Source organism: Rouxiella silvae (assembly GCF_002093625.1).
Lineage (GTDB): Bacteria > Pseudomonadota > Gammaproteobacteria > Enterobacterales > Enterobacteriaceae > Rouxiella > Rouxiella silvae.
The window spans coordinates 1-57,671 of the sequence record NZ_MRWD01000011.1; the positions used below are offsets into that span (position 1 = coordinate 1).

Here is a 57,671-nt window from a genome sequence, read left to right on the forward strand (position 1 = left end):
CTCTTTTGGCTTGTTGTTACTATACTTCGCATGAAAGTAGTGTTCTATTTGTTCCAGACTGCGGCCGCGCGTTTCCGGGATGCAGCGGATGACGAATATCGCGCCACCAATACCAATAATACCAAAGATAAAGAAAGCACCCGACAGACCGAAGTAAGTCAGTAAAAGTGGAAATGCCATAGATATTATGAAGTTAGCTATCCACAACGCAAAGACCGCGCCACCCATGCAGATCCCACGCATCCGTGTTGGGAAAATTTCCGACAGCAGTAACCACGTTACCGGCGACAGAGCTCCCTGTTGGAAGCTTAGGAAAACCAACATGCCGCCTAAAACCATATAACAACGGAGAAGATTGACATCCCCATTCGCGTGAAACTCGGGCATCAGATAACAAATCAGGCCAATCAAGAATAAACAAACCGTACACCCCATTTGGCCTATCAATACAAGTGGACGCCGCCCGACACGTCCCACCATCCAGATACCCACAAAGGTCATTAATACCGATATAACGCCGTTTGCAATAGTAGCAAATAAGGCAGCATCAGTGCTAAGACCCACGGTTTTGAGTACGGTGGGAGCATAATACATAATGGTATTAACGCCAGTAAGCTGCTGAATAGCCGCAATACCGATACCCAAAATGAACAGTTTCTTTAACCAAGGTTCAGCTAAATCACGCAATTTTGCTTTGCCCTGTGCACGGTTCACTTCGATGGTTTCCTCAATCTCCGTCATCTCCCATTCAACATCTTCCTTGGCACGGGTGCGCTCAAGCACTCGGCGAGCCTCGGCGAAGCGGCCTTTCATCGCATACCAACGCGGTGTATCCGGCATAAACATCATCCCGACCCACAGCAATACAGCTGGGATAGTCGCGATGGCAAGCATCCATCGCCAAGTGTTATCTCCGCCCCATATTTCGTGGAAAGTCGCATTAGTGATATAGGCTAGCATTTGGCCTGAAACTATCATCAGCTCTTGCATTGTCACTAATTGACCACGCCTGTTGGCTGGCGCAATTTCAGCAATATATACCGGTACAGTGGCGGCCGCGCCGCCCACGGCTAAACCTAGAACCAGGCGAAAGAATATCATCCAATTGACATCGGGAGCCAAGGCGGTGCCAATCGCACCGACGGCGAAAATAATCGCCAAGAGAATAATGATTTTTTTACGACCCGCGCTGTCGGCTAAGTGCCCTGCGGCCAGGGCGCCAAACGCTGCGCCAAACAACAAAGAACTGGTGACTAAGCCGGTAGTAAAGGGAGTAAGATGTAATTCCTTTCCCATAAAAAGGAGTGCGCCAGATATCACGCCGGTGTCGTAGCCAAAAAGCAGGCCACCCAGTGTTGAGATAATGGCTATGACCTTAACGAAGGGTTCCGTCTTGGTTTTGCTGTTGGGTCCGGATGCCGAATTTTTTGTTATAAATTGTTCATGTTCCATGTTAACTCCAATGCTCGTTTAGACCCTGTCAAAGGGGCATTTTGTAGGTAAGAGAAAATTGGTGACCACAAATCAAAAACGCTACATCGATTGGGAATTTATTTATCATTTATCTAAGGTTAAAATTTCCCGTGTTTATTTATGAAGCAAGTCAATAATCTCTATCAGCGAATACATTGCATTTAGCTTTTGCAGAAGCTATTTGAAATAGATGGATGAACTGAATAAAATACTTTCTACTGCGTCAGTGCTTAAAACCCTACAGGGCAAATTATTTACCCTGCAGAAGTCGTAAAAATTAACTCATCTACAGTACGTGGCGTTAAATACCGGCGACTTCACGAATGTAGCGACGTGCTTTAACGGCATATTCAAAGGGATCTGCTTTTGCGGGATCCTGTTCTGCTTCCACGACAATCCAGCCTTCATAGCCAAAATCTTCCAGCAGTTTGAAGACCGGTTTGAAGTCAATAACGCCGTCGCCCGGCACGGTAAACGTCCCTTTTTTTACGCCATCAAGAAAACTAAGCTTGTGTGCGTGCACCTCTTTAACGACAGTATCGCGAACATCTTTAAGATGAACGTGGTTAATGCGTGGCAGGTGTTTTTTCAATATTTGCAGCATTGCATCCTGCGAGCCCTCGGAATAGTAGGCATGTCCGGTGTCGTAGAGTAAATAAACATCGTCATCTACAATATCCATGAAATAATCAATCTCTTTAGCGGTCTGAATACCGGTGCCCATGTGGTGATGCAGGCCGACAGTCATCCCTTTTTCAGCAGCGAGATCGGCTAATTCGTTATAACCTTCTGCGACCAATCGCCATTCACTGTCGGTAAAAATGGGGCGCCCCTCTAATACAGGCCGTGGCGTGCCTTGGGTGCTACGCGACTGCTCGGAACAACCAATAACTTTCGCGCCCATAGCATGAAGAAAGTCGCGATGAACAATAAACGCGTCAATGGTGTTGCTTTTCTCACCATCAGCAAAAAAAGTACTGAACCATGCATTACATATTTGAATACCTCGTATATCCAACTGTGGTTTCAGGATACGAGGATCGCGTGGATATTTACTGCCGACTTCACTCCCTGTGAAGCCAGCCAACGCCATTTCACTGACAGTTTGCTGGAATGTATTTTCTTTACCTAAATCAGGCATGTCGTCATTCGTCCAGCCGATGGGGGCAATGCCAAGTCTGACCTTATTTTTGTCCATAATAAATGTACCTTGAACACAGAAATTATCGGGTAGTAGGGCGTTAGCCATTTTCAAACAATTTTATTCGGCTGCTTAGCGTTCATAAAACGCAGGACGCGGTGGCAAAGAAATATTCACCACGCCCGGATTGTTTTGCGCAGCGACGCAAGCATCTGCCGCTACAGAGGCGGCATATCCGTCCCAGGCAGAAGGCCCCGTCAATTCTCCATTAATGACACCATTGATAAAGTCTTGAAGTTCGGCGTCATAAGCATCAATAAAGCGGTCTTTCCAGTCAGTAAGGATGGCATTCGAACGTTTAGCCTGGCTGCGTAACAACACACTGGCAGGTTCTGGCAAACTGGCGATTCCTTTCTCGCCAACAACTTCGGTTTGAATGTCATAGCCGTACTGGCAATTGACGAAAATCTCCACATCAATACGGACGCCTTTTACTGTTTCCAGTAGAACGATTTGTGGATCGCGTAATTTGGCGTGAGTATTAATGGTGGCGCGCGGATAGATAACCTGCGCGGAAGCATAATCATCATCTATCAGCCACCGCAATACACTCAGTTCGTGGATTAAGGTATTCGTAATGGCCATGTCAGTGGTGTAACTGTCATCAACGTTCGGGTTGCGGTGCGCACAATGGAGCATGAGTGGTTGGCCAATCTCACCGCTGTCGATCACCTTTTTTAATGCCTTGTATCCCTGATCATAAGGTCGCATAAAACCTGTCTGAACCAGACGACGGCCAAAGTTCATTTCTGCATCGACGATGCGTTTACAACCGGCGGCGGTCACGGCCAACGGTTTCTCGCAAAATACCGGTTTACCTGCTGCGATGGCTGCTAAAACAAATTCTTCATGGGTGGGGTCCCAGGAAGTAACCAGCAGTGCGTCGACATTGGCTGCATTAATCACTTCTTTTCCATCCGACAGCACTTCAGCATCCAAACCTAATCGTTTTACCGCATCGGCAGCACCTTTGAGGTTGATATCGGAAACGGCGACCACCTTTGCCCCTTGCAATACATGGCTACAGCGGCGGATATGCTCCTGACCAATGGCACCTGTACCAATTACTCCTAATTTCAGCGTCATACTCTCTCCTGTAACTCATGATTTCTTAAGTTTTGGATTCTCAAACAGACCTTAACCCGCAGGCCGTGTTGCACAGATACCTCACACCGGACAGTGATTTTTCCTAAAAGCCACTCCGTATGAAATCTACGCTCCACAAAATACTAGCTCAAAACTTAAATTCCATTCTGAGGTGAAGATCATATCTTGAGAATTATTTTTAAGAATTGTTCTCGTTAAGGTGCTTTCTGCAATAAAAATGGGTGTTGAGAGCGAATGAATCGATTTGCCAAGCTTGATACGGCTTGGCGCTCCCGTAAGAACGTGACGGTACTGGCAGGTTTTGGGGGAAGGGCGGTACGCTCCAATGCTGAGAAATCATCAAAATAAATTTTCATGAACCAGATCTAAAAATAAACATTTCGCAATTCACTTTTATTGAAATAAATGTTTCCATTCATCATGATCGAGCGCCGTGGGACAGAATCTCGTCTACTTAACTTGATTATTGAGTTAACAGTCAATTTCCTTGCAGCAATTGGCGGACATAGATAACCCACTGGATGAAAAAGTGGCATGCAATTGTCTGAGCACGGGAGTTGTATCATCCGTTCTGAAAATGGGTCAGAGGTCTCAGTATGTACATTGATCACAATAGGTTTTGTATTAATCGTAAAATTGCACCCAATCTATCTATCGAACAATTTTTTAAGTTAGTTAATCGTTGCGGTATAAATAAAGTCGAATTACGTAACGATATGCCGAGCGGCAAGGTAACGGACGATCTGAGTGCTTTGCAGGTTAACTCGCTTGCCGATAAATACGGCCAAGAGATCATGACTATCAATGCCATATATCCATTTAATCAGATAACGGCGCCTCTACTGGAAAAAACGGAGGAATTACTGAAGGAGGCAAGGTCCTTAGGTGCCAAGTCATTGGTGCTATGTCCTCTGAATGACAATACGAGGATTCCGTTTGAAGAAACAGTGATTGCCCTGCAAACTTTAGCGCCATTATTTGAAAAATACGGTGTTGAAGGTTTAGTGGAACCGTTGGGTTTTCCGGGGAGTTCACTTCGTTCAGCGGTACAGTCTCAAGCTCTGATCCGTGATGCACAGGTACCGTTCAAAATTGTTCTGGATACTTTCCATCATTATTTATTCGTTGAAGATGAAGCCGATTTTGAGACCACAATCGATATTGAGCTTATAGGTTTGGTGCATTTGTCCGGTGTAGAAGACGGGAGAATCAAAGCAACCTTGAGTGATGAGGAACGCGTAATGCTTACTACTCTCGACCGAATGAAAAACGTCGAGCAGGTTAAGCGTCTAGAGAAATTAGGCTATCAAGGCATCTATTCCTTTGAGCCGTTTTCTTCGGTGCTTGCCGGATGGGGGGAGGAAGATATTGAGAGAGAAATCCACGCAAGTATTGCGCTATTGAATGATTAACCCATCGTAAATGAAATATTTGATTAACGGCCATCGCTAAGAGAAGAACCACGGTGGTCGTTAACAACATGGCTGATTTGTGGTGATGGGGAGGACCGCAATGAACGAATAAATCAATACAGAAGTTCGAGGGCCAACCACGCAAAAAACCACGTTTCTTGCCCACATTATTATTATTGACGCCTGCGTTGGCGAAAAATCAGAAAACAAAGGTATGGATAAAAACTCAAAGCGCTCAGGGATACTGGTAGATTTAAGTACCGATTGGCGGGACTGCTGAATGATTCTTTTGCCAGAGATGCCGTAGACGCTTTTATTGAAGGCGGCGTATGATACTGGAGTGCTGGTAATGGTTGGCGGATATGTTGTCATCAAAGCAAATTGACGAGGAAAACGGTAATGCTCAAAAGACTACGATTACTGGCCATGTGAGATTGAACGCTGGAAAGCAAAACCGTCAAACATGAGGGTGAGGAGAGGAAGAAAGAACAAGGGGTCTGATAGATAGACAGCCTGGTGCGCAGCCAATGATGTCATTTAACATAATATACATTATGCGCACCTAAGTGACGATACGTTGATTCTGAGGTTTTGGCTTTCCTGTTTGGTTGCTATTCAATGCCAGCACTGTGGTCTAGGCCTCTGACTTATTTCGTCCATCTCGATTATCATCACAAAGCTACCTGACAGACTCTTTCTATCCGGTAGCTTCGAAAAGACTAAACGCTATTCAGTGGGCGCTGTTGTTGCGGCCGGCGTTGTTGTTGCGGCCGGCGTTGTTGTTGTTTCAGGCGTGGACGTTGTCGGTGTTGAAGAAGTTGGCGTTGTGCTAGATTCCGATGTCGTTGAAGTCGCCGCTGGCGTAGTCGTTGACGTGGCGTTTGTCGCCGGAGTTGTTGTCGTTGCTGGTGTTGTTGTCGTTGCAGGCGTTACTGGTGTCGCTGTTGATGCAGGACTTGTCGTCGTTGATGCGCCTGACGTTGTTGTCCCTGTTGTCGCCGGAGTCGCTATCGACGTTGGTACGGAAGGAACCGTGGTTGTTGCAGGCGCAGTCGGGGTTGCCGGTGCTGCTGCGGCGGCTGGCGCGGCCGGGGTATTAAACATTACCTTGGTCGACGGGCGCACTGAGAACTTAGGTGTCGTATCCGTAACAGAATAATTTACGTGCTGTTCAATCGTGGGTGCTGTTGTGATTTCCACTCCAGGGATTGTTACACGCCCTACCATAGAACGCGCATAACCGCCGATTTGATGTTTGCCGGCGCTGACGTGCAGCTCAACAGTTTGGCCAATAGCCAGAATGCCGGCATCGGTACCGTCTACGGTTACATACACCGGCGCACCGTCATCTGCCAATGCTGGAACATGGGTAACTGTTACCACCGTTGGCCCGGAAGAGAAATCTGCAACGTTCGCTTTGGCCGGAGTTAAGGCAGCGCTTGCGGCCGTTTTGGCCGCTGACGTTGCAGCAGTAATCTTTGCACAACCGGTCAGCGTCAGTGCTGCGGTGATGGCAATCAGTGTGAAACGGTTAATCATGTTGCGACGTCTTCCTATCGTATGTTTTTGTGACCCGGCTAACATCATAACTGATAAAGATATTGAGATGAATGTCATGCTGTAAATCTTGACCAAAACCAGACAGTTCACCGCTCTAAATAACAAAAAGCCCGCTATTTAGACCGCAGGCTTAAACAATGTGCTCATCAAAAAACGGTTAAGCGGCTTTAACTGCGCGGATTTTTTGGTCGTTACCGACTTCATCTGCGTCCGATTTTTCAGACGCTTCAACCTCGGAAGCGATCTCACCGCCCTTCACTTCCGGCAATTTGCTGGTTCGAAGGATATGCTGGACGGTTTCCTTTTGCTCGGCGAGCAGCAGTGCCATGCTCTCGGCCTGTGACTCTTCGAGAGCCAGGCCGCTCTGCATTAGCCAATCGGTGAAGGTTTCTGCCATATCAAGCATTTTGTCGTAGGCATCCGCTTCTTTCTTGCTGGCAAATGTCATTTTCTCTTCACCTTTTCTGACCACAACGAATTTTGTTTCAACAGCCATGATTGACTCCTTATACTGTAATTATATACAGTATATCAGCGTTTAGACATTATTGCCACCGGCGAGGCCTATAGATTTTGATCGCGCTACGTGAATTCTGTGCCATCCGTTGAGCCATTGCCTTCCAGATTTTTCATTTCACACATCCTTTTTAGTTCATTTATTGCACTAAGCTTAAAATTCTGTGCAACAATAAAGCAGCAAAGAGGCACAGAGGTGTCAAATAAGTGACATTGTCACTTAGCGTGGGTTCCCTGCCCGCTCTAAATATCCGAGACATAGCGACTCAAGTTGCTCGCCAAAAGCGCGAATAGTTTCTGGCTGCGGCTGGCTTTCTAGCAATAAACGTATTGGCCCCACCAGTGCGCCTGAAAACATGAAGGCAGTTGTCTTAAGATCGTCGAAGTGGACATCAGTAGCCGTTTCTAACATGGCTTCCAGCCTGGCGCGATTACGAGTCTCTATCTCTCTAACATAGTCGCGGGAGTCGAGTTCTCCGGCTACGGAATACAGCGCCGAGGCCTGAAGCACGTTTTCCGTTTTAGCGGCCATAAAAGCGCTAACAACAATATTTACCATCGTCGACAACGGCAGGTTATGCGCTGATTGGGTCGCGAGTTCCATCGTCTCCGACATCATTTCCAGATGGCGCTGCAATACAGCAAACAGCAGCGCCTGCTTTTGAGGGAAATATTGATAAAGGGTGCCAACGGAAACGCCTGCCCGTTCTGCGACGCGAATCGTCGTTAAACGTTGTAAACCGTCAGACAGTAAAACCTGAATAGTGGCTTCAAAAATCGCGTCAACGGTCATCTGCGATCGCACCTGCTGCGGCTGTTTACGCGGGTTCAGCCCCTTTCCATTATCGATAACCATATGCGAATTCACAATCTGAACAATTATTCATATTCTAGTTAAGCACGTTAACGCTACGCAAACAATGTTCCATAAGGGGTTTATTAATGACTAATGCAACGCACGCGGGTACTTTTAAACTGGGTGACACCACGGTGACGCGTATGGGCTATGGAGCAATGCAACTGGCTGGCCCTCATGTTTTTGGCCCCCCAAAAGACCGCGATGCGGCAGTGGCGGTGCTTCGTGCCGCCGTTGAGAACGGTATAACACATATCGATACCAGTGATTTTTATGGCCCGCACGTAACTAATCAAATTATTCGCGAGGCGCTTTATCCCTATTCTGATGAGCTGACCATTGTCACTAAGGTCGGTGCACGCCGCGGTAGCGACGGCTCCTGGAACGTCGCATCATCACCTGCCGAGCTTGAGTCAGCCGTGCATGACAACCTTCGAAATCTTAATCTCGACGTACTGGATGTGGTGAATTTACGCATTATGTTTAATGTAGGTGCACCTTCTGAAGGCGATATTGAAGAGCCTTTATCTGCGCTGGCGAACTTACAGGCCAAAGGATTGATTCGTCATATTGGGCTGAGCAATGTCACCGCGCGTCAGGTTGAGCAAGGCCGCAGCATTACCCGCATTGCATGTGTGCAGAACATGTATAATCTTGCGCATCGCAAAGACGATGCGCTGCTTGATTCACTCGCCGCTGACGGTATAGCCTATGTGCCGTTTTTCCCACTCGGCGGTTTTACTCCGTTGCAGACGGACGCACTGAGCCACGCCGCAGCAGTCTGTGAGGCTACGCCAATGCAGGTTGCCCTTGCCTGGTTATTGAAGCGATCCCCCAACATTTTACTCATCCCGGGAACCTCGTCCGTAGAGCATCTTAAGCAAAATATTGAAAGTGTTAAGCTTGAATTACCGACCGAGGTGTTGGAGTCTTTGAATAAAATTTGAAGTGAAAAACGAGTTTGATGTCCAATAGAACCCCAGCAGGGATGCTATCATCGACGGGTGCGAAAATTAGTGGGACCGTTAGTGATTAAAAGTGTCTATTTGCAGCATATTCAGGAGATTAATTTGCAGGACGAACTGACGTTAGATTTTCATGACGAACTGATCAAAGCCATGGTTTATTGGATTGAAGCCAATTTGAGCGACCGTTTGACCATGGAAAAGGCCTCAAAAAAAACCGGCTACTCTCGCTGGTATCTTCAGCGTTTGTTTAAAAGTAAAACAGGTTATGTGCTTGGCAAATACATCCGTGATCGGCGTTTGACGATGGCGGCTATTGCACTGCGCCTTACTGACATGACAATACTCGAGATTTCAGATTACTTTTCTTTTGATTCCCAGCAAACATTTACTCGAACCTTTAAAAAGAATTTTGACGAAACGCCCGGTAATTATCGCCGTAACGCCTCGTGGACGATGAACGGGATTATGCCACCACTGGCGCTGAAGGCGTTTCCTCAACCGGAATATGAGTTTGTAGAGTTGCCTGCGATGGCTTTTGTCGGTACAACAGAGACCTATGTTTACCCTTTTGATGCATTGTATAACAGCCAATATCACGTACATCATGAGGCACTATCACGCTATCTAACGACGTCTGAAGCACTGTCTGAGACCGTCTGGGGCTTGTCAGATATCTATCCTGATAGTGACGACACAATGCCAAATGCCTTGCAGTTTAAGTACATTGTTGGCCAACAGGTCAGTTTAAAACATCGTCATAACATTAAGGTGCCGGCAAGCAAGTATATGAAGATAAAGTATACGCACGAACTGAGCCGTATTAATGATTTTATACTCTACGTATATTCTGCGTTGCTTCCAACGTTAGACTTGAAGTTCATCATGCAGCCCGATCTGGAAAAATTCTCTCCCGAACTTCGCCTTAATGGCATTACCTGTGAATACTATATTCCTTTGGAAAACGTAAACACCGGCCGCACAGACTAGAAAGCACGGCCGGTCTGGTTAACGTAATTTACGGATGAAAGGCTTACAGCGCCAAATCAACCACAATGCGGCCTTCAATTTTACCGGCATGCATCCGAGCAAAAATATCGTTAATGTTACTCAGTGGCTCAACGGCGATGGTTGCCGCTACTTTATGTTTTCCGGCGAAATCGAGTGCTTCCTGTAGGTCTTTTCGCGTACCGACAATCGAGCCACGAACGGTAATGCCATCCAGCACCATATTGAAGATTGAAAGGTCAAAGGTGCCTGGCGGTAGGCCATTCAATACCATGGTGCCGCCTCGACGCATCGTGCCAATTGCCTGCTCAAACGCCTTTGGCGATACTGCGGTGACCAGTACACCGTGTGCGCCGCCAAACGCTTCATGAAACACTTTGGCCGGATCGACATTTTTGGCATTAGCCACCACAGTGGCACCCAAACTTTTAGCAAAGGCCAGTTTATCGTCGTCAATATCGACTGCCGCCACGTTGAGCCCCATCGCCACGGCGTACTGTACGGCCATGTGGCCCAGTCCGCCAATACCCGAAATGACCACCCAGTCACCCGGCTTAGTTTCGGTCATTTTCAGACCTTTGTAGACGGTAACGCCTGCACAAAGAATCGGGGCAATCTCGTTGAAACCAATGTTATCGGGTAAGATCCCAACATAGTTTGCATCTGCCAGGCAGTATTCGGCAAAACTTCCGTTAACAGAATAGCCAGCGTTTTGCTGCGAATGGCACAGGGTTTCCCAACTGTCCAGACAGTGTTCGCAGTGGCCACAGGCGGAGTACAGCCAGGGAACGCCCACCCGATCGCCCTCCTTTATGTGCTTTACCCCTTCCCCAACGGCTACCACGTAACCCACTCCCTCATGGCCAGGAATAAACGGCGGCTGAGGTTTCACCGGCCAGTCACCCTCGGCCGCATGAAGATCCGTATGGCATACGCCGGTGGCAACAATTTTCACTAACAGCTGGCCTGGTCCCACTTCAGGGATCGGAACTTGTTCAATCACTAAAGGTTCACCAAACGCTTTTACTACTGCGGCTTTCATCGTTTTCATCTTTCACTCCTTAAAAGGAAACGGTTTAGAACAGTCCTAACGGTGACGTGTCGTAACTCACGAGCAGGTTTTTGGTTTGCTGATACTGATTCAACGCCATTTTATGTGTTTCACGGCCTACGCCAGACTGCTTGTAGCCGCCAAATGCCGCATGCGCCGGATAGATGTGATAACAGTTGGTCCAAACTCGGCCCGCTTTGATGCTGCGCCCCATGCGATAGGCCAGATTACTGTCGCGCGTCCACACGCCTGCACCCAATCCAAACTGTGTCTGATTAGCAATCGACAGCGCTTCTGCCTCATCTTTAAAGGTGGTTACACCAATAACCGGCCCAAAAATTTCTTCCTGGAAGCAGCGCATCAGGTTGTCGCCCTTGATGAGCGTTGGCTGAATGTAATAGCCGTTGTCCAGCTCGGCCGAGATATTCGCGCGATTTCCTCCGGTAAGTATCTGCCCCCCTTCCTGTTTTGCGATATCAATATAGGAAAGGATTTTGTCGAACTGCTGGCGTGAAGCCTGAGCACCAATCATGGTGTCGGTATCGAGCGGATCGCCACGGCGGATGGTGGCGACTTTTGCCATAACCCTTTCCATAAACGGTGCGTAAATTGACTCATGAATAAGTGCACGTGACGGACAGGTGCAAACCTCGCCCTGATTAAAGAAGCCGAGCACCAGTCCTTCAACCGCTTTCTCGACAAATTCAGGTTCTGCATCCATCACGTCGGCAAAATAGATGTTCGGTGATTTACCGCCCAGCTCAACGGTGCAGGGAATGATATTTTCCGCGGCGCAGGCCATGATGTGACGACCCACCGGAGTAGATCCCGTGAAGGCGATTTTAGCGATACGTTTACTGGTTGCCAGCGCTTCACCGGCTTCTTTACCAAAGCCCTGAACCACGTTTAACACGCCCGCAGGGAAAAGATCGCCGACCAGTTCAAGCAACAGGGTAATACCAAACGGTGTCTGTTCAGCCGGTTTTAAAACCACACAGTTACCCGCTGCCAGCGCAGGTGCGAGCTTCCACGCGGCCATCAACAGCGGGAAGTTCCAGGGAATAATTTGCCCCACCACGCCTAAAGGCTCATGGAAGTGATAGGCCACGGTTTTTTCGTCAATCTCCGCTGCACTGCCTTCTTGAGCGCGGAGGCAACCGGCAAAATAACGGAAGTGATCGACGGCCAGCGGCAGGTCGGCATTCAGCGTTTCGCGAATCGGTTTACCGTTGTCCCAACTTTCGGCTACGGCGAGATATTCAAGATTGGCTTCAATGCGGTCGGCCAGTTGCAGCAGCAGATTTGAGCGATATTGAACACTGGTTTTCCCCCATGCCTCTGCGGCTTGGTGGGCGGCATCCAGAGCGGCATTGATATCCCGCGCGTCGGAGCGCGGAAACTGTCCAATATCACTGCCATCGACCGGCGACGTATTCATAAAGTACTGACCGCTTAGCGGTTCGACGAATTTGCCACCGATATAGTTGCCATAGGTTGATTTCAATGAAACCAGTGCATTCGGTGTACCGGGATGTGCATAACGCATAGCAAACTCCTTATTTTTTGTAGGGTATCTCTTATAGAGATGGGCAACCGCACAGCTTTCTGTTCACGCACCGTTTTGTGGTTGCATTATTGTTAATGCAGTCACCGTGCCAGCTTTGATTGCTGTCGAAAGCCTAAATAAAAACTCATTACTATCAATAAATTAAAGTATATTGCCATTCTGATATTGAGGTTGATTTTGAAATAATTCTCTATCTGTGTTGCAAATCGCAACACCTTGAAAACTGAGAAGCTACAATATTGCAACACTCTATGCAGCCTTGAGGTTACCCATGCAGGGAAATTCGTCAGCCGCCGATAACGCCACCAACGTGACCAGTCCGATACTCAGTGACTCCTGGTTTCGTAGTGAACTTTATGGCCTCGACCGTATGGCCGATGACTTTCCACGCATCCGCCAAGGTGAACTTGCCGACCTGCTTGCTAATAACGCAGCATTACAGCAGTTCGCCCAACCAGCAGTAAAAACACTGGCCGAAAAAATCGCCGACAAACAGTCGGTGGTTATTCTTTCGGACGCCAGCGGACTGGTGCTCAACACCTTTGGCGACATGCAGGCCCTGCAAAAAGCCCAACGTTTTGCTCTTGCTCCAGGAAATTTATGGAGTGAATGCGGCCGCGGTACCAATGCCATTGGCACCGCGCTCGCTATCGACGACAGCTGTGAAATCTATGGCAATCAGCACTACTTAACCAGCAATCAAGGCCTTTACTGTGCCGCTATTCCCCTGCAAACCCCCAACGGCCAAATTGCCGGCGTGCTTGATATTTCAGGCCCGGCGCAGTTTCCGCATCCCAATACGCTGGCGTGGGTGAAAGAAGCGGCTAAAAATATCGAATATTTGTGGATGAAGCAGAGCCTGCACCGCGATCAGTGGCTGATGAGCCTGCATCAACAGGTGCAAGGGCTTGATAAAGCAGAAGAGTTATTGCTGATATTTTCTGATAACATTCTCATGGCGGCTAATCGCAGCGCCATGCGTGAGTTAGGACTAGGCGCCGAAAAATTTGGATTAATGACTTTCCAGCATCTCTTCCCACAGAATGAGCAAGTTGAAAATAACGTCCCGCAAACGCTGGTCACCTCTCGTTATCAGACTTATTATTTTCGCCTGCGGGCACCTGCCCGACACCACTTTCCCTCTTCTGCCGTCAACACGCCGGACCTTAGCTACGCCCTGCGCAACGACACAAAAAAAATGGTGCGACTGCTCGATGCCGGAATATCGCTGTGCATTTTGGGCGAGACCGGATGTGGTAAAGAGTACGTCAGTCGAGCGCTGCATCAGCAGAGCCGTTGGCGTCAGGGCAAGTTTATTGCCATTAACTGTGCGGCCATTCCTGAATCGCTGATTGAGTCGGAGCTGTTCGGTTATCAGGCTGGCGCGTTTACCGGCGCCAGTAAAAATGGCTACATTGGCAAAATTCGCGAAGCGGACGGTGGCGTGCTGTTTCTGGATGAAATTGGCGATATGCCTCTATCGATGCAAACGCGTCTATTGCGTGTTTTGCAGGAGAAAGAGGTTGCGCCGCTGGGTTCAAGCCGGAGCTGGCCGGTCAATTTTGCGGTAGTTTGCGCCACCCATAGGGATCTTGCCCAACGCGTGGCCGACGGCGAGTTTAGAGAAGATTTGCTTTATCGCCTGCGGGAGTTTGCATTGACTATTCCGCCACTGCGCGAATGGCCAGCACTTCCTGTTTTCATTTTACAGCTTTGGCAGGAGCTCGGGGGTAACGCGCGGGGTATTCGCCTTGCTCCGGCTTTAATTGAAGGACTAGCAAAGCATCCGTGGCCGGGAAATGTGCGTCAACTGCGCAGCTTGCTTAAGGTTTTACTGGCTTTGGCCGACGATAATGAGTGTCTCAACTGCAACGCCCTTCCCGCTGATTATCAGCCGAAAGACGTTCAGCCGATTGCCGAACTTCACCAGCACGATGAGAGATTGATTGCGAAAACGCTTCAAAAATTTAACGGAAATATCAGCAAAACGGCGCAGGCGTTGGGTATTGCGCGCAGCACCCTTTATCGTCGTGCGGCGCGTGGCACACGGTAGAAAAATCTTTAAACAGTCGGCCTTAATTAGGTCAGAGTAATGTGGGGACATTTCGCCCCACATTATGATGACCGGGTTTAATTAAAACTCGACGTCTTCGAGGCTGAAATATTCTGTCTGGTCATTATAGGAGAATATTTCTGCGTAACGCCCCCAGTTAACCACCGTATCCAACGTCTCTTGTGCCGCACTGTCCGATAAGAAGTCTTCAAGCTCCTGTTCAAAACGCACACGCGGTGCACGGTGGCCCGGTCGTTCGTCAAGCACGGATTTAATCAACGCCGCGAGCGGCACATAGCGCAGCAAATGTTCGGCAAACATCACTTTTCGCTGTTGAGTATCAGACTCGGCAAAAATGCGCGCCTGCGCCGTGAGGAAAATGTCCCCTTCACGCACGTCGGCAAAACCCAGAAACTGCAAAACTTCAGCAATCGGGAAAAGATCGTCCACCTCAAGATGCAGCGTGCGGGCAATATCCGGCATGTCTGCCCTGCCATGATAAGGTTCGCCCGCCAGCGTTTCGGTGAGACCGGCAATCAGGTTAGTTGAAACGTGCGGCAGACGTGTCCCCAGCTTTAAGTCTTTTTTAAGCGTATCACTGGCAGGGCGTGCGGTCATTTTTGCATACACATCATCAACCAGGCGTCGGAACACCGGGTCGAGGCGATTGCGCGGATGCGGGAATGGCACTTTTATTTCCGCCACCACGCGGCCAGGATTTGAAGAAAGCACCAATATTCTGTCGCACATGAATACTGCTTCTTCAATATTGTGTGTCACGATCAGCACCGATTTAATCGGCATCTGTCCGTCATTCCACAGGTCAAGCAAGTCGGTGCGCAGCGTTTCAGCGGTTAATACATCCAGCGCGGAAAACGGTTCGTCCATCAATAACAGCGTGGGGTCAACTACCAGAGCGCGGGCAAAACCGACGCGCTGGCGCATTCCACCGGACAGTTCTCGCGGATAGGCGTTTTCAAAACCATCGAGACCGATAAGGTCAATGGCTGCCAATGCGCGCGTTCTCCTCTGAGCTGCGGCTACGCCCAAGGCTTCAAGCCCTGCCTCTACGTTTTGCAATACGGTTAACCACGGGAAAAGCGCAAAGGTCTGAAACACCATTGCCACGCCTTTTGCCGGCCCTTTTAACGGTTCACCGAGATACTCCACGTCGCCAGAACCTGGCGTAATCAACCCTGAAATAATGCGCAGCAGAGTGGATTTTCCCGAGCCGGAACGCCCCAGCAGGCCAACAATCTCGCCTTCGTGTAGCGTCAGGTTCACGTCATCAAGGATAAGCACTTCACTGTGTGCCTTGTCAAAACCGTGGTTAACGTTTTTAACGGCTAAAATCTCTTTGCGCCCTTCTGATTTTTTGCACGATGCCTCAGAGTTAAACGTTTTTTGATGTTCTTGCATAAGACAGGGTCCTTAATCGGCACGGAATCTTGATTCGGCATAAGCATAAAGGGGTCGCCACAGCAGGCGGTTAAATAGCGTGACAAACAGGGCCATAACGGCAATACCGAGAATGATTTTCGGGAAATCACCGGCTGCCGTCGTTTGTGCGATATAGGCACCCAGGCCGTGCGCCGTGACCTTGGTGTCGCCCCATTGCACAAACTCTGAAACGATACTGGCGTTCCATGCACCGCCAGAAGCAGTAATAGCGCCCGTGATGTAGTACGGAAAAATGCCAGGCAGCATCACCTGTCGCCACCACTGCCAGCCGCGAATATGGAAATTTGCCGCTGCTTCACGATAGTCGTTAGGAAACGCCGTGGTACCCGCCACTACGTTAAATAATATGTACCACTGCGTGCCTAACACGATGAGCGGTGAGAGCCAAATATCCGGATTAAGGTGAAAGTGAACGATGGTAATCACGAACGCCGGGAACAATAAGTTGGCCGGAAATGCCGCCAAGAATTGCGCAATAGGCTGCACTTTTCCCGCCAGCCCCGGCCGCATACCAATCATCACCCCCAGAGGTACCCAAATCAGTGAAGAGATGAGGATTAGCACGCTAACCCGCAGCAGGGTGATCAGCCCAAGTATCAGCACGTGTCCGACATCACCAAACGTTACGCCGGTTTGCACAAAAGCTATCACTCGGTAGGCAATATAAACCGTCAGCAGAATGATGAATGCCGACCATAGCGTGTCCCCCAGCCGAGACATTTTTTTGGCCTCCGCTGCGGGCCGCGATGATTTTAGGGTCGGCAGGCGCAGCGGAATTCTGGCAAGCATCGACAGCAGTACACCAAAAGGCGTCAAAAGTTGATGAATCAAACGAGTATGGCGCATCAGATTCAACAGCCATGAAGTAGGCGCATTGGCCGAACTGGTGTTCTCCATGCGGAACTTATCGGCCCAGGCAACCAAAGGCCTGAAAAGCAGCTGATCGTAGGCCAGGATCACGACGGTCATGGTTAACAGAACCCACCCTACAGCGTGAATATTCTTGCTCAAAATAGCCTGAGCCAGATAACCGCCGATGCCCGGAAGCGTAAAGGTGTTATTGCCTACAGTAATCGCTTCGGAAGCGACGATAAAGAACCACCCTCCTGACATCGACATCATCATGTTCCAAATGAGCCCGGGTACGGCAAAGGGAACATCTAGCTTCCAGAATCGCTGCCAGGCGGTGAGATGGAAACCGCGCGAGACCTCAATCAAATCGCGCGGGACGGTGCGCATCGACTGATAGAAACTGAAGGTCATATTCCAGGCTTGACTGGTGAAAAGTGCGAAAATCGCCGCCATTTCAACGCCCAGCACTCGGCCAGGAAACAGCGCAATGAAAAAGGTTACGGTGAAGGAGATATAACCTAACACCGGCACCGACTGCAGGATATCCAGGATTGGAACCAGCACTTTTTCAGCACGTCGGCTTTTCGCCGCCAGCGTGCCGTAGACCAGCGTAAATAACAGCGCCGCCACCATCGCAACCAGCATGCGCAGCGTGGTTCGCAGGGCATATTCGGGAAGATTAGACGGGTCCAGCGAAATAGCCTGAGTTTTTAAACTCGCGATTGGCATCAGCGTTTGATGAAAGCCTACCGCAGCCATTGCAATCAGGCCAATGATGAGAGGAAAAGCCACGCCATCCCAAAGATTTGGCATCAGACGCCAGTTTGCGGCATTAACATTAAAGCGAAAGTTCATAAACCCTCTCATGAAATCATCGGGGTGATAAATATAGGCGCCATTATTCAACAGTTTTATTAAACGTATGCTCACTACAACGCGCTGATCACCTTAATTTGATAAAAGAGTTTTAATTTATCGTCTCACAAATATGTGACTATTCTGATTATAGCTATCCTTTGCTTTAACATCGGGATAAAAGCCTTCACATGGCGCATTAAATCCCTGAAATAGAACCTTTTGAGGTATGAACAATGTCCGGTGACAACGTAACGCAAGAACAGGCCCCCGCCAGCAATAAACTGTTGGCTTTGGGTGCGTTGGGCGTAGTATTTGGCGATATAGGGACCAGCCCGCTGTATACCCTGAAAACTGTTCTTTTTTTATCGGGTGACAGTCCTACGCCAGCGGTGATCCTTGGACTGCTGTCGCTTATTTTTTGGACGCTGGTCATCGTAACATCAATAAAGTATGCGCTGTTTGCCATGAAAATGGACAACAGCGGCGAAGGCGGAATACTGGCCCTGATGTCGCTGCTTGTGGATAAGAAAAAATGCCGTCCGTGGGTTATTTTTGCCGGACTGTTTGGCGCTGCGCTGATTTACGGTGATGGGGCGATCACCCCGGCTATCTCCGTGCTTTCCGCGTTGGAAGGCATGAACATGATCCTGCCCGAATCCAAGCCCTACATCGTTCCGGCCACCGTGGTGATTTTAGTCTTACTTTTTGGTTTTCAATCCGTCGGCACTGGACGCATTGGCAAGCTATTTGGCCCGATTATGGCGCTGTGGTTTATCGTTATTGGCGCGCTGGGGATTTGGGGCATTGTCCAGCATCCTGCGGTGTTGTTAGCGCTCAACCCGGTCTATGGCATTCATTTTTTATTCTCACACGGATTCAGTAGTTTTCTGGTGTTAGGGGGCGTCTTTCTCTGCGTAACCGGTGCGGAAGCACTGTATGCCGATATGGGCCACTTCGGCCGCCGCCCAATCTGGATTGCCTGGTTCGGGTTAGCCTTTCCTAGCCTGTTGCTCAACTATGCCGGTCAGGCCGCGCTAATACTCTCAGGCGCCGACGTGACGCAGAATATTTTCTATCGACTCTGTCCGACGCCCCTGCTCATTCCGTTGGTCATTTTAGCCACCGTGGCCACCATTATCGCCAGTCAGGCCATTATCAGCGGCGCGTTTTCAATGACACGACAGGCGATTCAGCTGGGATGGTTGCCGCGACTGCGAATCAAGCAAACGTCGGCAGAGAGTTATGGGCAAATTTATATCGGTGTTATTAACTGGCTGCTGATGATTGCGACACTGTTTCTTACCGTGACTTTTGAGTCTTCCGACCGATTAGCCGCCGCCTACGGCATTGCGGTTTCATTCACCATGGTGATGACAACTGGGTTGCTATTTGTTTCGATGCGGGAAATATGGCGCTGGGGACTCCCCGCCAGTCTGCTGGCCGCCGGAATATTTATGGTGGTCGATATGAGTTTCCTGATAGCCAATATGGTCAAAATACTTGAGGGCGGTTATATCCCTATCCTCTTGGCGCTGGTGATTTATGCAGTAATGACCGTTTGGCACCGCGGTGTGGAAACCGCATCGCGAATTATTCATGAGAAAACTGTGCCAATAAACGACTACATGGCCGAGATTGAGCGTAACAAAATCCCTCGTGTACCCGGTACCGCAGTGTTCCTCACCCGTTCAACCGGCACGCCAACGGTGATGAGGTGGCACGTTACGCGAAATGGCTCTCTGCACGAGCAGGTCGTGACGCTCAATATTCATATCAATAATATTCCCCGCGTTGCCTCGGGAGACCGGCTTGAAATCCGCGAGATAGCGCCCAATTTCTGGCACATCATCGCGCACTACGGCTTTATCGAACAGCCAGACATCTCAAACCTGTTTGCTTATCAGGGGATCCAAAAGCTGGGACTGGATAATGAAAATATGACCTTTTATGTCGGACACGAAACAATCGTCAAACGCGAAGGTAAAGGACGTTTACCTGTTTGGCAGCGACTTATCTTTTCGATGATGGTGCGTAACAGCGTACATGTTACCGATCATTATCATTTACCCAGCGATCGTGTGGTTGAGATAAGCCGACAGGTAGCCGTTTAATGAAAAACCCAGGAACAGGCAGCTGCATGCGGCCTAACTCCTGGGTTATCTACTTTTACTGAAGCGTTATTGTTGCCATTGCGGAACAGTTTAAGGCGTGTAGTCCGGTGGCATGCCAGATTCATGTGATGGCGTGTAATCAGGGGGGACGCTCGTACCGCCCTGTTCATTGTAGTCTGGCGGCACCTCTTCAAAGGTCGTAGGCGCTACATATCCCGCAGGCATCGGCACTTTGTTACCTTTGGCATACATGCACTGAACATAGACGCTGTTATAACGCCGCTGTATGTCATCATTACTTTGCATTGATGAACCGTTACCCATCGCACTTCCAATCAACAGACCCGAACCCGCACCTATTAATGCTCCCGGCCCCGCATGACCCGACGCAGCACCTAAAAGTGCGCCACCGGCGGCACCGATAAGCGTGCCACCTACGGCAGTATTCACCGCGCTATCGTTGGCCCGCTGAGAAGCGCGCCCCAAATTGTTTCTGGCATAAATTTGACAGCTTGCATCGTCGTTGGCGAACTGCTCATAGCTTTTACCGGTTCCCGGAAGTGCCGTAACGTCAGGACCGGTTGGCGGACTCACGCATCCCGCCAGAAGTAAGGCACTCAGTGCAACGGCCGCAGGTGCACACGCATAAAATTTCATCTTATATGACCTCGATTGCAGCAAATTTCACACGGTTTATTAGTGCGGTGCCACTTTCAACCAACCTGACGGGCAGCGCGGAACCTGAGGATAATACCCCTCTGGCCTGCGGCAGTAGTATGAGACGACTGGCGCCGGTTTTTCGACATAAACCCTAGGTGCCGGAGGGGTAACATAAACTACCGGCGGTGGGCCGACGTAGCGCGGCGGTCCCCAATAGTAAGGATCCGGTCCCCAGTAAGGACCAACACCGACCACCACCCTCGGGCCGCCCCAACCTCGGTGGTAATAGCCCCAGGCAAAGGCCGATTGACTTGCGCCCAGGCCCAATAACAAACTGGCACAAACGCCAAATAACATGAGTTTTTTCATCACAGACCTTCGAATGCAGAGACAAGATTGACTGAATCTACTATACGCCGGAGGCCGCTGACTGTTAGGGAGGGAGTGGTAAAACATTCGTAAAATTGAAGCACCAATAATGGAGAGATTGTTTGAATAAATGTCATTGGTGGGAAGTCGGTAATGAAAAATGCCTGCCGCTAATGTCAGTCGGCAGGCATGAGGATATCGCGAAGGCCGTATTTCTAGTTTTTCGCGGCGGTTACCCGCCAAACGGTATTGCCGGCGTCGTCAGCAATGAGCAGGCCGCCCTGCTTGTCCATCGCCAGCCCGACCGGCAGACCGCGAACCTGTTTCTGGTCGTCGGTGAGGAATCCGGTCACCACTGGTTTTGGCTGACCGACCGGCTTGCCGTCCTTAAAGGCTACATACACCACCTGATAGCCGTTCAACGGTTTACGGTTCCAACTGCCGTGCTCACTGATAAACGCCCCGCCGCGATATTCGACCGGTAAATTATCGCCGGTGTAAAACCACAGTCCGAGCGGCGCAACGTGTGAACTCAGCGCATAGTCAGGTTTGATGGCCTTTGCGACCCAGTCTGGGCGCTGAGGACGTACGCGCTGGTCAACGTGCTGGCCGTAATAACTGTACGGCCAGCCGTAAAACGCATGCTCCTGCACTGAGGTCATATAGTCTGGCACCAAGTCAGCGCCGATTTCGTCACGTTCGTTTACCACCGCCCAAAGCTTGCCAGACTGAGGCTCCCACTGAAGGCCGGTCGGGTTGCGCAGTCCGCTGGCATAAATACGGCTTGCGCCCGTCGCGACGTCAACCTCAAGCACGTCGGCACGTCGATATTCCGCCCCAATACCATTTTCAGTAATATTACTGTTTGAACCTACCCCCACGTAAAGCTTGCTGCCGTCGGGGCTGGCGAGCAGTGATTTGGTCCAATGATGATTAATCGGTCCGCCCGGCAGGTCGGTCAACTGGGTGCCAGAGTCGGTGATTTTTGTTTCACCGCTTTGATAATGATATTTCATCAGGCTGTCGGCGTTGGCGACGTAAAGCTCGTTACCAATCAGTTGCACGCCAAACGGCGAGTGCAGATTTTCGAGGAAAATGTGTTTTTCCCAGGTTTTGCCATCACCGTTGGCGTTTCTCAACAGCGTGATGCGGTTGCCGCCGGGGCCGCCCTTGCCCGAGGCTTTTTGCACCATACCCATGATTAACTCTTTAGGTTTACTGATAACGCCTGGAGGGCTGTTGGCCTCGACCACCAAAACATCGCCATTAGGCAGCACGGTTATTTGCCGTGGATGCATCAATCCATCGGCGACTTTTTCAATTTTCAATCCGTCGGCGACCTTCGGCATTTCACCGCTTTTCCAGGCTGTGCCGCTGGGAACCTGCATCGGTGGCAGCAGGAAGTTTTTAGCAGCGGGCAATACTGGGTCGCTGCCAATTTGCTGTTCGGGGGATATTTTTGCCGAGTCGTCACAGCCGACAAGCAGCAGCGGCAATGTGACCGCCAGTGCGGAAAGTGCATAATGTTTTTTCATAACGCTTCTCCTTAAGCCGTGCGGTCGCGCAGCGCGAGTTGCAGATTGGCCAACAGCAGCAGGACGACCACCAGTGTAGACAGTGTGACCCCTGCGGGCACGACAGCGTAGGCATCACGGCTGTGAATGAAGGCGTTGAAAATCGACAGTACGATTGCCAGCGCGTTGGCCCAAAAGTGCAGCTTAATCGGCGAATTTTGCGGGTAATCGCTGCCAATCCAGACTTGTACAAGATTTATCAGTCGCGGAATAATGGCTAAAAACAGGCCAAAAACGATCAGCCAGCTCGCGGCCTGGGTCCAGGCGATTTCTGTGCTGAAAACATAAATAATATCGAATATCCACGCGGCGGTGAAAAAGCCAATAGGCAGCGGGTCAAGTAAGGCAAAAATGCCGACGGCCAGTGCAGAATATCTTGAGGATCGCAGAGAGGTCATTCACAAGCTCCTTATGAAAACTGAGTATCAGCGATGCCGTTTGTTGGCGGTCACCGCTGGCTATACTTGTGAAAGATTAGTAAATTTTATGAATTTATGTGTGTGGATATAAAAAAAAGCGAATTGGGCTGGGCCAAAAAAAACCGACTAAGGGTGATATTTTAACTGACCCCTCCATTCAGGGAGCCTCGTTTCTCGACATATTCCAGCGCAGCTCGCAGCGATTTTTCACTCGGGGAGTTAGGCAGTAAATGAATAGACTCTGTGGATTTCAACGTGCGGGCGATCAGTCGGTCAATCTGCTGCGCATCGTGAATATCAACCTCGAGTTCAGCCAGGCTAACCGGCAAATCTAGACGTTGATACAGCGCAATCAGCTGGTCGACAACTTCAAACTGCTCTAGCAGCGCGCTTTGCACCAGAATGCCGTAGGCGACTTTGGTGCCGTGTAGGTAAGCATCGGTTTGCGGTAACGCAGTCAAGCCGTTGTGCACTGAGTGAGCCGCTGCGATTCGGGTGTAACGTTCTCCCAGACCGCCCACCAGCCCGCCGCCGGCAATAATAGCGTCGATCACATTAATTAACGGCTTGGTCAGCTTTTTCTCAGCCTGCGCCTGTAGCGCAATCTCACTTTCATTAAGTAACACGTCGCGGATGGTTAAGGCCGTATTGAGACCCAACTGTGCGGTTAATGGAACGGCTTCTGGCTGCGGACAGAGAACCACCGCTTCGTACCATTTTGCCAACGTATCACCAATACCGGCCAGCAGATAGGCCTTCGGCGCGTGAAGAATTATTGTCGGCTCCACCAGCACCAGATGATTAGCATCGTTAAAGATTTCATAATGCAGTGCGGTGCCCTCATCGCTGTACCACACTGAAAGCGGTGTCCAGGCCGCACAGGTGGCGGCAATGGTCGGAATAGCCACCACGTTTAGGCCTAAACGACGCGCAACGACCTTAGCCGTGTCCAGCACCGCGCCGCCGCCAATGCCAATGACCACCCGCCGATCGTCAGCGGCGATATCCACAATGCGTTGAACTTCGGTTTCGCTACAGTGCGCCTTAAACAACGCATGTTTAGCCTGAGCATGACCAAACTCGGACGGAAGAAAATCGCGAGCAGCCGCAAGTGCACGTTCGCCATAAATCCACAGTGCATTTTGCAACTGCTCAGCAGTGTAAAAGTCTTTGATACGTTCGATTGCACCTGGGAATGAAAAATAGTTTGCGGGGCCAGTCACCACGCGAATAGCAATATCGCTCATTGAAAAACCTTTAATTTATACGTTATTTATCGACTATCAATATCCTACATCTAGCCATCCAGATGGATAATAACTTTTTGATATAACCTTATTCGCCGATCGGTGCCGATCCGCTAGAATAGTCCGTGCCTATCCGCTGAATGACAGAGAATTTAATGAAAAATATCACTTTTTATCGTCGCTTTGAGTCAGACATAGTTGCCGGGCGTAAAACAATAACGCTGCGGGATAAAAGCGATGCAGATTATACGACCGGAGACATCGTTAGCGTGGCGCGCTATGAGGACAATCAGTTCTTCTGCCATATCAAAGTTAATGCCGTGACGCCGGTGAGTTTTCATCAGCTAAATCAGGATCACGCGCGGCAGGAGAACATGACGTTGGAACAGCTGAAATCAACGATCGCCGAAATTTATCCCGGGATCGTTGAGCTTTATATGATTGAATTTATGCTCTGCAAAGCGTGAAGTATTCCACGCCTTAGGTTGGTAACTTATGAAGCCCAGCGAGAGCCGCGAATAATCGAGCAGAAGTTACCTTTGTCGAATCCCGGCTGTTTATCGGCAATAACGTCAGCCTTCACATTCCCAAAGGAGGTATGAGGTTTGCCTTTCACGCCGTCATAAAAGGCACTAATGATATCTTCTTTAAACTGCGGCGTACGCGGATGCGCGGCTACCACGGCTTCGCGCTGCTCATCGTCGTAACCTTGATAGTTAATGCCCAGCACGTCCATCTCCACCCCCGCCGTAACCAGCGCAATAACCGGGTCCATAAACTCCGGGATCCCCGGTGTGGTATGCAGCGCAATGGCGGTCCACACTTTATCGATATCCGCCTGACTGACAGTATGCTGGCGTAAAAACTCGCGCGCCGCGTTCGCTCCGTCAACTTCAAAACGTTTATCACAGCTGCAGTGGTCGTGCGTCAGCCCCATGTCGTGAAACATACAACCGATATACAGCAGCTCGCTGTCGACCGCCAACCCACGCTGTTTTCCGGCCAGCGCGCCCCAGTAATATACGCGGCTTGAGTGATTAAACAGCAGCTCTGATTCAGTATCACGCACCAGTTCGGTGGCCTCACGCGCCATTTTACTGTCGGGAATACGAATGCCGTTAATGTTGAGAGTCATAGTCTGTTCTGCCTGTGTCAGTGTGTGGACAGCCAGAATAAAACGCGGACAGTGAGTCCTCAATAGTATTAATATGACGATATCAGACATAATGACCCCCTCAGACACCGGAGCATAAAAATGATCAAGCGCGTGCAGATTTTAGCCATTCCCGGGGTGCAGTTGCTCGATGTTTCAGGGCCATTGGACGTTTTTGCCGAAGTGAATCAGCAATTAGGTCGCAAGGTGTATCAGCTTGAAGTGCTGGCGCTGGAGGCGTTAAAGATTGTCACCTCATCCGGTATTTGTTTACTGGCTGAACGCCTGCTCGACGATAACCGTGATGAATCAGTCGATACCTTTCTTGTGGCGGGTGCGCCGGACATTGCGCAGTTTTCCCCTTCCCAATCGCTGCTTGAGGTCATTCGCCAGCGTGCGTTAAACAGTCATCGCTATGGTTCGGTGTGCACCGGCGCCCTGCTTCTGGCTGCTACCGGCCTGCTCGATGGTCATCGCGTCACCACTCACTGGTCAGTAGCCGAGGATTTTGCTCGCCGTTATCCACAAATACAGGTCGACGCCGACGCGATTTATATTGCCGAAGGTCCCCTTAGAACCGCCGCAGGCGTGACCTCGGGATTGGATTTGGCGTTGATGATGGTGGAGGAAGATTTCGGGCGCGACGTGGCGATGTTGGTCGCCGCACGGCTGGTGATGTTCTTTAAACGTCCGGGCGGACAAATGCAGTTCAGCCGTTCAGGACGTACGTCGTTAAGTGGCCGTTCCGCGTTGCAAGATTTACAACGCTGGGTTATCGCCAATTTAACCCAGCCGCTGTCAGTGCAGTCGATGGCAGAACACATGGGGGTCAGTCCTCGCCACCTTTCACGTCTTTTTACGCAGGAGATGGGTCTGACGCCGGGTGAATGGCTGGAGCAGGAGCGAATTAATCAGGCGCGTTTTCTGCTGGAGTCATCCGAACTTTCACCCAAGCAAATCGCCGACAGATGCGGCTATTCGAGTATTGATATCCTGCGCCGTGCTTTTCATCGACAGCTCAAAACCAGTCCTGCGCAGTACCGCAAATATTATCATCACCAGGCCGGAGGCTGAGACAGCGGACTGGCAGCGTACTCTGCGGCCACTGCCTCGAGCCAGCGACAGAATATATCGGCTTTGCGATTCTGTTTTTGCCGCCGCAGGGCTACGTAACTCAGGCCACTTTCGATAAACCCACAGGGCGCCTGCAAGCGCCCCGCCTTCACATCTTCTGCTACCAGAGGCCAAGGTGCAATGGCCACGCCCAGACCCGCAATGGCGGCCTCGAGCATAAAATAGAAATGTTCAAACTCGCCCGCGTCACTGCCCCGCTGATTAACGTTTGCCCGCCGCCGCCAGTCGGCCCATGCACTGCGCCGCGATACGGTATGCAGCAGTGCGGAACCGTCACTCAGTGAGATCGACGGCGCGTGAACGGGCCCAAACCTCTCGTTGAACAACTCAATAACCACAACGCCTGGCGGCCAAGGGGCATTCCCTACGCGTACGGCTACGTCAACATTGTTGCCGATCGGGTCAGACGAGGTGCCTGAGGAGTTGAGCCGCACCTCAATACCGGGATGCGCGGCCTGAAAATGATGCAGGCGCGGAATAAGCCAGCGCATAGTAAAGGTACCGGGACAAGACACGTCCAGCGTGCCTTCATCGCTGTCGGCAATCTGGCCGATGGCGGCTTCCATTTGGTCAAAGGCGGCGGTTAAGGCAGGCAGCAGCGTTCGGCCCGTTTCAGAGAGCTTGGGTGCATGCTTAGACCCCTCGAACAGCGCCACGCCCAACCACTCCTCAAGCTGTTGCACCTGTCGGCTGACGGCACCGTGAGTCACATTCAACTCCTCTGCACCTTGCTTGATCAGGCCAAGACGGCCGGCTGCTTCAAACGCCCGTAGTGAATTTAAGGAAGGTAACTTTCTTGCCATGTGATTTTTTCTCACTTAATGCAGCCGAATAACTCGATTAACGCTGATTAAATCATCGAGTAAATTGTGATGTAAAGAATAAGTCAGTATAAAAATTCACTTAGCGGGAGAAGAAACAACATGATTTACTTAGCCATTGTTTTTCTAGGTACGTTTGCGGGCTTCGTTAGCGGAATTATCGGCACGGGCGGTTCGATCATTCTGCTGCCCATTCTGTCTTGGAAATTTGGGCCGCAGGTCGCGGTGCCCATCATGGCGGTAGCGTCCATTATGAGTAACCTGTCGCGAGTGATTATCTGGCGAAAAGAGATTAACTGGCGTGCCTGTTTTACCTACTCCGCGTTGGCCATTCCCGGTGCCGTGTTGGGGGCCAATACGCTGTGGCGCATACCGGAAAAAATCTCGGACCTGTGTATCGGCCTTTTCTTCCTGCTGCTGGTGCCACTGATGTACTGGTCGCGTAAGCATAATTTACGGCTCAATACCTGGCAGCTTGCGAGTTGTGGACTGGTGGTTGGATTTCTTACCGGCATGGTGTTCTCAACCGGGCCAATGACGGTACCTATCTTTTCCGGCTACGGACTGGTGAAACAGGGGCTGATCGCCACAGAATCAGCGGCATCACTTATCGTTTTCATTACCAAGACCTCAACCTTTGGGGCCATCGGTGCCCTGCCGCTGTCAGTTATCCTGTGTGGGCTATTCGTGGGGGCATCGCAAATCAGCGGCATCTATCTGAGCAAAGGGCTGGTTGCCCGCATGCCGACCCAGCTATTTCACCTGTTGGTTGCAGTTATGATGGTAGCTGCGGGCCTCTCGATGGTGTGGGACAGTATTACTCTGTAGCGGGTGCGTCAGGGGCAAGAATATGACGACGGAAGCAGTCTGGGTGGTGGCTGTTGATCATGCCGGTTGCCTCCATCCAGGCATAAACAATCACCGGCCCGACAAAGCTAAAGCCGCGTTTCTTCAACTGTTTGGATATTTCCTCCGACAGTTCGCTGCGGGTAGGGACCGGCCCCAAATGCTGAACGGGTTTTCCTCCTACCCAAGCCCAAATCCACTGCGAGAAGTCTTCGCCCGCTGCCTGCATGCGTAAATAGGCGCGAGCATTGTTGACCACCGCCTTAATCTTCTGGCGTGAGCGAATGATATCCGGATTAGCCACTAATCGTTCGATATCTTCCTCATTGAATGTGGCAACTTTCTGCGGATCAAAACCGCAAAACGCTTTTCTGAATCCGTCGCGTCTGTTGAGAATGGTGCGCCAAGACAGTCCGGCCTGAAAACCATCGAGCATCAGCTTTTCCCACAGTGCGCGGCTGTCGTAAACCGGCACGCCCCATTCTAGGTCGTGGTAATTTTGCATCAACGTGTCGTTTTTGGTCCACGGGCAGCGTACTGGCTCTGTCATCAATTTATTCCTGTATAAAGCGCCGCGGGCGATAGACATCGAGTTCTGCCACCGGATGCCCCTGAATTTCCTGCGTAACAAGACGTGCCAACAACGGTGACAGCGTCACGCCACTGTGAGTGACTACAGTGTAATACCCTGTTATGCCCGGCGTCGGGCCAACAATGGGATAGCCGTCAGCCGGAAGTGCGCGAATACCCATACGCGCTTGATAATGCGCCGGTTTCAACTCTGCAAGTTTCGGCCAGACGGCCGCGGCTTTACTGATAATATCGGCGGCCAATTCATTAACGCGTGACTGAGGCGTAGATTCATCGATGTCATACACGCCCTCATTCGGACAAAGCAGCGTAACGCCTTCTCCGTCGGGACGGCAGTGAAACAGCGGCGTAGCCAAAACGTGGCTGACTGGCACAGTGTCAGCCGGCACGCGGATCAGAATACCGGTGGTTGGCGCAAGCGGGGTAGCCAGTGGATTAGCATAGGGCGATTTGTCTGACCAGCGACCGCTGGCATTAATCGTCCAGTCCGCCTGGTGCAGCGTACCGTCAACCGTTTTAACACCTGTGACAGTGTCACCTTGGCGTGTAATTTCAACTACTTTGCTGCCGGTAACGATTTTGGCCCCTTCTTCTGCGCTGGCCTGCAGCAGCTGTTGAATATACTGCTGGGTATCAACCCAGCCTTCTGACGCAAACCAGCCCATTGCCCCTTCATTACCGTCGAGATGCAGTGCTGGCTCACGCTGCTGCATCTGCTCGGCGCTTATCCATTCGGCGGGATACTGATATTTTTGCAACGCTTCCACATTGTCTCGCATGGCCTGTTGCTCATTAGCCGCCCGCCATTCAAGACCCCCGGTTAAATTCAGCCACGGCGCATGGCCAAAGCGTTTTGCCAGGTCGCGGTGCGCCTCTATGCCCGCCGCATTGAGACGGTGATAGCCTTCCGGCGGCTTGCCGTGGGCATTTATCCAGGCGAATGAGTTGGCACTGGTGCCTTTACCGGCTTCGCCCGCCTCCAGCAGCGTGACGGTAAACCCTGCCTGAGTCAGTTCCCAAGTCAATGATGCACCGACCATTCCTGCACCAATTACGATAATTTTCATCAGTTCTCCAGAATATTGCGGCTCTGCACCAGACTCAGTGCGGGATAAAAGCACAAAGAAAGTCTTGAATAGTTAGCTTAATCAATAAAGTAGCCAAGCGGGCGTTGAGGTGCAACATTTTTATCTTCACAGGGGCAGACCGAATAAATGTCATCTGGGTGTCATAAATCATCTTTAGGGTGACTGCACATCAATAAGTCCCAAAGAGGATAGTTCCCATGAATCAGCCTGCCTGTCTGCCGGTAGCGCTTGCCTGTGCCTGCCACTGCGGAAAGTATTCCGTTCTGGAGCACAAATGAGCCATGCCAAAGTCGACCCTGCCGCTATCCGCGTGCAGCACGTATTCCATCATTTTGCTGCCACGCCTGTTCTTAATGACGTCTGCCTTGAGGTGCCTAAAGGGACCATCATGGCGCTGCTCGGTCCTTCCGGCTGCGGTAAAAGCACCCTGCTCAAACTGCTTGCCGGGCTGCTGCATCCCGATGCCGGACAGCTATTTTTTGGCGAACAAAAGGTGGTTGATGGCCGCTTTAGCCTGCCACCCGAGAAACGCGATTTAGGCATGGTGTTTCAGGACTATGCCCTGTGGCCGCACATGACCGTGGCGCAAAACGTGGCCTTTCCGCTGCACATGCGCGGCGTGAGAGTCAGTGAACGTCAACGACGCACGCTTGAAGCGTTGGACCGCGTTGGACTGGCCGACTTTGGGCCGCGACGCCCAAGCGAGCTGTCGGGCGGGCAGCAGCAGCGCGTAGCATTGGCCCGTGCCATCGTCGCCGAGCCGCAGATTTTGTTATTCGATGAGCCTCTCTCCAACCTTGACCGCAACCTGCGCGAAAGCCTGTGTGAAGAAATGGCAGTTCTTCTGCGCCAGTTAGGCACCACGGCGGTGTATGTCACCCACGACCCGCACGAAGCCGAGGCGTTAGCCCACGGCATTGCTCGCATGGAAGGCGGTGCGATTAAACGCATCGACTGGCTCGATATTTCTCGTGTTTCTCCCTTTGTTGCATAACTTCTGGTGGATTAAAAAAATGAGCGTATTGAAAAACAAATCTCGACACTCCATTTCACTCAAAACAGGTTTACTGACGGCGATGACTCTCTCTTTTGCTCTGGCAACCGGCAGCGCACAGGCGCTGACTGTCTATACAGCAGGCCCCGGTTCTCTGGCTAAAAAGCTGGCGGCGGGTTATGAAAAACAAACTGGCGTTAAGGTCGATATTTTCCAGGCAACCACCGGTAAAGTGATGGCCAGGCTGGACGCCGAACAGGCCAACCCGCAGGCTGATGTGCTGATTTCGGCCTCGTGGGACACGGCGACCAGCCTCGAAAAACGTGATTGGCTGCTGGCTTATCAAAGTCCGAATGCAACGCACGTTCCCTCGCAGTTCAAATCAGCCTATTACGTTGCACAGGGCATATCGGCACTGGGGATAGTCTGGAATACCAAAAGCGGCACGCCGGAGCCGAAAGACTGGCAAGACTTGGCGCAACCGGCATTCAAAGACAAAGTGACCACGCCGGATCCTTCACTTTCTGGCGCGTCGCTGGACCTGCTTGAAGGGCTGCAAAACGCGCACGGTGAGCAGGCGTGGAAGCTATTTGGTGACTTGAAAGCCAACGGTGCGATTGTTGCCGGACCCAATGCGCAGGCGCTGACGCCAGTGCTACAGGGGGCCAAAGCGGCGGTATTTGGCGCAGTTGACTATGTCGCTTATAACAGCGTCGAGGCCGGTGAAGCCATCAAGGTTATCTTCCCCTCCAGCGGCACGGTGATTGCGCCACGCCCGATGATGATCCTTAAAAGCACTAAAGAGCCCGCACAGGCGAAAGCCTTTATTGACTATGTGCTCTCGCCCGAGGGGCAAAAACTGGTGGCCGACGCCTGGTTGATGCCAGCACGTGATGATGTTGATGCCAAGCGCCCTCTTTTCAAATCACTAAAAGTTTTGCCCGCCGATGCCGTGGGATCCTCAGACCGTAAGCAGGTACTGGATAAATTCGCCACCCTCTTTGCGGCCAACTAGGCCTGATCTGATTGATTTAACCGGTGGAGAAATCTGCCGGTGTCTGGAGCCTCTATGAACAAAAATACGCTGCTGCCGGTGTTTACCGGCGGCGCGCTGCTGCTATTGGTTGCCGTTCCCGTAACTTTTGTGCTGCTGCAAGCCCTATTTCCGCATCTCGATGCGGGCAGTTTTAGCTCCCCGTTTAGCGCCTTTGTTAGATTGTTTACCGATGCGCAGTTTCCCACGCTGCTCGGCGGAACCGTTAAGCTGGGGCTCGGGGTGGCGCTGTGTAGCGCGCTAATAGGTATCCCATTGGGCACGCTGCGAGGCCTGTTCGTTTTACCCTATGCCCGTGTGTGGGATGCGCTATTTCTGATCCCTTTTTTGTTTCCGCCTTATCTCGCCGCACTGTCGTGGATGTTGGCGCTTCAGTCGCGCGGCTATGTGCAGCAACTCTTGGGGATTGACCTCAACAACTTCCTGTTTTCGCTGTCGGGCATGGTGTTTGTGATGGCGCTTAACGTCTTTCCAGTGGTCTATTTTGCCGTTTCTCGCAGCATGGCGGCCAGTGGTAGCCGGCTTGCCGACGTGGCAAGGGTCCACGGTGCTAAGCCTTGGCGGGCATTTATTCGCGTTACGCTCCCACTTGCCCTGCCGTCAATGGCCTCCAGCCTATTGCTGGCTTTTACGTTGGCGATTGAGGAGTACGGCGTACCGGCTGCACTGGGCACGCGCAGCGGCATTGACGTGCTGACAACCGGAATTGAACAACGGCTGGCAGATTGGCCGATTGACATGCCCGCCGCCGCAGGGCTTTCCGTGATATTAGTGGCGATTGCCTGCTGCGCCTACTGCGTACAGCGGGCAATCATCGGTGGAAAAAACGTAGAGACAACGTCGGGCAAACCGACGGACGCCGTGCCTAAATCTCTGGGCCGCTGGCGTTATATTGTGATAGCGCTGTTTGTTATGGTGGCTACAGTGGCGGCTGTTCTGCCTCTTGCATCAATGTTGGCCACTGCTTTTACCCGCACGCTTTCCGGTGGGCTCTCGATGGGCAATTTTACTCTGCGTCATTTCGAGGCGCTGTTCGATGTTCAGGGCGACGCCTTAGGGGCTTTGGGTACCAGCCTCAGTTTGGCGCTGTTTACCGCACTGATCGTTGGTGTTGTCGGTTTGCTAGCCGCCTGGCTGGTTGTGGCCCAGAGAGTCCGCTTTGCCAGCTGCATTGATGCACTGTCACTGTTTCCGGCCGCGTTGCCGGGCATAGTGGTTGGCGTAGGGCTGATTTTGGCCTGGAACCGCAGCTTCTGGCCAATGACGCCCTACAACACCTGGGCGATTTTACTGCTGGCCTACTGCTGCTTACTGTTGCCGTATCCGGTGCGTTACGTCAGTGCGGCAATAAGGCAGATTGGCGAGAATCTTGAAGCTGCTGCAAGAGTTCACGGTGCCAGCGCGGCGCAGGGGCTGAGGCTGATTATGCTGCCGCTGGTGTGGCCCAGCCTGTTGGCAGCAATGTTGATGGTGTTTGCTGTTGCCTCACGCGAGCTGGTGACCTCGCTGCTGTTGGCCCCCGCCGGTGTACAAACCGTGTCGGTGTTTGTCTGGCGGCAGTTTGAGCAGGGATCGGTCGGCGACGGCATGGCAATGGCCAGTCTGGCGGTGCTTTTAACGCTAAGCGTCATGCTGTTTGCCGTGAGGTTGCAGAATAGGCAGTAACGTAAGATGCCGTGAAATAGCCGCTATTTAGGCGCAGAAGAGGCATTTTTGGCCGCACGATCGTCACGTCGCCACTCCTTTCTGCGCAGCTTTATACGATTGAAAGCGTGTCTTGCGAGGCGGAACCACGAAACCTGACGCGGGTCGACCAGCATGCTCAGTGCTCGGGCATAATCTAGCGTCAGGCCTGGCGTCCAAGCCATAGTCAGTGCACGCATTCTTATTTGCGATGCCACCCACAGTTCGGGCGTCAACAGAAGACGCAGCATCACCAGCGGTCCGTTGCCCATCGAACGCGCCACTGCGCCCTCTATAGCCGCATCCAGCGCGCGTGAAACGGTGCTTGAGCAGTTACGATAGGTTAAGTTATAGGTTGAGTCCTGCTGATATCGCTGCCAAAACTGATTCAGTTTTTCGGCATTATAATTTTTTATCATCACTTGCACCGTTGATGAACACCACTCTTTCGCCTCGGTTTGGTAGTCCGATAAAAATCGGCCCGCTACGTTATTTTCTGGCGTGGCGCGCAGCAGGCTGGCAAATGAACTGCTGGAACGGTCAATCTCATCTTTGGGATAGAGACTGATATAAATACCTTCTGGGGATTCAAGCGCGGAGTGGCCGGTAGAAATGACCCCGTTGATATCCACGGCGGCGATATAACGCCCCAAGATCATCTGCCCCCGAGCTGGCGCCTTCGAACTGCCGGTCGGTGTCCAGACGTGCACCGTCAACGCCTTGACCGAGGTTGATGCGTTATCACGGGTGAAAGCGTTGTCGCTGTAATTTTTAGGCGGCAGTTTTGGACCAATCAGCGGGTTTCCAGCAGTAACAAATGCTGGATTAACCGTCATTTTTCGCACGCTCAGGGCAATGCGCAAGAAGTTCAGACCGGCAAAAAACAGGAATAATCCAAGAAAATACGGCAGTGTGCCGTTGTAGTTAGTGGGATAAGGTTGGAAAAAAAACACAGCGAGAAGAATTTCAACCATGCCGCCCATCGCAGCCGCTCGCCAACGGCGATAGCGTACAACCCAGGCAGAGGTGAGTTGCAGCAGGCCGTCGGCCAGAAACAAGAATCCAAACAGCATCGACAGAATAAAGTGACCGTGGTGATGACCGGCGAGAATGAGCCCTGCGCACAGCACCACGATCACCCCTTTAACATAGCGTAGCGTCTTTTGCCCACCGACACCGGCCCAGGCAACGGTAAGGGTAAAAAAACCGTCAACCATTAACAGCCAGGCAAAAAAATCGATCGGGAAATTAATCGCGTTATCGAGTCCATCGACAAAAATGGCCATACCGCTGAGCAACCACAAAATACCCACTGCCATTAGACTACGCCAGCGGCCCCGTAAATAATCAACGCCAAGCAGCAATAGAACCAGTCGCGCCATGCTTTTCGCCTAACTATCAAAAGGTCTGTCACTAATTAAACAGGTGTTTATCTTTTAATCAACCGAAATAGGCAGAGAAGTGTTGTTCGATTGACGACGTTTATTCTGTCATGTTGTTGTCCTCTCTGTGGGTTTCGTTAAATTAACGATAAACCCATAAGAGAGGACTTAATATGATGTTAACCCGACATTAGATATTTATAAGTCCATCGCTGGCTTTTCCATTGGTGGAATAGGCGGCAATAAATTCCCCGGCGATCGCCACAGCAATCTCGGCAGGGAGTTTGCCTTTTACGTCTGGAAGCCCTATTGGACAACGCATCTTTGCCAATGCCTCTTCGCTAATTCCCTTTCCCAATAGTCGATAATCAAACCGTTTTCGCTTGGTTTCAGAACCGATCAGGCCAAAATAGTTAAAATCGTTGCGCTTGAGGATCTTCTCACTTAACGCCAGATCCAGCTGGTGGTCGTGGGTCAACACCATAAAATAGCTGTTGGCTGCCATCTGCTGCACGGTTTCTGCCGGACTTTCGTCAACAATGCAGGTAATTTGGGGATCAACGCGTTCAGGAAATTCGCAGGCCCGCGAGTCAATCCAGGTAATACGGCACGGCAGCATCGACAGAATACTTATCAGGGCGCGGCCTACGTGACCAGCGCCGTAGACCACGACCTGCGGCTGCTGCTGGCACAGCGGTTCAAACAGCACGGTGGCGACACCGCCGCAGCATTGTCCGAGACGCGCACCCAGATTAAATCGCTCCACGCGGCTCTCCTGAGCGCCGTTGTTTAACATTTCTCGGGCGATGGCCGAGGCCTGAAACTCGAGGTTTCCTCCGCCGAGGGTGAAATACTGCTCTTGGGCGGTGACCAGCATTTTGCACCCGCTGTTACGCGGCGTAGAACCCTGATGCTCAATCAGGGTCATCATCACGCAGGACTCTTTACGCTGTTGCAGTTGGCTAAGCTGGGTTATCCAATCGTCGGTGCGCATAGCGCCTCCTGCAATAGCGTGACGCCGCGCAGCACGCGTTCTGGCGTAGCCGGCGCGTCGAGCTGAGGATGAATTCGATAATCAGCCACGCTGGCGATGGCGTCCTTGATGGCAGACCACACCGAAATGCCTAACATAAACGGCGGCTCACCCACTGCCTTGGAATGAAAAACGGTGTCCTCGGGATTTTTGCGATTTTCGACCAACTTGACTCTGAGGTCCTGCGGCACGTCGGCAATCGCCGGGATTTTATAGCTCGCAGGCCCGCTGGTTTCTAATCGCCCTTTTCCGTTCCACACCAGCTCTTCCGTGGTTAACCAGCCCATACCCTGCACAAAACCCCCTTCAACCTGACCGATGTCGATAGCCGGATTCAGCGAGTCCCCGACGTCGTGCAGAATATCGGCACGCAGCAGCCGATATTCGCCGGTTAGCGTATCTATTAACACCTCGGAGCAGGCCGCGCCGTAGGAGAAATAGTAAAAAGGATGCCCAGCGGCCTTGCTGCGATCATAAAAAATCTTTGGCGTTTTATAAAAACCGGTGCTTGATAGCGGCACTTGATTAAGCCACGCCTGCTGCACCACCTGCTGGAAGCTGAAATACTGCTCTTTTACTCGTACCTGACCATTGCTAAAACTGACCTCTGCCGCGCTGGCATCGTGGAGGCGCATCAGCATCTCAATCAGTCGACCTTTGATAATTTCAGCGGCATTTTGCGCCGCTTTTCCGTTCAAGTCAGCCCCCGACGAGGCGGCCGTTGGCGAAGTATTGGGCACTTTCCCCGTGTCTGTGGCAGTTATCTGAATAGTTGACAGCGGCACCTGAAACACTTCGGCCACCACCTGAGCGACTTTAGTGTTCAGCCCTTGCCCCATTTCTGTGCCGCCGTGATTGAGCTGAATACTGCCGTCGGTGTATACCAGCACCAGCGCACCGGCCTGATTAAGGAAGCTGGCGGTAAACGAAATCCCAAATTTGACCGGCGTCAGTGCCAACCCCTTCTTGAGATACGGACTGTGCCGATTAAACGCTTTAACCGCCTCGCGACGGGCCGCATAGTCAGCACTTTCCTCAAGACTGGCGGTCATCTCGTGCAGCAAATTTTGCTCAACCGTCTGATAATAATGCGTTATATTGCGGTCTTCGGTGCCGTAGTAGTTGATTTTGCGCACCCATAACGGGTCGAGGCCGAGCTCACGGGCAATATGGTCAATAATGTGCTCGATGGCCACCATGCCCTGCGGTCCGCCAAATCCGCGGTAGGCGGTGTTTGAAGCAGTGTGTGTTTTGCAGCGATAGCCGGTAATGGTCGCATCACCCAAATAATAAGCATTGTCGGCGTGGAACATGGCGCGGTCGATAATCGAACCTGATAAATCAAGTGAATAGCCGCAGTTTCCGGCAAGATTTATTTCGATGCCGCAGATTTGGCCCTGTGCATTGTAACCGACATCATAAGTGACATAAAACGGATGACGCTTGCCCGTGATCGTCATGTCATCCTGGCGAGACAGACGCATTTTAACCGGCCTGCCGGTGAGATGTGCTGCCAGCGCCGCCAGACAGGCCGTGCCCGCTGCCTGCGTCTCTTTGCCGCCAAAACCCCCACCCATCCGGCGCATATCCACCACCACTTTGTGCATCGGCAGGTCTAACACCGACGCCACCAGTTTCTGCACTTCGGTAGGATGCTGGGTCGAGCTGTAGACCAGCATTGCTCCATCTTCGCCTGGCATTACTGAAGCTATCTGCGTTTCGAGGTAAAAGTGTTCCTGACCGCCAATTTCCAGCTCTCCCTGAAGCCGGTTTTCCGCGGCCGCCAATGCGGCGCAGGCGTCACCACGCTTGTGCTGATGCGGCTCTTCAACGAAGAATTGCTCGGCAAGCGCCTGTTTCACGCTGAGTACAGCGTCGAGTTCACGATACTCAATCACCGCCGCCGCTGCCGCCTGCCGTGCTGCTTCCTGGGTCGTTGCCGCAACGACCAGAATCACCTGGCCGTAATATTCGATGCGGTCTTTAGCCAGCAGCGGATCGCCGTGCGTCAGCGGTGCAATGTCCAACTCACCCGGTACATCGGCCGCGGTGATCACTCTCACCACGCCGGGAATGGTATAGCAAGGCTCAACGTCGATACGTAAAATCTCGGCGTGCGCCACGTCGCTGATGCGTGGAGCCAGGTGCAACTGGTTGGGGAACTCGAGCCTGTCGTCGATATATATGGCTTCGCCGCTGACGTGTTTATCGGCGCTTTCGTGTTTCATGCTTTTGCCTGCACCGCTGGACAAACCGGCGCGAAACAGTGCGGCCATCTCTTCCTGTGAAGCAACTGAGGGTAATTTAGACATATTGTGTCACCCGCATCAGCGTATCGGTTGAAGTGGTTTCAATCAGGCAGCGGCGCAGCAGATTTTTTGCCACCTGCATGCGGTACTCCTGACTGGCGCGGAAGTCACTAATCGGCTGATAGTCATGAGTCAGCGCCTGACAGGCACGCTCCACGGTGGCGGCCTGCCACGGTTGACCGATCAGCAGTTTTTCACAGTGCTCTGCCCTTTTGGCCACCGCAGCCATGCCGCCGTAGGCGATAAATGCGTGAGTCACTACACCGTGATTAACCTCAATATGAAACGCGCCGCACACTGCCGAAATGTCGTCATCCAGGCGTTTCGACACCTTATACACTTTCAGCGTGCGCGTTGAATCTGGCTCGACGCGGGGAATAACGATCTGCTCAATGAATTCGCCGGCCTGCAGTGCAGTCTGCTTATAACCCAGATAAAACTGTGCCAGCGGCAGAGTGCGCTGCTGCGAACCGCGACGCAGGCGCAAAGAGGCACCCAGCGCCAGAAGCACGGGTCCGCCATCACCAATAGGAGAAGCATTGGCAATATTACCGCCAAAGGTGCCCTGATTACGGATCTGCTGCGAGGCAAAGCGCTCTAGCAGTGCACCAAAATCAGGAAATTCTCGCTCCAGCAGCGGCATGCAATCACTTAACGTTGCTGCGCCACCGAGAATAACCTGCTCACCGTCGATGAAGGCGGTTTTCATGTCAGGAATATGGCTGAGCGCAATGAGCTGCGTCAGACGCCGGTGCCGCTGGGTGACCTCGAGCGCCAGATCGGTACCGCCGGCCACCAGTTTTGCCTCAGGATTTGCCAGATAGGCTGACGCCAGATCTTCAATGGTGGAAGGTATCAGGCTGAGGTCTTCATGATGGCGAATCGTTTGACCTGAGTCGGGGGCAATGGCCCGCAGGCGCTGCAAAGTAACGTTTTCAGCTCGGTCGAACTGATCGACAGGACGCTCCTCGCAGGCTTGGAATGCAGCATCGACAATCGGTCGATAACCGGTGCAGCGGCAAAGGTTTCCTGAAAGTGCCTGCAGAATAGGTTCACGTTTTGCCTCACGCCTGGTGGTCGAGAGATTTTTTTGCAGTGCAAATACCGACATCACAAATCCCGGCGTACAAAAGCCACACTGGGAGGCGTGATTATCCACCATTGCCTGCTGCACGCTGTGCAACTGCCCCTGATGCTTAAGGTCTTCAACGGTAATTAACTGTTTACCCTGCAGGGCTGAAATGAACGTCAGGCAGGCATTGACGGGGGTATAGCGCAGCGCATTGCCCTGCGGCTCGGCAATAACCACCGTACACGCGCCACAGTCACCCGAGGCACAGCCTTCTTTGGTTCCGCATCGGCCCACGTCGCGACGCAGATATTGCAAAACTGTGGTATCCGGCGGCAGTGCGGCTTCCTGTTGCAAACGGTCATTTAACAAAAATTGGATCATAGTCATACCCTGCTCACGTTGTTGCTGCCAAAAATTGCCTTCAAACAAACCAATCGATTTGTACAATTGGTCAAATTAATGTTTTAAATGAAGCAATATTGATGCCAACAATGTTTGAATGGTAATTCATATAAATCGTAGTTATTAACGCCGATTAGAGTGCGCAGCCGCGCAGTATCAGCGTCGTGACTTCACTAATAATGTGCTCGCGGTTCTCTTCGCTGCTGCTGATATCGCGATACATATGGTTAACCTGAACCGCAAAGTCGGCATAGTACTGGGTCACTGCCCAGATGTTCATAATAAACAATCGCGCGTCGAGTGGTCGGATCTTCTCTTGCTCAATCCACTGATTAATCAGGTTTTCTTTATTGATGATATGGGCAATCGCGCTGGGCCAATACTTGTGCAAATAGTGCCCGCCGCCGAGTACCTCACTGGTAAAAATGCGCGAAAGCTCGGGCTGACGAAACGAGAAATCCATCTTGTTGCGGATATAGCGGCTAAGTACCGCCTCAGGCTCCACCAGACTGTCATCAAACTGAATGATCTCGGCCCAGACGCTCAACACCTTCTGCAGCAGCTCCTCATAAAGCTCCTCTTTACCGGTAATATAGTAGTGAAGCTGGGTTTTTTTCATTCCAGCCCGCTGCGCAATCGCTTGCGTAGTGGCGCCTAAAAAGCCTTTCTCGCTGAATTCAGCGATTGCCGCGGCGTGAATGCTTTCCATCGTGCGTTCACGGGCAACTCTGACTCGACTGGTACTGATTTCACTGTTCATATTTGGTGCACTCTGCCTCTTTATGGCGCGAATTTTTGGCTCATCGGCACGGGTTGACTATCAGGAGTGCCAACTTCGGCAACCCCTGATATTTATACAGTATTTTATTTTGCTCGCTGATAGACCACTTTGCCGTCAACCAGCGTTCGATAGATATTGCGATCATCACCCAGCGTCATGAGCACGAACAGCCTTTCGGCCAGCGTTTTACTGTTGCCGCTGCGCAACTGCTGTAACGCCGTCGCGCTGGGGTCAAGCACTACCATGTCAGCCTCTTTACCGACATCAAAGTTGCCAATTTTATCATCAAGATGCAGTGCCCGTGCGCCGCCCAGCGTGGCGTGGTAAAACGCTTCAAACGCTGACAGTCGATACTTCTGCAACTGGCCAACTTTGTATGCCTCGCTCAGGGTTTGCAGCATATTAAACGTGGTACCGGCCCCTACATCGGTACCGATGCCAAGACGCACTCTCTTTTGCCACGACGTCTGAAGGTTAAACAGGCCGCTACCGAGGAACAGGTTTGAGGTTGGACAAAAAGCAATGCTCGAGTCGGTATCGCTGAGGCAATCCCACTCCTCTTCATGTAAATGCAGGCAGTGGGCAAAAATACAGCGCGAACCGGTAAGGTTATAGTGATGATAAACATCGAGATAACGCTGATGTTCCGGGTAGAGAGATTTGACCCAAGAAATTTCGTCGGCATTTTCACTGAGATGCGTTTGCAGATAGATATCGGGATAATCTGCCTTGATAGCGCGCACTTTTTCGAGCAACTGTGGCGAAGAGGTCGGCACAAAGCGCGGCGTTAGCGCGTAGCTCAGCCGTTTATGATTGTGCCAGCGCTCAATCAGCGTACGGGTGTCGCGCTCGCTCTGCGCCGGGGTTTCTAGCACGGATTCTGGCGCATTTTTGTCCATCATCACTTTACCGGCAATCAAGCGCATATTCAGCGCTGCCGCCGCGGTGAACAGCGCGTCGACCGACTGCGGATGCACCGTACCAAACACCAGTGCGGTGGTCGTGCCGTTGTTAAGCAACTGTTCGATGAAGAAAGCCGACATTCGTCTCGCGTAGTCTATATCGTGATACTGTGCTTCAGTCGGGAAGGTGTAATTGCTCAACCATTCCAGCAGTTGCTCACCGTAGGCACCGATCATTTCGGTTTGTGGATAATGAATATGGGTATCAACAAAACCGGGTATTATCAACTTGTCTCGATAGTCGTCCAAAGGGACGGCGGAGAGGTTTTGTGCCAGGCGTCGTTCGCCCTCTTCACGACTGCCAAGCCAGACGATTTTGCCACTATTAAGAAACATCATCCCGTCTTCAATATAACGGGCTTGGCTCTCTAGCTCTGAGGGTACCCCGACTATTTGGCTGAAATCAAAGAAGTTTCCACGAATGGCGCGGGTAATAGTCTGGCTCATAGGTTTACCTGTCTAATTGCAATACTCTTGATCTGGCATGCAGTTTCAAAGAAATTGGTTTTGTTATAGTCCTCTCTTTTTAAGCAAAGGCTATGCCATTAGTTTGACCAATTGGTCAGCCCATAAGATGCTTGTTATAACTTATTGAATATAAAAATTTTATTACACTTAAATTTCACTGCACGAGAGCAGACAACTGCTAAAATAATGCTTACAGCGTTACACATTTCTTAAATTGAATATGTAGAGTGCAGAATTGCACCAGCAACGGGCAATGTTGCTTTAATTAAGTCAGGGACGTCTTAACCTCGAGAAAGTTATGACAGTACATAAAAAACAGTCTTTGGCTATCGTCACGCTTACGGCGATTGGCGTAGTTTATGGTGACATTGGCACCAGCCCGCTCTATACCCTACGCGAGTGTTTATCCGGTGAGTGGGGAATTGGCATCAGTCAGGCGTCAGTTTTCGGCTTTCTTTCCCTTATTTTCTGGCTGCTGACCAGCGTGGTATCCATCAAGTATTTGCTGTTCGTTCTCAGGGCCGACGACGCCGGTGAAGGCGGTATTTTAACCTTGATGTCACTGGCCGGGCGAAATATAGACACGCGCTATATGCCGATGGTGGTAATTATGGGGCTGATTGGTGGCAGCTTCTTTTACGGTGACGGTGTGATTACGCCCGCTATTTCGGTTATGTCGGCGATTGAGGGGATGGAAATTATTGCACCCAACCTCTCAACCTATGTTGTGCCACTGTCAGTAGTGATTTTAACCGGGCTGTTTGTGATTCAAAAACACGGTACCGGAAGCATTGGTAAACTTTTTGCCCCCGTGATGCTGCTGTGGTTTCTTACTCTGGCGGTGATGGGCGTACGCGGCATTGCGCAGTATCCCGAAATACTCAAAGCGCTCAATCCCTATTGGGCGTTCAACTTTTTTGTACAGTATAAGCTGATTTCATTTTTTGCCCTCGGCGCTGCGGTACTTTCCGTGACCGGTGCCGAAGCGCTCTATGCTGATATGGGGCACTTTACGCGCCCTTCAATTCGTATCGCCTGGTTTAGCATTGTGCTGCCCTCGCTGGTGCTCAACTATTTTGGTCAGGGTGCCCTGCTGTTGCAGCATCCCGAAGCCATCAAGAATCCTTTTTTCCTGCTCGCCCCCGATTGGGCATTAATTCCGCTGCTAATTCTTTCGGCCTTTGCCACCGTTATTGCCTCGCAGGCGGTGATTTCAGGCGTTTTCTCTCTTACGCGACATGCAGTGCGGCTGGGTTACTTACCGCCGATGCGCATCATTTACACCTCCGATAAAGAGTCCGGTCAGATTTATATTCCCGCCATCAACTGGATGCTGTATCTGGCAGTGCTGATCGTCATCGCCAGTTTCAAAAGTTCGAGCAACCTCGCTGCCGCCTACGGCATCGTGGTGACCGGCACCATGGCGCTAACCTCTGTGCTGTTTTGCTTCGTCGCGGTTTATAACTGGCATTGGAATCGTTGGGCGGTAGGGTTACTGTTGGCACTGTTGCTTGCAGTTGATATTCCGTTATTTTCAGCCAATTTGATCAAGGTATTTGCCGGCGGTTGGCTGCCAATTTGTATCGGTATCGCCTTCCTGGTGGTGATGACTACCTGGCGCACCGAGCGTTTTAACGTGTTGCGCAAGATGGCGGAACACGGCAATTCGCTGAGCGCGATGATAACCTCGCTTGAGAAAAATCCTCCGATTCGCGTGCCGGGCACTGCCGTTTACCTGTCTCGCGTGGTCAACGTCATTCCCACCGCGCTGTTGCATAATATGAAGCATAACAAGATATTGCATGAACGAGTGGTGCTGCTCACCATTCGCACCGAAGAAGTCCCTTACGTGGCCAACGTGCGGCGAGTCGAAATTGAACAGCTTTCTCCGACCTTCTGGCGGGTAGTCGCAAGCTATGGCTGGCGAGAGAAACCGAATATGGAAGGGATACTTCAGCGCTGCGCCGTTGATGGACTTAACTGTTTGATGATGCAAACTTCGTTCTTTATGTCGCATGAGGCGTTGATTTTAGGCAAAAGGCCCTGGCACCATCGGGTGCGCGGTATGCTTTTTCTGACACTGGCGCGAAATGCGCTGCGTTCACCCGATCTGTTTGAGGTGCCACCCAATCGGGTGATTGAACTGGGAACGCAGATGGACATTTAAGGGGGGCGAGGGACAAGGGTTATTTCGAGGATTAAAAGAGTCAAAAGGATCTCAGTCAGATCCTTTTGACGAGTAAATACACCTTTATTTCATCGACAGTAACTTTTCATAATCGGGGTAGATATGGGGAATTTCTGCGCGACTGCCATCCGGATAGGGGGAGTAAACGAAAGCGATCTTCTCGATGTAAACCACGGCGTGGGTGGTATTTACTCTCAAACAGTCAACTTAGCCCCTATTTCAACAACACTTCATACTGCGGATTAAACTCGTCAAAAATGGGCAACGCGGCTGCACCTAGCGCCGGGGTATCAATCCCTGTCATGCCCATGCGCAGACGCATTCCATAGGGATAGCGGCTACGCACCGAGCTGTAAAGCGGCGTCAGTTTTTTCATCAAACGCTCAACCAGCTCTTGCGGCATCATACCGCCGATAATCACACACTCAGCGTCAAACACACATTCCATAATGTTAATTGCCTGGCAGGTCGGCTCAATTACCGTGTCTAGCCATTGATCAAACAGCCCTGGGTCTACCGCCAGCAAATCTTCCGGCATGGCAGAAATGGGGTCGAGGCCGCAGCCTTCATATGCCGCCTGCAGTGACAGGTAACGTTCCAGACAGCCGTTATTGCCGCAGTAGCAGGCGCGCCCGCCCGGTTGCACCACCATATGTCCAATCTCGCCCGCATTGTGTGCATGGCCGGTATAAATTCTGCCGTCGGTAAAAATCCCTGCCCCGAGTCCGGTGCCGATATACAGGTAGACAAACGAGTTGAGCTGTTTGGCCACGCCGTGAAAACGTTCGCCAATGGCCGCTACCGTCGCGTCATTTTCAAGCGTTACCGGCCAACCGGTCGCCGCACTCAGTCTGCTCTCAACGTCAATATTATCCCAGCCGTGCAACGTGGTGGGCCCGAGAGAGGAAAGCCCTTCCACTCCAAACGGACCGGGCATCACAATGCCGATGCCCAGCATCTTCCGCCAGTCAATTTTATTATTCTCGCCGCCTAATTCTTGGCGCATTTCTTGCAGTATTTGCTCGATGCATTGCAACGTTGGTTCCGGCTGCGGTTTTTGCACCAGAACAAGGCGGCGAAAGCGCACTTTACCCTTTAGGTCGACCAACACCACGACCAGCGATTGATGGTCGAGGTGAATACCAATCGAGTAGGCGCTGTCGGGATTGAGGGTCAGTGGCGTTGCAGGTTGCCCTCGGCCACCGCCGCGACGGGGCAAATGAGAAGACAGAATACCTGCCTGCTCAAGCTCGTTAGCGATGTTGGATACGGTTTGCGGCGTTAAAGAAGTGAGACGTGCGATTTCTGCCCGCGTGAGTTCACCATTAAGCCGTATGGCTTCAATGACGACGCGACGATTGTGCGCACGAGCATGTTCAAGATTAGTTCCAGAAGTTGTCATAACTGCCTATGCACCAAGGGAAAGCTTGCAAACAGTATGCTGCCAGCGATTAAAGCAATCAAATTGATTTTATTAATGCAGCAGGCATCACAGCGCCGAGTGTTAAAAGTATGTTACTTATTAGTGAAAGGTAGTACAGCACGAGATTTATGGCGCACGGATGCTCAAGGTGATAGTGGGTCCATTTTTTTGCCCCCTATTAAAGCAATCAAATTGATTTAATGAATTAACACCTACCCAGCACTAACCGGAGAGAGATGATGATCAAGAGATTACGCCCTGCCACGACACTGTGCGTGCTTTCTGCCCTCGCCTTTGGCTACTCGGCAAACGCACTGGCAGAAACCACCCTCAGCGCCCTTTTCATGACCCAGGCTGCCTACAGTGAAAGCGATATTCGCGCGATGACCGCCGACTTCACCAAGGCGCATCCTGATATCAAAGTAAACCTCGAGTTTGTGCCCTACGAGGCGCTGCACGACAAAATTGTCGCCGCACGCGGTGCCGGTGATAAAGGTTATGACGTCGTGCTTTTCGATGCCATCTGGCCTGCGGAGTTCACCAAGTTTGGTTTGCTTCAAGACGTCTCTTCCCGCATCAGCAAAGACGAAGCAGGCAAAATCTTTGACGGCGCTATCTCAACCGTGACCTATAAAGACAAACGCTGGGGCATGCCGTGGATCCTCGACACCAAATACCTCTATTACAACAAAGCCATGCTGGCCAAAGCCGGTATCACTGCCCCACCTAAAACCTGGCAGGAAGTTGAGCAGCAGTCGGAAATTCTCAAGCAAAAGAATATCGTGAAGTATCCGCTGGTTTGGAGTTGGTCACAGTCTGAAGCACTGATTTGCGATTACACCACGCTGGTTTCGGCGTTCAAAGGCGATTTCTATCAGGGCGGCAAGCTTAACTTCACTAATTCTGGCGCGATGAAAGCCGTGGATTATATGAAAGAGACGCTGGATAAAGGCCTGACCAACCCTAACTCACGCGAATATCTTGAAGAGGACGTGCGCAAGTCGTTCTCTAACGGCGACGCGGCGTTTGCCCTGAACTGGACCTATATGTACAACATGGCTAACGATCCTAAACAGAGCAAAGTTGCCGGTGACGTGGGCGTGGTGCCTGCGCCGGGCGCAACCGCTGGCGGTGCATCAGGCGTTAACGGCTCGATGGGCCTCGGCATTGCCAAAGCCAGCGCCCACGCTAATGAAGCCTGGGAATACATCACATATATGACGTCCCAACAGGTGCAGGATAAATACGCCAAGCTGAGCCTGCCAATCTGGAAGTCCTCGTATGATGACCCGGCGGTGCAGAAAGATCAGGAGCCTCTGATTGCGGCGGCCAAAACCTCATTAAACGTGATGCTGTCACGTCCGGTCACCCCTTCCTACTCTCAGCTTTCGACCATCCTGCAACAAAACCTGCAAAGCGTTTTGCAGGGCAAAGCGTCGGCTACCGATGCGATGGCCGCTGCGACCCAAAGTGCAGACCGTTTACGTTAAGGAATGACAATGCTCAGTTTGCCACAACGTGAGCGTCGTCAGGCATGGGTGCTGTTAGCACCCATGCTGGTGATGATGTTTTTGCTAACTGCTTGGCCGCTGGTCCGCACCCTTTGGCTCAGCTTCACCGATGCAGGACTGATCGGTGACGGAACGTCACCCGCCTGGGTAGGGTCAGACAATTTTATTTATGCCCTGACGGATCCTGATTTTCGGGCGGCCCTTTGGCGCACGCTCTATTTCACCTTCGTGTCGGTGATTTTTGAAGGAATTATCGGGGTTCTGGTTGCGCTACTGCTGAATCAGAAATTTTGGGGACGCAGTGCGCTGCGCGTGCTGGTTATTTTGCCGTGGGCGCTGCCGACCATCGTCAATGCCACCATGTGGCGGCTTAATTTCAACCCTGACTATGGCAGCATTAATGCCTTGCTGACTCAATTGGGCATTATTGACCATTATCGCAGCTGGCTCGGCTCACCTGACTCGGCGATCAATGCTGTCATGCTTGCAGATATCTGGAAAAACTATCCGCTGGTCACGCTGTTAACGCTGGCGGCATTACAGACCATTCCGGAGGATTTGTTTGAAGCAGCTCGCCTCGACGGCGCCTCTGCTTGGCGTCGTTTTCGAGCGATCACCCTGCCTGCTATTGCGGCACCGCTGGCGGTGGCACTGATTCTGCGCACCATCGACGCGTTTAAAGTCTTCGACATTATTTATGTCATGACCCGCGGCGGCCCGTTGGACAGTACCAAAACGGTCAGCTTTTTCGTCTATCAGGAGTCTTTCAGCTATTTGCGAGCAGGCAGCGGTGCAGCCTACGCAGTGCTAATGACCCTTATCTGCGCACTGTTGATTGCCGTTTATATGCTGATGCTGCTTCGCCAGCGCAAACAGGGAGCCAGTGAATGAAAAAACAAATCCGGACGGTGTTGCTCTATCTGGCCGCCCTGTTCCTTGCTGTCACCATTTTGGCGCCGATGCTGTGGCTGTTTTTGATGAGTGTCAGTTCAAGCACTGACTTGGCGCGTATACCTCTCAGGTGGATCCCGCCGCATCTCGACTTTAGTCGTTATGCCAGTTTGCTCACGCTGCAGGCCGGTCAGCCCGGTGCGCTTTTCCTGCACGCGTTGGCCAACAGTCTGCTGGTTGCCTGTGGTGCTACGGTGATTTCGTTACTGCTGGCGATACCGGCGGCGTTTAGCTTTTCCCGTTATCCCGGCCGTGACGGCTGGCTTTACGGCAGTCTGGCCATTTATATGGTGCCGCCGGTGGCCTTTGTGCTGCCGCTGTACTTTATTCTCGAACAAATCAGCCTGCTCAACACTCACCTAGGGCTGATTTTGGTCTATTGCTCAATGATCCTGCCGTTTCTGACTTGGATGCTTAAAAACCAGTTCGATTCACTGCCGCTGGATATTGAACAGGCTGCGCGTTTAGACGGGCTGCGCTTTTGGCAGGTTTTATTGCGTATTACCCTGCCGCTGGCAAAACCCGCGCTCGGGGCTTCGGCGATGTTTGGCTGGCTGCTGGCGTGGGATGAATTCTTCTATGCGCTGCTATTTACCAACAACATTGATGCCCAGACGCTGCCAGTTACCATCGCTGGCTTTACCGCCGGACGCGCAACGGACGACGGCCTGATTGCCGCAGTCGGTATTCTGGCCGCCGTTCCTCCGCTATTTATTGCCCTGTGGCTGCAAAAAACCTTGGTCAGCGGTTTAACCAGCGGCGGCAGTAAAGGCTAAGTTTACCCGCACAGATAACAGAGAGTCGTATGAAAAAACCTGAAACCCAGGCCCAGCTGTATGTGGTGGGTAACCTGAATGTTGATTTAATCATGAGCACGCTCGACCAATGGCCGCAAAAAGGCACAGAAGCCATGCTTGAAAGCAGTTCTCTGCGCCCTGGTGGCTCGGCGGGAAACTGTGCGTTGGCGCTGGCGGCGCTGGATACGCCCCACCGTTTGGTTGCTAATCAGGGCAATGACCAGTTTACGCCCTGGCTGGCGGAGATGTTTTCAACCAGTGCGGCGCAGTGGCCGCAGTACGCCTGTGAAACCTCACTGACCTTTGGCGTGACACACCCCGATCATGAGCGGACCTTCTTTAGTAATCAAGGGCATATAGTTCGCCTGAGTATGGAAGATGTGCTGCAACAGCTGCCGCAGGTAGCCCGCCCTGGCGATTGGGTACTGCTGTGTGGCACTTTTTTGTGTACCGCACTGTTTACACAGTATCCGGCACTGCTGGCTGAGCTTAAAAATCGCGGTTATCAGGTCGCGGTCGATACTGGCTGGCCGCCACAGGACTGGAGTGACGCCCTCCGCGAGCAGATTTCCCCGTGGCTACCCTACTGCGACGCCTTGCTGCTCAATGAAGTAGAAAGCTTGGGGCTCAGCGGCTGTGACAGCCTGCCTGCCGCCGCTGAAAAATTGCTGTCGGAGATGGCAGCCAATGCGAACTGTATCATTAAATGCGGCCCCGACGGCGCACACTGCTGGTCGGATGAGACGCACCTTTATGTCACGGCTGAAGCCATTGAGGTGGTGGATACCATTGGTGCGGGCGACAGCTTTAACGCCGGTTACCTTTCGGCGCTGGTTTACGGATTAGACACCGCAACGGCGCTGCACTGGGGTATTCGCGTTGCCAGTGCAGCTATTAGCAGCTCACCACGTCAATATCCTGACTGGCAAACACTTTTCGCTCAATCCTCATCGGCCACCTCACGGGAGGTACACTAAATGGCAAGCGTTGAACTGGTTAAAGTCGCTAAAAACTATGGCAGGCAGCAGGTGCTTAAACCGCTCGACCTGACGATTAATGACGGCAGTTTTACCGTACTGGTTGGACCCTCTGGATGCGGTAAATCGACCCTGCTTCGCCTGTTGGCCGGCTTAGAGTCAGTGTCTGACGGCGATATTTTGCTTGATAGCAAACAGATTAATAATCTCGACCCCGCGGACCGTGACATCGCCATGGTGTTCCAAAGTTATGCGCTGTATCCGCACCTGACAGTGGCCGAGAATATGGCGTTTCATATGCAGGTAAAGCGCGTGCCTAAGGCCGAGCAGCAAACCAAAGTGTTGCAGGCCGCCAAGGTTTTAGGGATTGACCACTTGCTCAAACGGCTGCCTAAAGATCTCTCGGGTGGTCAGCGTCAGCGCGTGGCAATGGGACGTGCGCTGGTGCGCAGCCCGAAGGTTTTTCTGTTTGACGAACCGTTATCCAATCTGGATGCACAGCTGAGAATGGAGCTGCGCGCTGAAATCAAATCGGTGCATCAGCAGTTTCGTACCACCACGGTCTATGTCACCCACGATCAGATTGAGGCCATGACGCTGGCCGACTGCATCGTGGTAATGAAAGACGGATTTATTGTGCAGCAGGGAGAACCGCTGGAGATTTACGACCGCCCGGTGAATACCTTTGTTGCGCGTTTTATTGGCTCTCCGCCAATGAATCTGTTTAACGGCGCGTTCAGCGAGAAGAATGGACTCCAGGGCGTGCAGTGCGAAAATCTATGGTTCCCGCTGCCGGATAAATGGCGAGAAAGTGCGCAGCAATCAGCGGGTAAACCCGTTACGCTGGGTCTGCGTCCGCACGATATCCACTTGGTCGAGCACAGTACTCAGCCCACGGCGACTTTGCGGCTACTGGAGGTGACTGGCGAAAGCAGCTTGATGCATATCGACTGGAGCGGGTTCCCCGTTCACGTTCAGTGTGCAGGTCGTGCGCGCGTAACTGTTGATGCCCCACTGAGCCTTGAGGCCCGCAGTGAAGGTATTCATCTGTTTGACGCCGAAACTGGGAGCCGTTTACAAGAAAGTTAACACTCGGCCGCTGGACCTATCACACGATATGTCACAGTCCAGCGGTTGATCCCTTCCTCTGATGCGCTATGCTCAATTCTTGATTTTTCGCCTTTCTTTTTTCACTATTAAGCAAAAGCTAAGCACTATTACAGCTATTATTCAGGGACTTATTCATGTTCAGGTCAGAGGCTTTCCTTTATATTCAGGCGCTATGCCAATGAAACAACTTTCACTTCCTGGCGGCTATGGTTTACCCCTGCTCGTTGCAGGCGCCATTTTTATGGAAAACCTCGATGCCACGGTTATCGTCACCGCACTGCCCAAGATGGCAGAAGCATTTGGCGTGCATGCGATCGACTTAAATATCGGTGTTTCAGCCTATATATTAACCTTGACGGTGTTTATTCCCGCCAGCGGCTGGATCGCCAATCGCTTTGGGACGCGGACCATTTTCTCACTGGCGATTATCTTATTTACTCTCTCTTCCGTGCTGTGTGCCATGAGCACCAGCCTGCCCACTTTCACCGCAGCCCGTATGCTGCAAGGATTTTCTGGTGCATTGATGGTGCCGGTCGGCAAGCTGGTGGTACTGCGAAATACCGCCAAGGGTGATTTGATCAAGGCGATTGCCACCATTACCTGGCCAGGTCTGGTTGCCCCGATCCTCGGGCCGCCGCTGGGCGGATTTATCACCACTTACGCCTCGTGGCACTGGATTTTTATTCTCAACGTGCCGCTCGGTATTATTGCCCTTTTGCTAAGCATAAAACTTATCCCTAACGAAAAGGGAGAAAAAGGCGTGCCTTTCGACGTGGCGGGTTTCATTCTTACTGGCGTTGCCTGTCTGGGGTTAATGTTTGGACTGGATCTGTTTAACAAATCCGGTGCCAGCTACTGGCTGCCCTCGTTTTGCGTTATTGGTAGCCTGGCGGTTGGAATATTTGCGGTTAAACACTCATTAAATTCGGCGCATCCACTGCTGCCAATGGTGGCGATGAAAATAAAAAGTTACGGCGTAACAATAATTGGTGGTTCATTGTTCCGCATTGCGATTAGTTCATTGCCCTTCTTACTGCCGTTATTGTTCCAGCTCGGCTACGGTATGACTGCTTTTAATGCCGGCTTGCTGGTGCTGTCGGTGTTTGCCGGTAATTTGGCTATGAAGCCTTTTACCTCAGCCATTCTGTTCCGTTTTCCGTTTAGAAGTATTTTAGTGGTCAATGGATTTCTGAATGCACTGACTATTTTCGCCTGTGCGTTTCTGACGCCTTCGGTGCCAACGAGTTTGACCTTCGTCTTGCTGTTTGTTAGCGGCATGACGCGCTCGATGCAGTTTACGGCCATCAATACGCTGGCCTTTTCACAGGTACCCAGTGCACAAATGGGCGGCGCCAATACGCTGTTTAATACCGCTCAGCAGCTCTCTTCGGGTCTGGGGATCGCCATTGGCGCACTGGCGCTGCGCATTGCCGAGCACGTTGAACCGGCGGCAAACAGTGGCACTTCGCTGGGCAGCTTTCATCTGGCGTTTATTATCGTGGGATGTTTCGCCCTGCTGGGCATGTTTGACAGTCTGACGCTCAGGGCTACGGACGGCGATGAAATACGCCAAAAGAAAAAAGTCGCTTCGTAATATCGCCAAGGATGAAGCAGGGATAGCCGCCCTCATTCATCCTGTGTTATTAATAATCACAAGCTTGTGTCGTTATCTTTGCCCTGTGCGCAGGGCTTATTATTTTAAGGAAATCAGAGATGATCGTTTTTGTAACCGGCGCAACAGCCGGATTTGGTGCCGCTATCGCACGTAAATTTGTTAATGCTGGACATCAGGTGATCGCCACGGGCCGTCGTAAAGAACGTTTAGCGGATTTAAAAGCCGAGCTTGGCGATGCGCTGTATGTGACGCAACTGGACGTTACCGATCGCACCTCTATTGAACAGGCTATCGCCTCATTACCTGCCGAATGGCAAAAAATTGATGTGTTGGTCAACAACGCCGGTTTGGCTCTGGGTCTGGAAACCGCCGACAAAGCGTCGCTGGATGATTGGGAAACTATGATCGACACCAATACCAAAGGTCTCGTCTATGTTACTCGCGCCGTATTGCCGGGAATGGTTGAACGAAACGTGGGTCATGTGATCAATATAGGATCGACTGCCGGTAACTGGCCTTACTCTGGCGGTAACGTTTATGGAGCGACTAAGGCATTTGTGCGTCAATTTAGCCTTAACCTGCGTACCGACCTGTTTGGCACTAAAGTACGCGTCACTAATATTGAACCGGGCCTGTGCGGCGGCACCGAGTTCTCGAACGTGCGTTTTAAAGGGGACAATACCAAGGTCGGTCAGACTTATGACAAAACCAACCCGTTGACCGCAGAAGACGTGGCTGAATCCGTGTTCTGGACCTCTACGCTACCTGCACACGTTAACATCAACTCAATCGAGATGATGCCAGTCAGCCAATCATTAGCCGGGCTGCGCGTTCACCGCGACGAGTAATGTCGCTTTGAGCGGCACTCTCGGTATAGGGCATCCTAATTGGGTGCCCTTTTTTAAATCAATGGATCAGTAGGATTTCCAACCAGAAATAATGATCAGCATACCGGCCAAGGCCACGATCGCCCCCACCCAATCCGTGGTAGCCAGTTTAGCCCCGTCAACATAGCGTAACCACAGCAGCGCGGTCATCACGTAAACGCCACCATAGGCGGCATAAACACGCCCGCTGGCAGCAGGATGCAGTGTCAGCAACCAGACAAAAAGCGCCAGACTTGCCGCCGCAGGCAGCAATAGCAATATGTTTCCCCCCCTGCGTAACCAGAGATAAGGCAGATAGCAGCCAATAATTTCGGCCAGTGCGGTGACAAAAAACAGCAGCGTCGTTTTAAACATTAGGGTAAGACTAACTCCATTAGTTCAATCGTATATAAACCGTCTTCCCGACTTTAGGTGACGTATGCAGTCAGGGTGGTATAATTTCAGTAATCGCGCTAGCGATGTGTAAACCTATAAGGATGAGCAAATGAATACAACAGTTATGTCTCGATTGCTGCGCCGCATGTTGCCTGTCGCTCTGCTGGTGCTTTCAGGTACCTGGCAAGTTGCTGCCCATGCCGAAACCAACTGTGCAGGCGGTACCTGTGTGTTTGGCGGTAACGGCAATAATGCGATGAGCAATGAAGAAGCGCGCCAAAGCAAAGAGCAATGGAACGCCACTCGTACACTGCGCGATCAGAAGATTAATCGTCAGGAAAAAGACAACGCCAAGTATGATCGTTCCGTTGACCTGCGCGATAGATGCAATGCCAGCCAGAATGTGAATGCTTATTGGGAACCTACCACCCAGCGCTGCCTTGACCGCCGCACCGGCACACAGCTAATGGCGCCTTAATTTATTATTAGCTAATTTACGTTGTTGTTAATTGCCGTAGTCAATAGATTGCAGTTCACTGCTAAACTTTGCATACAATCTTTTTAAAAGGACGTCATTATGAAAAAGACTTTGTTGATTGGACTAACTTTGTTAACCCTGTCTCCACTGGCTGCCATGGCCTCATGTGACAGCGTTAAAGCTGATATCACCAAGAAAATTGTGGCAAATGGGTTGCCGGAGTCTGGTTTTAAACTAGACATCGTCGCTAATGACCAGGCCGATAAGGCCAGTGGTCAAGTGGTCGGCCACTGTGATAACGACACGCAAAAAATCGTCTATAGCAAAACGTCTGACGGCTCTGATGACACCACTTCAAGCCCGAAAACCGGCACCAGTCAGGACGCAACAGCACAATAATTATCTTTAAAATGTAATGCAGGGCCTAAGCTGTACAGCTTAGGCCCTTTTTTTATGTAATATCGCAGATTTGGTTGGTCTAGCGCTTAACGCCTGCCATCGCTTGCTGGTGGGCACCCGTCACGTAAATCAAACACCGCCGTTTTCTGGTAAATAAACAAACGATAATCACAGCTCTGGGCCAGATAACGTTCAGGCTTAAAAGCTTTCATCTCAGGCGTGGTATTGCTGAACGCCATTCTGATATTTTGCCCCCAAAACAGCGGGTAATAGCCCCACGAGTAAGATTCGACCAGCATGGGCAACTGAATAATACCAATCAACGGAAAAGCACGCAGGCTCGGCTGGACGTCTGGCGATGGGCCAAGTTGACCGATAAAAGCGAGACTGGTGGCTTCATCCTGCGATATATGAGACAGGTCGGCTTTAATCTGTTGAATGACATTTATCGTATAGTTCTGGGTGTTTACTGCCGTATTAAAGCAGGAGATCATCATCACCATGAAATAGAGTAGCGGCACGCAGTATAAGCCTGCCGTAAGATGGCTTACCGAGGGGAATGCCTTAATGCTTACGTAGAAGCAGAACAAAAACAGGCAGCTGGAGGCAATAATGACGCGTGGAACAAATACCGGACTCGCCAAAATGGTTGAAAGCCCTGAAACGGTGGCGATAACAACGACCGGTGCGGCTAAAAGCAACAAACCGCTGGCCACTCTAAATCTCGCAGTGATGATCGGTCGACGCAGAGTTGTTAAAAATAGTCTTAGCAATCCCACGAATAAGGTGGCCAATGGAAGAACAATCAGCAAGACTCTGAGTCCTGGAAAAGCACTCATATACAGGTCAAAGAATTGAACTATATTTCGCGAAAGAATAGGCAGCATGTCTGGGCCTAATGCCACTATTTTACTGTGTTGCAGACTGTATTCATCAGTGGGCAGCAGGTTAACGATAACAAATTTATAAACCAGTACCGCCGCAACACAGGCAAAAAACTTGTCACTCAAGAATTTGAGCGAATTTTGTTGTCGGCTCCACAGGCTCACCGTCATTATAACTACGCAGCCGATATAAATATTTAACCCTGTCTGATAGGTCATCATCGTTATTAGCAGCAGCGCCGTAGTCAGCAGTAGGTGTTTTATTCTAGAAAGACTCAACGACAGACTGGCAATCATCGCTAAGGCGACTGCAAGCAGCATCGTCATCGAATCGTAGGAGAAGAGCATCGACTGCGCAAGGAACGGATTGAGAGTCATAAACTGTGCTGGCACCAAGGGCCAGTACCCCTTGAGGGGCAACTCCAGTTTTTCGACATAAATGACGCTGGCCACCGCCAGAGACCCCAGTCCCAGCAGCAGCGGCAGCGGGGAAACGTCATTTATGATTGAGCTGAATCTGAGTAACTCATTTAATAGCCAAGTTATGGGTCTGCCGTTACTGAGCCAATAACTTCCACTGCCCCCCATGATGCGATAATAATCATCTTGGTAGTAAACTTTGTGGGTCAATAAAGGCAAGGTGACCAGTATCCCCACCAAAAAGGTTAACAATATTTTTCTATTACGGCTTACCAACTTAATAATAGGCTGGCTGGTGTGCATTTTTTTCTTCCTGATAATGCTTTTGATAAAAGGCCGAGGTAACCAGTGAAATTACTTTTTGCTTTGCACCGGCCGCTGGCCTGCTGGAATAAGCAGTGCTGCAGCCAGTGCGAATATCGATATTGCCGCCGCAAGAATAAATACCCAATGCAGAGACGCTGAGACCTGCTCAATAATATGGCCTAATTGACCGGTGGATAGTTGCTGCCTCAGCGGTTTATCCATCAACGTTTGTACTGGATCACTGAGCGTGGGTAAGCGGTGCTGCAAATTAAGATTCAGCGTTGCTCCTAGTATCGCCGTGCCCAGCGCAGAGCCAAGCATACGGGTGAACAGCGTAGATGCGGTTGCGATACCGCGCACCGAAGCTTCTACCGAGTTCTGCACAGAGACTAAAAACGTAGTGTTGCACAACCCCATTCCGGCTCCAATCATAAATGAAGCGCATCTCGCCCACGCCAATCCTGAGTCTGCTGTTAACATCAATAGCGACAGGCTACCCGCCACTAAAAGCAGCGCACCAAGCATGACGGTAAATCGATACGAGGTGGCCTGCATTAAATTGCCGCTAAGCGTGCTGGCTAAGGGCCAGCCAATCGACATCAGCGCCAGCGTAGTGCCCGCCTGAAGCGGTGATCCGCCAAGAACGCCCTGCACATAGGTGGGTAAAAAAGCGCTAATCCCCATCATGCTTGCACCAATGACCAATCCGCCAATGTTGCCGGCAACAACGACTTTGTTTTGCCACAGTGTTAACGGAAACAGCGGTTCTGGCGCCCTGCGCTCTTGTCGAATAAGCAGCAGTGTAGCCAGCACCGCCACGCCAACCAGCAGCAACGAGTAATAACCAAAAGTCTCGGCCTGCAACAGCGCAAGCAGCAGTGCGGCAACGGCAGTTGAAAGCAAAACGGTGCCCGCCATATCCAATGCGTGCTGTTTTTTGGTTTCTTCAGCGGGTAAATAGCGCGCCAAAATGATCATCGCCACAACGCCAATGGGTAAGTTAATCCAAAATACTATTGACCAGTGAAAATGCTGCACGATAAACGCGCCCAGCAGAGGGCCGATAATCGCAGAAACGCCCCACACGCTGGCAAGATACCCCTGTGCTTTTGCTCGCTCATGAGGACCATAAATGTTGGCAATCAGGGTTGTTGCTACCGGAGTAATAGCCCCAGCACCCAACCCCTGCAACGCGCGGAAGGCAATCATCCACACCAATGAAGGCGCGAATCCACACAGCACGGAACCGGTCAAAAA

General features: G+C 51.4%; 51 protein-coding genes (1 of these 51 running past the window's edge). 23 read left to right on the top strand and 28 right to left on the bottom strand.

Annotated features, from left to right (window positions below; genetic code table 11):
* The 3 genes from BS639_RS06210 to BS639_RS06220 form a co-directional block, all read right to left on the bottom strand.
* Positions 1-1,452, bottom strand: a 1,452-nt coding sequence (locus tag BS639_RS06210) for a sugar porter family MFS transporter (protein WP_139804048.1), incomplete at its 3' end; no start/stop codon positions are given.
* Between the two features lie 322 nt (positions 1,453-1,774).
* Complete coding sequence (iolE, locus tag BS639_RS06215) at positions 1,775-2,671, bottom strand: myo-inosose-2 dehydratase (protein ID WP_055772175.1); 897 nt, start codon at positions 2,669-2,671, stop codon at positions 1,775-1,777.
* Between the two features lie 75 nt (positions 2,672-2,746).
* Positions 2,747-3,760, bottom strand: a complete 1,014-nt coding sequence (locus BS639_RS06220; RefSeq protein WP_055772178.1) for a Gfo/Idh/MocA family oxidoreductase — start codon at positions 3,758-3,760, stop codon at positions 2,747-2,749.
* 617 nt (positions 3,761-4,377) lie between these two features.
* Between BS639_RS06220 and BS639_RS06225 the strand changes: the two genes are divergently transcribed.
* The 3 genes from BS639_RS06225 (at position 4,378) to BS639_RS24880 (ending at position 6,817) form a co-directional block, all read left to right on the top strand.
* The gene (locus tag BS639_RS06225; protein WP_055772179.1) at positions 4,378-5,193 is read left to right on the top strand and encodes a TIM barrel protein; all 816 of its coding nucleotides are present in this window, start codon (positions 4,378-4,380) and stop codon (positions 5,191-5,193) included.
* Between the two features lie 733 nt (positions 5,194-5,926).
* Positions 5,927-6,352 carry a hypothetical protein gene (locus BS639_RS24875; RefSeq protein ID WP_158086922.1) on the top strand — a complete coding sequence of 142 codons (426 nt, stop codon included), beginning with the start codon at positions 5,927-5,929 and terminating at the stop codon, positions 6,350-6,352.
* Between the two features lie 141 nt (positions 6,353-6,493).
* Positions 6,494-6,817, top strand: coding sequence for a hypothetical protein (locus tag BS639_RS24880; protein WP_158086923.1), 324 nt, complete (start codon positions 6,494-6,496; stop codon positions 6,815-6,817).
* Positions 6,818-6,910: 93 nt separating this feature from the next.
* Here BS639_RS24880 and BS639_RS06235 read toward each other — a convergent pair whose 3' ends face one another.
* Entirely contained in the window at positions 6,911-7,249 is a 339-nt protein-coding gene (locus BS639_RS06235; protein WP_084982561.1) for a YebG family protein, read from the bottom strand.
* Positions 7,250-7,489: 240 nt separating this feature from the next.
* On the bottom strand, positions 7,490-8,125 hold the full coding sequence (locus BS639_RS06240; protein WP_084982563.1) for a TetR/AcrR family transcriptional regulator: 636 nt from the start codon (positions 8,123-8,125) through the stop codon (positions 7,490-7,492).
* Positions 8,126-8,211: 86 nt separating this feature from the next.
* Here BS639_RS06240 and BS639_RS06245 point away from each other — a divergent pair, with 86 nt between their 5' ends.
* Both BS639_RS06245 and BS639_RS06250 read left to right on the top strand, forming a co-directional pair.
* Positions 8,212-9,072, top strand: coding sequence for an aldo/keto reductase family oxidoreductase (locus tag BS639_RS06245; protein WP_084982564.1), 861 nt, complete (start codon positions 8,212-8,214; stop codon positions 9,070-9,072).
* A gap of 123 nt (positions 9,073-9,195) precedes the next feature.
* Positions 9,196-10,080: a helix-turn-helix domain-containing protein gene (locus BS639_RS06250; protein ID WP_084982629.1), complete on the top strand. Its 885-nt coding sequence runs from the start codon at positions 9,196-9,198 to the stop codon at positions 10,078-10,080.
* A gap of 43 nt (positions 10,081-10,123) precedes the next feature.
* Here BS639_RS06250 and adhP read toward each other — a convergent pair whose 3' ends face one another.
* Together adhP and exaC are read right to left on the bottom strand one after the other, a co-directional pair.
* The gene (adhP, locus tag BS639_RS06255) at positions 10,124-11,149 is read right to left on the bottom strand and encodes an alcohol dehydrogenase AdhP (RefSeq protein ID WP_055772196.1); all 1,026 of its coding nucleotides are present in this window, start codon (positions 11,147-11,149) and stop codon (positions 10,124-10,126) included.
* A gap of 25 nt (positions 11,150-11,174) precedes the next feature.
* Entirely contained in the window at positions 11,175-12,695 is a 1,521-nt protein-coding gene (exaC, locus tag BS639_RS06260) for an acetaldehyde dehydrogenase ExaC (protein ID WP_055772199.1), read from the bottom strand.
* 292 nt (positions 12,696-12,987) lie between these two features.
* Between exaC and BS639_RS06265 the strand changes: the two genes are divergently transcribed.
* Positions 12,988-14,769, top strand: coding sequence for a sigma-54-dependent Fis family transcriptional regulator (locus BS639_RS06265; RefSeq protein WP_084982566.1), 1,782 nt, complete (start codon positions 12,988-12,990; stop codon positions 14,767-14,769).
* An 81-nt stretch (positions 14,770-14,850) separates the two neighbouring features.
* On the opposite strand, the gene BS639_RS06270 is transcribed toward BS639_RS06265, so the two are convergent.
* Complete coding sequence (locus tag BS639_RS06270; protein WP_055772205.1) at positions 14,851-16,188, bottom strand: ABC transporter ATP-binding protein; 1,338 nt, start codon at positions 16,186-16,188, stop codon at positions 14,851-14,853.
* A 12-nt stretch (positions 16,189-16,200) separates the two neighbouring features.
* On the bottom strand, positions 16,201-17,937 hold the full coding sequence (locus tag BS639_RS06275) for an ABC transporter permease (RefSeq protein WP_055772208.1): 1,737 nt from the start codon (positions 17,935-17,937) through the stop codon (positions 16,201-16,203).
* A gap of 236 nt (positions 17,938-18,173) precedes the next feature.
* On the opposite strand from BS639_RS06275, the gene BS639_RS06280 reads away from it, so the two are divergent.
* Complete coding sequence (locus tag BS639_RS06280) at positions 18,174-20,051, top strand: potassium transporter Kup (protein WP_084982567.1); 1,878 nt, start codon at positions 18,174-18,176, stop codon at positions 20,049-20,051.
* A gap of 90 nt (positions 20,052-20,141) precedes the next feature.
* Here BS639_RS06280 and BS639_RS06285 read toward each other — a convergent pair whose 3' ends face one another.
* The 5 genes from BS639_RS06285 to BS639_RS06305 all read right to left on the bottom strand — a co-directional run bounded on the left by BS639_RS06285 (position 20,142) and on the right by BS639_RS06305 (position 24,320).
* Positions 20,142-20,708, bottom strand: coding sequence for a glycine zipper family protein (locus BS639_RS06285; protein WP_055772214.1), 567 nt, complete (start codon positions 20,706-20,708; stop codon positions 20,142-20,144).
* A gap of 39 nt (positions 20,709-20,747) precedes the next feature.
* A complete protein-coding gene (locus BS639_RS06290) occupies positions 20,748-21,080 on the bottom strand; it encodes a hypothetical protein (RefSeq protein ID WP_055772218.1) in 333 nt (110 codons plus the stop codon).
* Positions 21,081-21,295: 215 nt separating this feature from the next.
* Positions 21,296-22,615, bottom strand: a complete 1,320-nt coding sequence (locus BS639_RS06295; RefSeq protein WP_084982569.1) for a PQQ-dependent sugar dehydrogenase — start codon at positions 22,613-22,615, stop codon at positions 21,296-21,298.
* A gap of 11 nt (positions 22,616-22,626) precedes the next feature.
* Positions 22,627-23,052 (bottom strand): DUF2231 domain-containing protein, encoded by a 426-nt coding sequence (locus BS639_RS06300; RefSeq protein WP_084982570.1) that lies wholly within the window; start codon positions 23,050-23,052, stop codon positions 22,627-22,629.
* Between the two features lie 161 nt (positions 23,053-23,213).
* Entirely contained in the window at positions 23,214-24,320 is a 1,107-nt protein-coding gene (locus BS639_RS06305) for an oxidoreductase (protein ID WP_055772227.1), read from the bottom strand.
* Between the two features lie 155 nt (positions 24,321-24,475).
* Here BS639_RS06305 and yqfB point away from each other — a divergent pair, with 155 nt between their 5' ends.
* Positions 24,476-24,787 carry a N(4)-acetylcytidine aminohydrolase gene (yqfB, locus tag BS639_RS06310; RefSeq protein ID WP_055772231.1) on the top strand — a complete coding sequence of 104 codons (312 nt, stop codon included), beginning with the start codon at positions 24,476-24,478 and terminating at the stop codon, positions 24,785-24,787.
* 26 nt (positions 24,788-24,813) lie between these two features.
* Here the strand turns inward: yqfB and BS639_RS06315 are convergent, their stop codons facing one another.
* Positions 24,814-25,455 (bottom strand): HD domain-containing protein, encoded by a 642-nt coding sequence (locus BS639_RS06315; protein WP_084982572.1) that lies wholly within the window; start codon positions 25,453-25,455, stop codon positions 24,814-24,816.
* 120 nt (positions 25,456-25,575) lie between these two features.
* On the opposite strand from BS639_RS06315, the gene BS639_RS06320 reads away from it, so the two are divergent.
* Positions 25,576-26,547, top strand: coding sequence for a GlxA family transcriptional regulator (locus BS639_RS06320; RefSeq protein WP_055772237.1), 972 nt, complete (start codon positions 25,576-25,578; stop codon positions 26,545-26,547).
* Here BS639_RS06320 and BS639_RS06325 read toward each other — a convergent pair.
* Positions 26,529-27,410 carry a LysR substrate-binding domain-containing protein gene (locus BS639_RS06325; protein WP_084982573.1) on the bottom strand — a complete coding sequence of 294 codons (882 nt, stop codon included), beginning with the start codon at positions 27,408-27,410 and terminating at the stop codon, positions 26,529-26,531. The two genes, BS639_RS06320 and BS639_RS06325, sit on opposite strands and share 19 nt — an antisense overlap.
* A gap of 120 nt (positions 27,411-27,530) precedes the next feature.
* On the opposite strand from BS639_RS06325, the gene BS639_RS06330 reads away from it, so the two are divergent.
* The gene (locus BS639_RS06330; protein ID WP_084982575.1) at positions 27,531-28,256 is read left to right on the top strand and encodes a sulfite exporter TauE/SafE family protein; all 726 of its coding nucleotides are present in this window, start codon (positions 27,531-27,533) and stop codon (positions 28,254-28,256) included.
* Here BS639_RS06330 and BS639_RS06335 read toward each other — a convergent pair.
* Entirely contained in the window at positions 28,246-28,824 is a 579-nt protein-coding gene (locus BS639_RS06335; RefSeq protein WP_084982576.1) for a DNA-3-methyladenine glycosylase I, read from the bottom strand. The two genes, BS639_RS06330 and BS639_RS06335, sit on opposite strands and share 11 nt — an antisense overlap.
* A gap of 4 nt (positions 28,825-28,828) precedes the next feature.
* Positions 28,829-29,932 carry an NAD(P)/FAD-dependent oxidoreductase gene (locus BS639_RS06340; protein ID WP_084982578.1) on the bottom strand — a complete coding sequence of 368 codons (1,104 nt, stop codon included), beginning with the start codon at positions 29,930-29,932 and terminating at the stop codon, positions 28,829-28,831.
* Positions 29,933-30,227: 295 nt separating this feature from the next.
* Between BS639_RS06340 and BS639_RS06345 the strand changes: the two genes are divergently transcribed.
* From BS639_RS06345 to BS639_RS06355, 3 genes are all read left to right on the top strand, one after another.
* Complete coding sequence (locus BS639_RS06345; RefSeq protein ID WP_084982579.1) at positions 30,228-30,947, top strand: ABC transporter ATP-binding protein; 720 nt, start codon at positions 30,228-30,230, stop codon at positions 30,945-30,947.
* A gap of 82 nt (positions 30,948-31,029) precedes the next feature.
* Positions 31,030-31,962, top strand: coding sequence for an ABC transporter substrate-binding protein (locus BS639_RS06350; RefSeq protein WP_228779617.1), 933 nt, complete (start codon positions 31,030-31,032; stop codon positions 31,960-31,962).
* Positions 31,963-32,016: 54 nt separating this feature from the next.
* On the top strand, positions 32,017-33,666 hold the full coding sequence (locus BS639_RS06355) for an ABC transporter permease (protein WP_084982581.1): 1,650 nt from the start codon (positions 32,017-32,019) through the stop codon (positions 33,664-33,666).
* Positions 33,667-33,689: 23 nt separating this feature from the next.
* Here BS639_RS06355 and BS639_RS06360 read toward each other — a convergent pair whose 3' ends face one another.
* The 6 genes from BS639_RS06360 to guaD form a co-directional block, all read right to left on the bottom strand.
* The gene (locus tag BS639_RS06360; protein WP_084982582.1) at positions 33,690-35,066 is read right to left on the bottom strand and encodes an HdeD family acid-resistance protein; all 1,377 of its coding nucleotides are present in this window, start codon (positions 35,064-35,066) and stop codon (positions 33,690-33,692) included.
* A gap of 190 nt (positions 35,067-35,256) precedes the next feature.
* Positions 35,257-36,060, bottom strand: a complete 804-nt coding sequence (gene xdhC, locus BS639_RS06365; protein WP_055772264.1) for a xanthine dehydrogenase accessory protein XdhC — start codon at positions 36,058-36,060, stop codon at positions 35,257-35,259.
* Positions 36,039-38,411: a xanthine dehydrogenase molybdopterin binding subunit gene (gene xdhB, locus BS639_RS06370; protein WP_055772267.1), complete on the bottom strand. Its 2,373-nt coding sequence runs from the start codon at positions 38,409-38,411 to the stop codon at positions 36,039-36,041. Before xdhB ends, xdhC begins: the two co-directional genes overlap by 22 nt.
* A complete protein-coding gene (gene xdhA / locus BS639_RS06375; RefSeq protein ID WP_084982584.1) occupies positions 38,404-39,861 on the bottom strand; it encodes a xanthine dehydrogenase small subunit in 1,458 nt (485 codons plus the stop codon). Before xdhA ends, xdhB begins: the two co-directional genes overlap by 8 nt.
* A gap of 154 nt (positions 39,862-40,015) precedes the next feature.
* Positions 40,016-40,642 carry a TetR family transcriptional regulator C-terminal domain-containing protein gene (locus BS639_RS06380; RefSeq protein ID WP_055772274.1) on the bottom strand — a complete coding sequence of 209 codons (627 nt, stop codon included), beginning with the start codon at positions 40,640-40,642 and terminating at the stop codon, positions 40,016-40,018.
* Between the two features lie 104 nt (positions 40,643-40,746).
* Entirely contained in the window at positions 40,747-42,072 is a 1,326-nt protein-coding gene (gene guaD, locus BS639_RS06385) for a guanine deaminase (RefSeq protein WP_084982585.1), read from the bottom strand.
* A 319-nt stretch (positions 42,073-42,391) separates the two neighbouring features.
* Between guaD and kup the strand changes: the two genes are divergently transcribed.
* Entirely contained in the window at positions 42,392-44,260 is a 1,869-nt protein-coding gene (kup, locus tag BS639_RS06390) for a low affinity potassium transporter Kup (protein WP_084982587.1), read from the top strand.
* Positions 44,261-44,495: 235 nt separating this feature from the next.
* Here the strand turns inward: kup and BS639_RS06395 are convergent, their stop codons facing one another.
* Positions 44,496-45,683, bottom strand: a complete 1,188-nt coding sequence (locus tag BS639_RS06395; protein WP_084982588.1) for an ROK family transcriptional regulator — start codon at positions 45,681-45,683, stop codon at positions 44,496-44,498.
* Positions 45,684-45,943: 260 nt separating this feature from the next.
* Here BS639_RS06395 and BS639_RS06400 point away from each other — a divergent pair, with 260 nt between their 5' ends.
* The 7 genes from BS639_RS06400 to ydfG all read left to right on the top strand — a co-directional run bounded on the left by BS639_RS06400 (position 45,944) and on the right by ydfG (position 53,513).
* Positions 45,944-47,194 carry an extracellular solute-binding protein gene (locus BS639_RS06400; protein WP_055772286.1) on the top strand — a complete coding sequence of 417 codons (1,251 nt, stop codon included), beginning with the start codon at positions 45,944-45,946 and terminating at the stop codon, positions 47,192-47,194.
* A 9-nt stretch (positions 47,195-47,203) separates the two neighbouring features.
* Positions 47,204-48,106, top strand: coding sequence for a carbohydrate ABC transporter permease (locus BS639_RS06405; protein ID WP_055772289.1), 903 nt, complete (start codon positions 47,204-47,206; stop codon positions 48,104-48,106).
* Positions 48,103-48,942, top strand: a complete 840-nt coding sequence (locus BS639_RS06410) for a carbohydrate ABC transporter permease (protein WP_055772292.1) — start codon at positions 48,103-48,105, stop codon at positions 48,940-48,942. The genes BS639_RS06405 and BS639_RS06410 overlap by 4 nt, the downstream gene beginning before the upstream one ends.
* Before the next feature lie 29 nt (positions 48,943-48,971).
* Positions 48,972-49,940 (top strand): carbohydrate kinase family protein, encoded by a 969-nt coding sequence (locus BS639_RS06415; RefSeq protein ID WP_084982590.1) that lies wholly within the window; start codon positions 48,972-48,974, stop codon positions 49,938-49,940.
* Positions 49,941-51,029 (top strand): ABC transporter ATP-binding protein, encoded by a 1,089-nt coding sequence (locus BS639_RS06420; protein WP_055772298.1) that lies wholly within the window; start codon positions 49,941-49,943, stop codon positions 51,027-51,029.
* A gap of 199 nt (positions 51,030-51,228) precedes the next feature.
* Complete coding sequence (locus BS639_RS06425) at positions 51,229-52,644, top strand: MFS transporter (protein WP_084982591.1); 1,416 nt, start codon at positions 51,229-51,231, stop codon at positions 52,642-52,644.
* Positions 52,645-52,763: 119 nt separating this feature from the next.
* Positions 52,764-53,513 carry a bifunctional NADP-dependent 3-hydroxy acid dehydrogenase/3-hydroxypropionate dehydrogenase YdfG gene (gene ydfG, locus BS639_RS06430; RefSeq protein WP_084982593.1) on the top strand — a complete coding sequence of 250 codons (750 nt, stop codon included), beginning with the start codon at positions 52,764-52,766 and terminating at the stop codon, positions 53,511-53,513.
* 66 nt (positions 53,514-53,579) lie between these two features.
* Here the strand turns inward: ydfG and BS639_RS06435 are convergent, their stop codons facing one another.
* Positions 53,580-53,906, bottom strand: coding sequence for a YnfA family protein (locus BS639_RS06435; RefSeq protein ID WP_055772307.1), 327 nt, complete (start codon positions 53,904-53,906; stop codon positions 53,580-53,582).
* Positions 53,907-54,036: 130 nt separating this feature from the next.
* Here BS639_RS06435 and BS639_RS06440 point away from each other — a divergent pair, with 130 nt between their 5' ends.
* Positions 54,037-54,405 (top strand): DUF1283 family protein, encoded by a 369-nt coding sequence (locus BS639_RS06440; RefSeq protein WP_055772310.1) that lies wholly within the window; start codon positions 54,037-54,039, stop codon positions 54,403-54,405.
* Positions 54,406-54,504: 99 nt separating this feature from the next.
* Positions 54,505-54,804, top strand: coding sequence for a DUF1161 domain-containing protein (locus BS639_RS06445; RefSeq protein ID WP_055772313.1), 300 nt, complete (start codon positions 54,505-54,507; stop codon positions 54,802-54,804).
* 86 nt (positions 54,805-54,890) lie between these two features.
* Here BS639_RS06445 and BS639_RS06450 read toward each other — a convergent pair whose 3' ends face one another.
* Together BS639_RS06450 and BS639_RS06455 are read right to left on the bottom strand one after the other, a co-directional pair.
* Positions 54,891-56,411, bottom strand: coding sequence for a glucosyltransferase domain-containing protein (locus tag BS639_RS06450; RefSeq protein WP_084982595.1), 1,521 nt, complete (start codon positions 56,409-56,411; stop codon positions 54,891-54,893).
* Positions 56,412-56,462: 51 nt separating this feature from the next.
* Positions 56,463-57,671, bottom strand: partial view of an MDR family MFS transporter gene (locus BS639_RS06455; protein ID WP_267893480.1) — the 3' portion only. The gene runs 249 nt beyond the window's last position; 1,209 of the gene's 1,458 nt are visible here — the last part of the coding sequence; its start codon lies off the right edge, out of view; it ends in the stop codon at positions 56,463-56,465.

What these genes read in the sequence shown, in the direction of transcription:
- BS639_RS06355 (WP_084982581.1), top strand. Translation starts at nt 32,017, where the DNA reads ATGAACAAAAATACGCTGCTGCCGGTGTTTACCGGCGGCGCGCTGCTG.
- BS639_RS06290 (WP_055772218.1), bottom strand. Translation starts at nt 21,080, where the DNA reads ATGAAAAAACTCATGTTATTTGGCGTTTGTGCCAGTTTGTTATTGGGC.
- BS639_RS06400 (WP_055772286.1), top strand. Translation starts at nt 45,944, where the DNA reads ATGATCAAGAGATTACGCCCTGCCACGACACTGTGCGTGCTTTCTGCC.
- BS639_RS06270 (WP_055772205.1), bottom strand. Translation starts at nt 16,188, where the DNA reads ATGCAAGAACATCAAAAAACGTTTAACTCTGAGGCATCGTGCAAAAAA.
- BS639_RS06440 (WP_055772310.1), top strand. Translation starts at nt 54,037, where the DNA reads ATGAATACAACAGTTATGTCTCGATTGCTGCGCCGCATGTTGCCTGTC.
- BS639_RS06225 (WP_055772179.1), top strand. Translation starts at nt 4,378, where the DNA reads ATGTACATTGATCACAATAGGTTTTGTATTAATCGTAAAATTGCACCC.
- BS639_RS06420 (WP_055772298.1), top strand. Translation starts at nt 49,941, where the DNA reads ATGGCAAGCGTTGAACTGGTTAAAGTCGCTAAAAACTATGGCAGGCAG.
- BS639_RS06245 (WP_084982564.1), top strand. Translation starts at nt 8,212, where the DNA reads ATGACTAATGCAACGCACGCGGGTACTTTTAAACTGGGTGACACCACG.
- ydfG (WP_084982593.1), top strand. Translation starts at nt 52,764, where the DNA reads ATGATCGTTTTTGTAACCGGCGCAACAGCCGGATTTGGTGCCGCTATC.
- BS639_RS06280 (WP_084982567.1), top strand. Translation starts at nt 18,174, where the DNA reads ATGTCCGGTGACAACGTAACGCAAGAACAGGCCCCCGCCAGCAATAAA.
- BS639_RS06345 (WP_084982579.1), top strand. Translation starts at nt 30,228, where the DNA reads ATGAGCCATGCCAAAGTCGACCCTGCCGCTATCCGCGTGCAGCACGTA.
- BS639_RS06295 (WP_084982569.1), bottom strand. Translation starts at nt 22,615, where the DNA reads ATGAAAAAACATTATGCACTTTCCGCACTGGCGGTCACATTGCCGCTG.
- BS639_RS06350 (WP_228779617.1), top strand. Translation starts at nt 31,030, where the DNA reads ATGACTCTCTCTTTTGCTCTGGCAACCGGCAGCGCACAGGCGCTGACT.
- BS639_RS06405 (WP_055772289.1), top strand. Translation starts at nt 47,204, where the DNA reads ATGCTCAGTTTGCCACAACGTGAGCGTCGTCAGGCATGGGTGCTGTTA.
- exaC (WP_055772199.1), bottom strand. Translation starts at nt 12,695, where the DNA reads ATGCGTTATGCACATCCCGGTACACCGAATGCACTGGTTTCATTGAAA.
- xdhC (WP_055772264.1), bottom strand. Translation starts at nt 36,060, where the DNA reads ATGCGCACCGACGATTGGATAACCCAGCTTAGCCAACTGCAACAGCGT.
- BS639_RS06320 (WP_055772237.1), top strand. Translation starts at nt 25,576, where the DNA reads ATGATCAAGCGCGTGCAGATTTTAGCCATTCCCGGGGTGCAGTTGCTC.
- guaD (WP_084982585.1), bottom strand. Translation starts at nt 42,072, where the DNA reads ATGAGCCAGACTATTACCCGCGCCATTCGTGGAAACTTCTTTGATTTC.
- BS639_RS06340 (WP_084982578.1), bottom strand. Translation starts at nt 29,932, where the DNA reads ATGAAAATTATCGTAATTGGTGCAGGAATGGTCGGTGCATCATTGACT.
- BS639_RS06235 (WP_084982561.1), bottom strand. Translation starts at nt 7,249, where the DNA reads ATGGCTGTTGAAACAAAATTCGTTGTGGTCAGAAAAGGTGAAGAGAAA.
- BS639_RS06395 (WP_084982588.1), bottom strand. Translation starts at nt 45,683, where the DNA reads ATGACAACTTCTGGAACTAATCTTGAACATGCTCGTGCGCACAATCGT.
- BS639_RS06240 (WP_084982563.1), bottom strand. Translation starts at nt 8,125, where the DNA reads ATGGTTATCGATAATGGAAAGGGGCTGAACCCGCGTAAACAGCCGCAG.
- BS639_RS06425 (WP_084982591.1), top strand. Translation starts at nt 51,229, where the DNA reads ATGAAACAACTTTCACTTCCTGGCGGCTATGGTTTACCCCTGCTCGTT.
- BS639_RS06360 (WP_084982582.1), bottom strand. Translation starts at nt 35,066, where the DNA reads ATGGCGCGACTGGTTCTATTGCTGCTTGGCGTTGATTATTTACGGGGC.
- BS639_RS06285 (WP_055772214.1), bottom strand. Translation starts at nt 20,708, where the DNA reads ATGAAATTTTATGCGTGTGCACCTGCGGCCGTTGCACTGAGTGCCTTA.
- BS639_RS06315 (WP_084982572.1), bottom strand. Translation starts at nt 25,455, where the DNA reads ATGACTCTCAACATTAACGGCATTCGTATTCCCGACAGTAAAATGGCG.
- BS639_RS06265 (WP_084982566.1), top strand. Translation starts at nt 12,988, where the DNA reads ATGCAGGGAAATTCGTCAGCCGCCGATAACGCCACCAACGTGACCAGT.
- adhP (WP_055772196.1), bottom strand. Translation starts at nt 11,149, where the DNA reads ATGAAAACGATGAAAGCCGCAGTAGTAAAAGCGTTTGGTGAACCTTTA.
- BS639_RS06415 (WP_084982590.1), top strand. Translation starts at nt 48,972, where the DNA reads ATGAAAAAACCTGAAACCCAGGCCCAGCTGTATGTGGTGGGTAACCTG.
- BS639_RS06335 (WP_084982576.1), bottom strand. Translation starts at nt 28,824, where the DNA reads ATGACAGAGCCAGTACGCTGCCCGTGGACCAAAAACGACACGTTGATG.
- kup (WP_084982587.1), top strand. Translation starts at nt 42,392, where the DNA reads ATGACAGTACATAAAAAACAGTCTTTGGCTATCGTCACGCTTACGGCG.
- BS639_RS06325 (WP_084982573.1), bottom strand. Translation starts at nt 27,410, where the DNA reads ATGGCAAGAAAGTTACCTTCCTTAAATTCACTACGGGCGTTTGAAGCA.
- BS639_RS06305 (WP_055772227.1), bottom strand. Translation starts at nt 24,320, where the DNA reads ATGAGCGATATTGCTATTCGCGTGGTGACTGGCCCCGCAAACTATTTT.
- BS639_RS06380 (WP_055772274.1), bottom strand. Translation starts at nt 40,642, where the DNA reads ATGAACAGTGAAATCAGTACCAGTCGAGTCAGAGTTGCCCGTGAACGC.
- BS639_RS06435 (WP_055772307.1), bottom strand. Translation starts at nt 53,906, where the DNA reads ATGTTTAAAACGACGCTGCTGTTTTTTGTCACCGCACTGGCCGAAATT.
- BS639_RS06410 (WP_055772292.1), top strand. Translation starts at nt 48,103, where the DNA reads ATGAAAAAACAAATCCGGACGGTGTTGCTCTATCTGGCCGCCCTGTTC.
- BS639_RS06450 (WP_084982595.1), bottom strand. Translation starts at nt 56,411, where the DNA reads ATGCACACCAGCCAGCCTATTATTAAGTTGGTAAGCCGTAATAGAAAA.
- xdhB (WP_055772267.1), bottom strand. Translation starts at nt 38,411, where the DNA reads ATGTCTAAATTACCCTCAGTTGCTTCACAGGAAGAGATGGCCGCACTG.
- BS639_RS06330 (WP_084982575.1), top strand. Translation starts at nt 27,531, where the DNA reads ATGATTTACTTAGCCATTGTTTTTCTAGGTACGTTTGCGGGCTTCGTT.
- yqfB (WP_055772231.1), top strand. Translation starts at nt 24,476, where the DNA reads ATGAAAAATATCACTTTTTATCGTCGCTTTGAGTCAGACATAGTTGCC.
- BS639_RS06275 (WP_055772208.1), bottom strand. Translation starts at nt 17,937, where the DNA reads ATGAACTTTCGCTTTAATGTTAATGCCGCAAACTGGCGTCTGATGCCA.
- BS639_RS24880 (WP_158086923.1), top strand. Translation starts at nt 6,494, where the DNA reads ATGCCGGCATCGGTACCGTCTACGGTTACATACACCGGCGCACCGTCA.
- BS639_RS06220 (WP_055772178.1), bottom strand. Translation starts at nt 3,760, where the DNA reads ATGACGCTGAAATTAGGAGTAATTGGTACAGGTGCCATTGGTCAGGAG.
- BS639_RS06445 (WP_055772313.1), top strand. Translation starts at nt 54,505, where the DNA reads ATGAAAAAGACTTTGTTGATTGGACTAACTTTGTTAACCCTGTCTCCA.
- xdhA (WP_084982584.1), bottom strand. Translation starts at nt 39,861, where the DNA reads ATGATCCAATTTTTGTTAAATGACCGTTTGCAACAGGAAGCCGCACTG.
- BS639_RS06300 (WP_084982570.1), bottom strand. Translation starts at nt 23,052, where the DNA reads ATGACCTCTCTGCGATCCTCAAGATATTCTGCACTGGCCGTCGGCATT.
- iolE (WP_055772175.1), bottom strand. Translation starts at nt 2,671, where the DNA reads ATGGACAAAAATAAGGTCAGACTTGGCATTGCCCCCATCGGCTGGACG.